Raw genomic sequence first — 57671 nt, 5'->3', positions numbered from 1 at the left:
TTCTGGTCGCGCTCATGCAGGTCGAGCGCCTGGAGGGTCATGTTGCCGGCGGGACCATAGCGGGTGAAAGGGGTGCGGTCTGATGTGGTGACGTCGATGGTCTGCAGGAAGCCGTTCAGCTGTAGCCGGTCGCCGCGCACGAAATCATAGGAAAGGCCGCCCGTGTAGATCCACTTGTCGTGATCGCGGGACCAGTCCTGTGGGCGGCGTTCCTGCACGGTGAAGTCGGGATAATAATAGACCTCGTCGCGGGTCCTGTCGCTCCAGCGGATCGGGCCGTAGACCTCCGGCGACCAGGCATTGCGCTCTATGCCGATGGTGTATCCGACGCCGTTGAAACTGCCATTATAGGAGACAAGCCCGTCAAGTTCGGTGCGGCCCTGATCATTGAAGCGGACATAGGCTTCCCAGGTGCCGGTGCCTGCGATGGATGCGCCCTCCCTGAGGACGACATTGACCAGCGTGCCTTCGGACTGGACGGCGATGTCATCGACGGCGCCGCTGATCAGTTCGACCCGGGCGACAGCGTCATGTGGAATGCGGCGGAGATTGGCGGCCAGATCATTGGCCTTGCCCGGAAACCGGCGGCCATTGAGCAGCACGCGCGCGCCGCCAGACCCGAAGCCCCGTTCCTCCCGGCTCGGTTTCGCCTCATCCAGAATGGATTGGACGCCGGGGATGATCTTCAGGATATCTTCGGCGGTCGACGGATTGTAGCGGGCGAAATAGTCCGGGCCATAGGTGACGCGGGAGTCCGAGGCGGCAGGCTGGGACGTGTCTGGCAGGGCGGCTTCGCGAGCGGCGGCAGTCGGGACGAGCGACACGGCGGCGAGGGCGAGCATGCCGCCGCCAAGGGTGACGCTGGCAGGAGACGCCTTATGGGGCCGCGCATGCTTACGGTCTCTGGGCGGTCTGATAGGCATGGCTCCGCATTCGCTCCCGGCATTGGTCAGACAGGATGGGCGCGCAGCGGGCCGCTACGGCTCTCCTGAAAACCTTCGTTTCCTGTTGTGCGGCCGGGCATATTTGCCTGCTGAGCCACTCCCTTGAGACTCACCTGTAGAAGAATTTTCGAGACTTGGCGATAGTCAGCTTCATTTATTGTGCGGGAGGCCAAACAAGCGCGGTGTCGAGCCTGCGGTTCGCGTCTGGTCTGCGGCCGTTGGCAGACCTTCAGCCAGAGCCCGACGCATCATCCACCACCGATCGCGACGATGTGCGACATCATTAAGGGGCAATACCTAGAACAATCAGTCTAAATAACGGTATAGTGTGCTGAAAGGTAACCGGTGTAACAAAACAGAATGTCCAGCGACGCACAGGCTGAATCAGAACCGCAGCGCAGGCGGGTCCCCAATGCCGAACGGACGGCAACGACCCGCGCAAAACTGATCGAAGCGACGATCCAGACTCTCTACGAACTTGGTTACCACCAGACCACGACGGTTCTGGTGGCAAAACGCGCTGGCGTGAGCCGCGGCGCCATGCTTCACCATTTCCCGACAAAAGCCGATCTGATCATGGCCACGGCCGAGCATATTCGCGTGATGCGGCGCAAGCTGCACAAGGCCCGGCTCAGCGTGTTCGATACGCCGAAGGAGAAGTTTCTGGCGCTGGTTGATGTGCTCTGGGAAGCGATGGTGTCGCCGTCTGGCGTGGCGCGCCTCGAGATCATGCTCAGCGCGCGCAGTGATCCGGAAATGGCCAAGCGGATAGAGCAGATCAATGATGAGATCGACCGCAGTCACAAGGACCGGACCTGGCGGCTGGGCGAAGATATGGGCCTCGACGCGTCGAAGCACCGCGAGAGGTTTGACGCTTTCGTGCAGCTCTATGCGGCGGCGGGGCGAGGCCTGTCCATCGATGCCTTGCGTGAGCATTCCCGCACCGGCGCGAACAAGTCGATCGAGCTGCTGAAAACCTTCCAGAAACAGATGATCGAGGACATGCTCGCGGATGTGAGTTGAGCCAGCTGGCCTGACAGTCTGGCCTGGATTTCTGATCAATAAAAAGCCCGGACGCGTTGAGGCGTGTCCGGGCTTTTTTGTTGTCTGTGGGGCGTCCTACCAGAAGGCGACGTAGATCGCGGCGAGGATCAGGACGATCAGTACGGACGCGATATTGAAGCCGACTCTTGTGTCGAACTGGATGCCGCCAAGGTAGACCGGCTGCTCCGGCTTTGGCTTGGGGGTCATCAGGGAGACGATGACGCCAATGACGAGGCAGACCAGGAAGACGATCCAGATCCGCAGCACGAAAGGCAGCTCAGGCAGCATCAGCTTGGCTGCGACCGACAGCACCACTGATGAGATCAGCAGGGCAAAAGCGCCGGCCGTATTGGTGCGTGCCCAGAAGAAGCCAAGCAGGAAGACCGCGACGACGCCCGGCGCGATGAAGCCGGTATATTCCTGGATCGTCTGGAAGGCGCTTTCCATGCCGCCCAGGAATGGCTGAGCGAGGATGAGGGCGATGATCATGGCGACGAGCGCGGTGATCCGGCCGGTCATCACATAGTGATCCTCGGTCTTATCCTTGGCGATATAGTCCCGGTAGATGTCCATGGTGAAGATGGTGGAGATCGAGTTCATCATGGAGGCGAGCGACGAGACGATCGCGGCGATGAGGGCCGCGAAGACGATGCCGCGCAGGCCGCCGGGCACCAGCGTCATCAGGATGCCATAGGTGCTGTCCGGCTTGGCGCTTAGCGTGTCCATGTCGAGCTGGCCGTTCTGGGCGAGCCAGAGCGCGGCGATGCCTGGAATGACCACGATGACCGGGATGAGAAGCTTCAGGAAGGCGGCGAAGGCAAGACCCTTCTGCGCTTCGGGCAGGCTCTCTGCGCCGAGCGCGCGCTGGATGATGTACTGGTTGAAGCCCCAATAAGAGAAGTGAAGCACCCAGAGACCGCCAAGCAGTGTCCAGATGCCCGGCAGGTCGCCATAGTTCGGATGGTCCGGCTGGAGGATCATGTTGAAATGGTCGGGGATCTCGCTCATCAGCGTGCCGAGACCTGCCATCGGGCCGGCGTCGCCGCCGACGAGGCCGAGCGAGATCCACAGGATGGCGAAGCCGCCAAAGATCAGGATGACGACCTGGATGATGTCGGTCAGGGCAACCGCTTTCAGGCCGCCATAGAGCGAGTAGAGCACGGCAAATGCGCCGAGCCCGATCATCGCAGGCAGGACGGCCCAGCCCGTGACGGCGCTGATCGCAAGGCCGCCGAGCCACAGGATCGAGGTGAGGTTCACCGCCGTGTAGAGGATGATCCAGAACACGGCCATGATCGATTTGACCTCGGGCCCGAAGCGGGTCTCGAGGAATTGCGGCATGGTGAAAATCTTCCGCTCCAGGAAGATGGGCAGGAAGAATTTCGCGACGATCAGAAGGACGATGGCTGCCTGCCACTCATAGGCGGCAATGGCGAGGCCAACGACGAAGCCCTGGCCCGACTGGCCGATGATCTGCTCAGCTGAAATGTTCGCGGCAATCAGCGAGGCGCCGATGGCCCACCAGGGCAGGGCTTTGCCGGCGAGGAAATAGTCCTCGGTGTCTTTCTTGTGGCCTGCAGGCTCACGCGAGACCAGGATCGCGATGGCGAATAGCGCCACCGCATAAAGCCCCACAATGACGAGGTCGATCGTCTCTAATGCCATTTTGTTTCCCTCCCCAAAGGTCGTTCAGCGACGCCCCGGATTTCTTGTTAAGCGTGTTCCTGCACAGGCCTGGATTGTGATGCCATCTCTTTGGCCGGGCAGTATTTTTTCAGGTAATCTTCATGCGACGGCAGACTGTCTGACGTCTTCTCGACATTCTCAATGATGTAATCGAGGAAGCGTTTGACCTCGGCTTCGCTCATCACGTCGGCGACGGGGTGATGGCTCTCAGGCATCAGGCCCTGGCCGAGCATGACCTGCGTCCATGAATTCTCCGCGAAAAGCTCGTCATTGGCGCGGTAGACCCGGCCCGTCTCGCGGAAAAGGTCCATGCGGTGGCGCAGGCCGTCCGGGATGTCCATGGAGCGGACATGACGCCAGAACGGCGTGTCGGTGCGGTTGGTCAGATGGTAATGCAGGATGATGAAATCGCGAATATGGTCGATTTCATACTGGGTCTGCGTATTGAACTCATCGATGTCGGACTGTGAAATCGCGCCCTGCGGGAAGGCGCGCATGAGGCGCATGACAGAGCGCTGGATGAGGTGGATGCTGGTCGATTCCAGGGGTTCGATGAAGCCACTGGACAGGCCGATGGCGATACAGTTGCGGTGCCAATGGGCGCGGCGCGTGCCGGTGCGGAAGCGGATGACGCGTGGCTCTGTGAGGGGCTTGCCCTCGATATCGTTCAGGAGCTTCGCCTGGGCCTCGTCGTCGCTCATATATTTGCTGCAATAGACCGTGCCGTTGCCGGTGCGGTGCTGCAGCGGGATTTGCCAGCGCCAGCCGGCTTCATGCGCGATGGAGCGGGTGTAGGGGCGCGGGGTCCGGACCGATTCAGTCTGTACCGCGATGGCGCGGTCGCAGGGCAGCCAGTGCGTCCAGTCATCATATCCGACGCCGAGCGCGCCATCGATGAGCAGGGCGCGAAAACCCGTGCAGTCGATGAAGAGATCGCCCTCGATTTCGGTGCCGTCCTCAAGGATCAGGCTGGCAATGTCGCCGCTGTCTGCGCGGCGGACTTGAGCGATTTTCCCTTCGCGGCGCTTGACACCATGCGCTTCAGCGAGCTCTCGCAGGAAGCGGGCATAGGCCGTCGCGTCGATATGGTAGGCATAGTTGAGACCGAGGTCTGGCAGATGGGCGAAACGGTCTTTTTCGGCGGCGATAAGTTCAAGGCAGTAATCGCCAAACTCTCCTGCGACGCCGAGTTCGCGCCCGCGATGCCAGAAATGCTGGAAGCCTGCGGTCCAGTGATCCTTGCCGGTGATCCCGAAGGAGTGAATGTAGCGGTGGTTGAGGTCGGTCCAGTTCTCGAAGGCGATGCCGAGCTTGAAGGTGCCGCTAACGGCGCTCATCCATTTTGCCTCGTCGAGGCCGATCAGGCGGTTGTAAGTGACGAGGGTCGGGATGGTGGCCTCGCCGACGCCGACAGTGCCGATGGCGTCGGACTCCACGAGGGTGACGTCGCAGACTTTCTCCAGCACCTTGCCCATGGCAGCCGCCGTCATCCAGCCAGCCGTGCCGCCGCCGGCGATAATCACTTTCTTTCTGGGCGCAGCGTTTTGCATTTGGGTCACCGGTTCAGTCGATCGCGAAGGAAAGCGCGGATGCGGGCGGCGCTTTCGGGCGTGATGGGATCAAGGACGCCACGCGCATTGTCGGGGATGTGATCGGCCTCGCTGCCATCATTGTTGAAGACATAGTGGTCGAACATTTGCTTCCAGATCGTTTTCTCTTCCGGCGGCAGGTCACGCAGCGTCTTCATGGCATGGGTCAGCGCATCCTGCGGCGTGCCGAGATGGGCGGGAGAGGTGCGCCACCAGTAATTGACGAGGATGTTGACCGGGCCTGTGGCCTCGACATGGTGCCACCACATGGACGGGATGAAGAGTGCGTCGCCGGGGTCGAGGTCAGCGATTTCGGCATGGCGGACGGCGTCCCTGAAGCGGGGGAACTTGCCCAGATCTGGAGCCGCGAAATCGACCAGGCTGATCGGGCGGCCGGCGGGCGTCAGCTCAAACGGGCCGACATAGAGGTTCGGCGTCTGGTCGGGCGGGAAGAGGGTGAACCGGCGCTTGCCAGCGGCGACGCAGGCGATGTTCAGCGGCAGGTCGTTATGGGCAGCGACGCGGGTGCGGGTGCCGATCCAGACGCTGCGCAGCGGAGCTAGGTCGCCGAAATCGATATCATTTTCATTGCGAAAACCGGGGAGGACGGCGTCCACATCGGTCGAGGCAAGATAGATGAGCGGCGGCGGGTCAGCCGGGCCGTATTTGAAGATGCGGTCGAGAAACATGGTGAAGGTGGCGTTGCCGCGGTCGACATTCACGCCGGTGAAATCATCATTGTAGAAAAGGCGGCCATCAAGCTCGGCAGGACCGGCGGAGATTGGCACAACCGCGCCATTGTCGAAACGGTTCAGATAGGCCTGAAGGTCGCCAAGGGAGGCTTTGCCGGCATCGACGACGGGCCAGTCGCTGACAAAGCCGCGCAGGATGACGGGGCTGAGGGATTTGGAAATCTCTTCGATAAGGCCGGCATCGGAGCGGTGACACGAGACTTCGCGTACCGGGGCGGCATCATTGAAAATGTCTGTTCGTTCGGTCGTGCAGATCATGATCTCTCCCAGAGACCCATTCTGGCAGGTCTGCCGCTTTTAAGGAATACCAGCCCCGAAATGCGAGACTGGCCTCAAAGAAGGACCCCTGCCGGTCGAAACCGGCAGGGGCGCAGTCAGAGCAGCTTAGAACGTGTACCGGGCACCGAAATTGTAGCGGGCGCCGGTTTGCGTTGCGAAGTTGACGTATGCCGGTGTGCGGCCAACCGTGCGGGTGGTCTCATCCGTGACATTGATGCCTTCAACAAACAGCGTAATGCCGTCGCGGATTTCATAGCTGACATTGAAGTCCAGCTGACCATATTCCTCCACATATTGCGGATTGTTTGGTGTGCCGCTGACGCCGATGGTCGAGGTCAGGAACTGGTCGCGCCAGTTATAGGCGAGACGCGCCTGCAGACCATTCTTGTCGTAGAAGCCGATCAAATTGTAGCTGTCCGACAGGCCGGTGATCGCGAATTGCGGGTCACCGCTCGATGGTACCTGATTGTTGTCGAAGCCGACATCACCATCAACGATCGTGTAGTTGGCGATGAAGCCGAAGCCTGAGTCACCGAAGAAGTGCTGCCAGGCAAATTCCCAGCCATCGACGGTTGCTTCTTCCTGGTTCACAGGCGTTGCAATGTCGAAGGTGAGGATCGGGTCTTCGCCTGCAACACCGAAGATGTTGCCGGTGAAGTTGCCATTGGAGTCGGTGCCTGTGATCTCATAGGTCGATGGATCGGCATTCTCGAAGATCCACTGACGGATCGCCACGGCGTCATCACCGACGGCCGCCAGGGCATCCATGTAACGCTCACCGCCGAACGGTGTGTAAACCGTGAAGGGCGACTGGGTCACAACGCCGGATCCGATGAAGTTCTCGACGTTTTTGCGGTAGTAGCCCGCAGAAACATAAGAGCCGAGACCGCCATCATAGTACCACTCCGCCGAAGCGTCGAAGTTCTCTGACAGGAATGGGCGCAGATTGGTGTTGCCATTCGTACCGGTACCGCCATCGACGCGAACGATCTGCTGAACGCCGAGACCGCCTGCAATGTCACCATAGCCCGGACGGGTCATGGTCTTGCTGTAGGAAGCCCGCAGAACGACGTCGTCACGCGGCTCCAGGCGGAAGTCGACGGCTGGCAGCCAGTAGTCATACTCGCCTTCGAAGGTCTGCGTCTGGGTGTTCGCTGCATTGTCGAGACCGATCAGACCGAACTCGTTGGCCGCGACCCATTGCACGCCGGTTGGGGCAACGACCTGGGCTGGCGACGTGACGTCGGTCGTCTCATACCGGATGCCCGCATTGATCTGAGCTGGCATGGTGCCGATGTCGAAGTCCTTGTGAACCTCAAGGAAGCCAGCAAGGCTTTCTTCCTCGATGCGCCGGTCTTCCAGGAAGTTGTCAGAGCGGCAGATGCCATCACCGCCACAGGCCTGGTTGAACGGGTCACCGGCGCTGTCGATGATATCGACCATGCGGTCGAAATCGAAGACGAAGAAGTCCTGCTGTGTCTGGCCGGCACCGCTGAACTGGTCAAAGTTCTCGGCAATGTTCACACGGCGGAAGATGTCATCCGGCAGGTCATCGGCCGTCCCGACGCCGCCCCAGGTATCGCGCTGGGCATTGGCAAAGGCCGAGCGGACCTTGTTGGTGGTCGACGAGACACCGAAATCCACACTGTCGATGATATTGTCGAGCTCGTATCGACCGTTCAGCTGGATCTGGTCGATCTCGGTCTTGATATAGCTGTTGCCGAAAACCGAGCCTGTCGAGATCATGCGGCTCTCATCGATGCCGGTGAAAGGCGCCTGGAAACCGAGCTGAAGCACAGGGATTTCACTTCTGAAATCGATGCCTTGTGAGCGCAGTTGCAGGTCCGCTGTCGAGATGACCGACGTGGTGCCGTAAGGGCTGTCCTGGCCGGATTCGGCGCTGGATGAGTGCGCATCAAGGACGAAGGAGAGCCGGTCAGTGGCTTGCCAGTCGAGGTTGACGCCAATCGAGTTGTTCTCGCTCTTCGTGGCGAATTTAGCACCGCCCATGGAGAGGTCAGAACCGCCATCGCCAAAGTCTTCATTGTAGAAGAGCGGGCTGGCGATCGGACCATCTGTCCAGCCGCTGGTGACGTCACCATGGTTGAACCAGACCGACATGTCGGAGCGCTCGGTGGCGACCTTGTTGTCGCTGTAGAAATAGTCGAGCGTCGCGGTGAATGTGGAGACCGGTTCGTATTGCAATGTGCCCTGCAAATTCGTCCGCTCACGGCTGATATTGGTCAGGCTGTAATTGACGTTTTGCGGGGTCGAGTAAATGTCGGTCGGGCCCGGACGGTTCGTCACCTGAGTATCGGCTGGCGGCTGAGGTAGTGTGCCCCAATCATTTTCCGAGCCGAGATAGGCGCCGCGCCAGCCGCTCGTCGTGCCGACTTGTGCATAGCCGGAATCGCGTTCCTGATAGCTGCCGGCCACTGCAATACCAATCGTGTCATTGGCGAAGGTGTCGGAGAAGATGCCGGAGATTTCTGGCGTGATTTCCTTGTCACCGATATTGGTGACCGAGTCGTCATAGACGCCCTTGATGCCGACCGAGCCGCGAAGGCCAGGTGAATTGAGCGGGCGGGCCGTCTTGATGTTCAGGGTTGAGCCGATACCGCCAGTTGGCAGGGCTGCGCGGCCCGTCTTGTAGACTTCCACCGCAGCGATGCCTTCAGAGGCGATGTTGCCGAAATCGAAGCTGCGCGACGAGGGTGCGCCGCCGGTCAGGAAGGCGGTTGGCATCTGGCGGCCGTTCAGCAGGACGAGGTTGAAGTCCGGACCGAAGCCGCGAACGGTGACCTGGCTGCCTTCGCCATTCTGGCGGTTGATAGAGACACCGGTGATGCGCTGAAGGGATTCGGCGAGGTTCGTGTCAGGGAACTTACCGATGTCTTCATTGGTGATGGCATCGACGACGCCTTGCGAGTTGCGCTTGATGTCGCTGGCTTCTGTCAGACTGCCGCGAATACCTTCGACGACAACGACGTCCTGGCGCAGATCCTCGCCCTCATCGACCGCTTCCTGAGCGACGGCGCTATTGGCAATGGCGAGCGCGGAGGCGCTCCCCAGAAGTGCGAGCGACACCTGCCGCCATGTGATCAAACCTGAATGTCTCATTTTTCCTCCCAGATGTATAAGTTTCTATAGGTCGTGATTGGTTTTAGCGGGCCTGTACCTCCCAAGGCCCCATGGGTGTTCCGGTCCATTCCTGATCATCGAGGCAGGCGAGGCCGGTCGCTTCGTCGCCATCGCATGTCTCAACCTTGACCCAGTCGACTTGCAGTTCCGCCGGGAAAGAGGCCGGATCGAAGCCTGCGCCATTGGATTTCTCAGGGAGATTTCCGCCGACGGCGAGGTTGAGCATCAGGTAGAAGGGCTGGTCGAAGGGCGCGAATTCTCGGCCCTCTGCTTCGGGGGCACCGGTGTACCAGTCATCGGCCGTGAGCCGCATGAAGATCTTGCCGTCGACCATCCACTGGATCTGGCCTTCGCCCCATTCGAGTGAGTAGACCCGCCATTCATCGGCAGGGCTGCCCGGTTCGAGGCCGGATGTCTTGTTGAACAGGTAGGTATTGTCGGGTTCCAGCTCACCAAAATGAGCGGCGCCGGATGTGCGGACTTCGGTGCCCGTCGGGCAGTCGTCGCACGGCGTGCCGAGATTGACCGCTTCCATGATGTCGAGCTCACCGGACAGCGGCCAGTGGCCATATTCGGCATCAACCGGCATCATCCAGAAAGCGGGCCATGTGCCCTGGCCGGCGGGCAGCTTCATGCGCGCGGAGAACTTGCCGTGCTTCCAGGCTGCGCTGTTATGCGTGCTGATCTTGCCGGAGGTGTATTCCTGCGTCGTGACATCATCGCTCTTGCGATCGGGATGGTTGATGGGCGCGGTGTATGTTTCCTTGCGCGCCTTGAGTTTCAGGACACCGTCAGACACTTCGATATTGGCGGGCCGGTCCGTGTAGCACTGGCGCTCATTATTGCCGCCGCCCCAGCAGGATTCGTCGGCTGTCCAGCGACTGCGATCAAGCGCATCGCCACCAAAGTCCTCAAACCAGACTGTGGTCCATTGAGCATCGGATTCGGAGGAGGAAACGACAGGCGCGGTCGCGGGATTAGCGGTGCATGCCGTCAATAGGACCGCCACACAGCCCAAGTGTTTGCCTGCACGCAACTTCCGCATTCCCTATCCCTTTCAGAGTTCTGATGACTCCCTTGATTGCAGCGTGCTGGCAGCTGCCCTGTCATACAATGGCCGTGCGGCGAACGGGTTGATTGGCGCGGTAAATGGGAAGTTATCGCCGAAGATTGTCCGCCAACGTTCGAAATCGAAACGAAAAAAGCTGCGACGAGCGGGCACTCGTCGCAGCTTTCCGAACCGCGCGGCGAGGGAGGAAACTCGTCAGTCGATCGCGGTTGCAGTTTCAAGGTCGAATTCAGCGGTTAGCGTCGCCGCAGATGATCCGCCTACGAACACTTCGAATTTTCCAGGTTCGACGAGGTATTCGCCGGCGCCGTTGTAGAAGCCGAGTTCATCGGGGCCGAGCGAGAAGCTTGCCGTATAGGTTTCACCCGGCTGAAGGGCGACTTTCTTAAAGCCCTTCAGTTCACGGACTGGACGCGACACGCTGGCGGCGAGATCGCGGATGTAGAGCTGCATGACTTCCTCACCCGCGACATCGCCTGTGTTCTGGACGCTCACCTCGACCGCCGCGCCATTGCTGGTGGGGGTGACCGACAGGTTCGAATAGGCAAAATCAGTATAGCTGAGGCCGTACCCGAACGGGTAGAGCGGGGCGTTGTCTTCGTCGATATAATGCGACCAGAAGACATCCGGGATTTCGTCCGGACGGCCGGTATTGAGGTGGTTGTAATAGATCGGCAGCTGGCCGACGGCGCGCGGAAAGCTCATCGGCAGCTTGCCGCTTGGATTATACGCGCCGGTCAGGACGTTGGTGAGGGCGTGGCCGCTTTCGCTGCCGAGATGCCAGGCCTGAACAATGGCCGGGACGTTCTCGTCGGCCCAGCTGAGCACGAGCGGGCGGCCACTCATGACGACAAGGATGACATTGTCATTGGCCGCTTGGACGGCCTCAAGCAGCTCTTGCTGCAGGCCGGGGAAACCGAGATGGGCGCGGCTGCGGCCTTCGCCAGACTGCAGGCCATCTTCGCCCAGCACGATGACGACCTTGTCGGCGGTTTGTGCCGCGGCCACGGCGGCATCGAATCCGCTGCGGTCATACATGTTGACGATGACTTCGTTCGCAAATCCTGCGTCGCCGATCTCGAGCGCCGTGCCTTCTTCATAGGTGAAGGACAGGCCAGCCTCTTCAAAGCCTTCGACGAGGGAGACCGCCGAATCGGACTCGCCCATGGCGCGCCAGTTGCCGATGGGGCTGTCCTTGTCAGCGGCCAGCGCACCGATGAGCGCGATGCTCTCGCCCTGTTTCAGGGGCAGAAGGTCTTCATCATTCTTCAGAAGCACGATTGAGCGTTCGGCCATGCGGCGAGCGGCGTCGAGATGCTCCGGCGCCATCAGCGTCTCACGCGCGCGCCCTTCATCGATATAGAGGTATGGATCGTCGAAGAGGCCGAGATCGAACTTCACTTCGAGGATACGGCGGACCGCGTCATCCACCATGTCCATCGGCACGTCGCCGGCTTCGACGAGGTCTGCGAGGTGATTGAAATAGACATAGCTTTCCATGTCCATGTCGGACCCGGCGGTGATGGCTTTGAGCGCCGCGTCGCGCTCATCCTCGGCAAAGCCGTGATTGATCATTTCGAGGGCTGAGCCCCAGTCCGATACGATAAAGCCGTCAAAGCCCCATTTGCCTTTGACGAGGTCGCGCTGCAGGGCGCGGTCACCGGTTGCCGGGACGCCGTTCAGCACGTTGAAAGCGTTCATCACCGTTGCGGCATCTGCCTGTTCCAGCGCGGCCTTGAAGGGCGGCAGCATGATGTTGTGTACGGTGACCGTGCCGACATCCACCGTGTTGTAGTCACGGCCCGCTTCGGCAAAACCATAGCCGGCCAGATGCTTTACTGTGGCGGCGATGGTGAGCGGGTCTGAGAGATCATCGCCCTGGAAACCGCGCACACGGGCCACAGCGATCTTCGAGCCGAGATATGGGTCTTCGCCGGCCCCTTCCATGACCCGGCCCCAACGGGCATCGCGTCCGATGTCCACCATCGGTGCGAAGGTCCAGTTGAGCCCATCAGCGGCAGCTTCGGCGGCGGCGATGCGGGCCGTCTGTTCCATCATTTCGAGATCCCAGCTCGCAGCTTCGGCGAGCGGGAGCGGGAAGATGGTCTTGTAGCCGTGGACGACGTCATATCCGAAGAGCACCGGGATGCCGAGGCGCGACTCGTTGACGGCATAGTCCTGGATGGTGCGGATGTCTTCGAGGCCGATCGTGTTCAGCATCGAGCCGACCGTGCCGGAGGTGACCAGATCGCGGCGGCGGCGTTGCAGATCATCATTCGGGGCAGGGCCGGTCGTGTCGCCGAGATCGGAGAACTGGGTCAGCTGACCGACTTTTTCCCCGATTGTCATTTCCGCGATCAGCGCATCGACCTGTTCATCGACGCTGGCTGGCTCTTTGGCGACGGCGGCGCAGGATGACATGACGAAGGCGGCGACGACAGCCGCGCCGGTTCTCAGCGATATCAATTTCACACTTCCCTCCCGAGACATTGGGATTTTCCCTTATGCCATCAATCATCGGGTCAAGCGCTGGGCGGGGGCAACAGGGCATGCGCCGGATTGCCGGAAACTTGCGATGAATGGGACGGCGAACCTCTGCCGGGCCGGCTCAGCGCTCGTCGATCAGGGCCTGGATCACATCCTTGTAGCTGCGGCTGGTGCGAACCTTGACGTCGCCGGTCAGGAGGATCTGGGCTTCGCCTTTCTGCAGCATGCGGATTTCCCGGATATGCGATCTGGAAATGATCGCTGAGCGATGCACGCGCACGAACTGGTCGCCGGGAAGTTCATCTTCGAGCAGCTTGATCGCGCGGCGAACGGCGGCTTCCTTTTCGCTCGTGTGGAGCAGGGAGTAGTCGCCGGCCGCCTCGATCCAGACCACGTCCTCGCGCGGGATGAAATAGTACCGGCCGGCATCCTTGATCCGCAGCATCGCCGGCTCGTCGATCTCTGCGGCTTCGATCGCGCCATTCTCGCCCGCTTCGTTGACGGCGATCAGCCGGCGCAGGCGCTCGGCCTTTTCAACGGCCTTTCCGACCCGGTGTGGATCGATCGGTTTCAGGATGTAATCGATGGCATCGATACCGAACGCTTCGACCGCATATTCCGGGTGCGCCGTTGCGAAGACGATCAGCGGTTTCGGGTCGGCCGTAATCGCTTCGGTGGCTTCCATACCGCTGAGGTCCGGCATTTCGATGTCGAGAAAGGCGAGGTCCACGCCGCCCGCATTGATCCGCTCGATGGCCTTGCGAACGGACAGGTAGGCGCCAACAATTTCGACGCTGTCGATCTCGCCAAGCATGCTTTCCATCAGCTCCAGAGCGGGCTGTTCATCGTCGCAGACAATTGTTTTCAGCATGCGCAAACGTGCTTTCTTCACTCTGGCCGGGCCCCCAGACAGCTGCTTTTGGAAAACAAACTGTTGATCGAAACGGCATTTTGCATGTCACTGTGCCCATGACTGCTATCAACGCTCCCGACGGGATGTTCAAGACTCTTGGTCTCGGCATGCAGCCGACCAACCGCCAATACTGGCTGTTCCAGATCGCTGGCTGGTCGGCCATGGCGCTGCTCAGCTATCTCAGTCTGACGGTCTGGTACAATCCCGGGCAGTGGACGCCCGTCGTGCATACCATCCTGCAGTCGGCGCTGGGTATCTTTGTCAGCCATCCGCTGCGCTGGGTCGCGTCCGGCACGTGGAAATGGCCGCTTGTGCCGCGCATTCTGGTGAATGGCGCCTGCGTGATCATAGCGTCCATCGTGTGGACCCTGCTTCGCCTTTACTCCTTCACATGGATGACCGGTGAGCCTATCCCGCTCGCCGATTGGGGCGGCTGGTGGTTTGCGTCGGTGATTGTCTTCGGCGCGTGGACGTTCTGCTACTACGCCCTGAAATATTACCAGCACTGGATCCGCGAGCATCAGCTGGCCGTCGAGGCGCAGAACACCGCTCTGAAGGCCAATGAGGTGGCTCAGCGTGAGACCTTGCGCCGGCTGGAAGCTGAAAAGCAGTTCCGTGATGCACAGCTCAGAATGCTGAAATACCAGCTCAATCCGCACTTCCTATTCAACGCCCTGAATTCGGTGTCCTGGCAGGTTCGCAAGGGCGATTCGGGCGGGGCGACCGATATGCTGGCGCGGATCGGGGACTATCTGCGCGTCACGCTCGATCACTCTGATGAGATGCAGCACACGCTCGCCGATGAGCTGGAGACGCTGGATCTGTATCTCAGCATCGAGAAAGTGCGCTTTGGCGACAGGTTACACACGCGCCTTGAGGTCGAAGATGCGGCCAGGGACGCTGTTATTCCGAGCCTGCTGTTGCAGCCGCTCTTTGAGAACAGCGTGAAATTCGCGGTCAGCAAGACGACAGAGCCGATCACAGCGTCGCTGGATGCGCGGCGTGTCGGCGATGAACTTGTCATGGTCATCGAGGATGATGGACCCGGCGTCGGCAAGCAGACATCACCATCCGACGATGCCACACGCGGCATTGGCTTGCTCAATGTCGAGGAGCGTCTGAAGTCGGCCTATGGCGAGGACTTCCGGTTTCGCCACGGGCCGATCGAGCCGCACGGTTACAAGGTCGAGATCAGTATCCCCGCAAGGGGGCGCTCGCCGCAGGACCGGTCCTGACCGGCTGCCGGCGTTAAACACTACGGCCAGCCAAGTTGAGACCGACTGATCCTGTCACTAGCCCCGGGACGGTGATTTGAAGATCACCGGTGCCGCCAGATTTGTGGCCTTGCGGAAGAAGTGGGTGATCATCCGATAGCCGATGAACACGATCAGGCAGGTCGATGGAACGACGATCCAACCGAGCCACAAATGTATGGTGCGATCCTCAATGCCCAGCGCATACAAGGCGCTCTCGGCGAAAAACAGCACCGGCATGTGCGCAATGTAGAGAGGCAGGGAAAAGTCGCCCGCCGTTTTTGCGACCTTTGCGAACTTCCCTTTCAGTTCGACTTTCAGGCCGCAGGCGAATGCGAGCGGGAAGGTGCCCACGAAAAGCGCCTGATAGCCCCACCAGGGCATCAGACCTCTCGGCGTGGCCATGATCAGCATCGGCAGAGCGGCGAGTATGATGATGGCGACCTTTGGAAAACGAACCCGTTCGACGAACCCATAGATCCGGAAGATCAGGATGCCGATGCAGATGGAAAATCCACAGCGCCAGAAATTGGATAGCTCATAGATGAGCTCATTCGGGATCATGAGTTTGGATCCGAAAAAGCCCATGAACCAGGTTGACAGGAGCGCCGCCATCAACGCTGCGAACAGCGAGATCGCCCAAGTCGGCGCGCGATACAGAAAGAAGGCGAACGCCACATATGACACGGCGATGAAGAACAGGAACCACATGGGTATGTTCAATGGATAGGCAAAGTCCGTCAGAAACAGCGACTCCGGGATCATCAGCACGTTCATTGCGAACAGGCGCCAAGTCTCAAAATCGATAAATCCGTGCGCAGCGAATGATTTCACGGCGGCATAGGCAAATCCGACAGTCGCCCCTGCGAGGATGAAGGGATAAAGCCGGAGGACGCGTTGGTAGAGGAAGACTGATTTCTTGTAGCCGTTCCGCAACTTCGACTGATACGCAAAAGCGATCACGAACCCGCTCATCATGAAGAAGTAATCGACAGCCAGATAGGCCGACGGGAACAGGTCAAAGTTCGAGAACAGACACCAATGGCACACGACGACGTAGACAGCGAGAATCCCCCGCACCAGATCGACAAAGGCAAAGTGTACTTTTTTCTTTTCGGTGGGTCCGTTCTCGGACATGGGCCACGCTCCTCGGAAAAACTTTTGACCCTTCGTGCAAACCTCATGCCTGCGTGACGGGTGTGGGCTGTCTATGTTCGCAATGTCTATTGCGGTTAATCTCGATCAAGAGTCAGGTTGTTCTTGTCCCTGGTCTCCAACGTAAAGGGGGCCTCAGAGCTGTCGGCGAAACAGTATTCGTCACCGGCTTTTCGGCGTTTAAAACTTCGTCACTCTGGCGCAAGCGCAAAACCTGGCGAACCATCAGCACCAGCAGGATGACGGCGCCGAGGAAGGGCAGCGATACGATAACGCGGCCAAATATGTCCTGGGTCAAGGCGGATGAGGATTCCCACATGAAGACGGGCTGCGCGATCAGGGCGGCAGAGAGGAGGGCAGCCAGTGTCTCGCCGCGCGCGGACATGAGCGGTGGCATCGCCTTCAGGCAGAGCGCCAGAGGGATGAAAGCCCACACGAAATAATGATTCCATGCCAGGTTCGGCAGAAGCAGAAGCGCCATCAGGACGAAGGAAAACTCCAGCGGCGCGGTTTGCGCGGGCGCCTTGCGCCGGGCGAGGATAACGAGACTCGCAACGATAATGGCCGCGGTGAGGAGCTTCAGGCCGGTTGCGAGCAGCGAAGCCGTCGCCGGAACGGTATGCGGGTTCCAGTCATTCAGCCATTCAGGCCCGACGAAAGCGCGCCCGACCGCGCCGGAGATCGACTGCACATTGTGCGCAAGGATCGTCCCGTCCAGCGCGGGCAGGATGGTCTGCTGCAACCAGATTTCATGCATGGGCCAGCCGAAGATGGCGATCGACATCAGGGTTGCGGCTGCACAGACGGCGGCGCCGGCAGCGGTGACTTTCCAGCGGCCTCGCAGGAGGGTGAAGATGCCAAACACGATCAGGGCCGGTTTGACGAGGGCCGCCAGCGCGAACAGGGCGCCTGCGCTCAGATCCTTGCCGCGCATGAATGCCATGATGCCCCAGATGATCAGGATCAGGACCATTTGAGAGGTGTTGCCATTGGCGACGCCGTAAGCGGCGGGGCCTGAGCCGATTGCCAGAAACAGGAGAAGGGCGCTTTCGGGGGCCTCAAGCTGGGCAAACCTCGCAAGCTCTCGCCAGAGCAGGATGCAGGACAGGCCACCGAGGCCAAGAAATATGAGGTCGGCGAGCCGCAAGGGCATGACCGCAAAGGGCGAAAACAGGAAGGCGACAATCGGCAGGTTTACGAAGCCATAGACACCTTTGGCCAACAGGTCTGTCAGCGCGGCATGGTCTTCAATCGCCGCCTGGCCTGCCGGATAGTACGCCTTGTTGAAGTCGGCCATCAGCCATTCAGGCGGCGGCATGTACTGAAGTAGAAGGGTCAGGACGCCGAGCACGCCGCCGCTGAGGATAATCGTATTGTATGAGGCGCCGCGCCGGCGAAGCACTTCGATGACCACCAGGCAGATGCCGAACATGAGAAGGCAGGCCGGATAGATAAAAACTGAAAGCATGATCCGTCCCCTCCCTTTCCTGGACTAGCTGCTGATGCCGCCGTCAACGAGCAGAGTCTGGCCCGTCACCATGGCCGATGCGTCGCTGAGGAAAAACCGGACAGCGTTGAGGATGTCTTGCTCGCTGGCAAGGCGGCCGAGCGGCGTGCGGTTGACGATCTGTTTCAGCTGGGACGGCGACAGCGTCGACGACATTTCGGTGGCCACATAGCCGGGCGCAACGCTGTTGACGGTGATCTGGCGACGGCCGAGTTCGCGCGCGAGGGCGCGGCTGAAACCATCCATGCCAGCCTTGGAGGCAGAATAGGATGACATGCCATTATAGCCGCGCGTGCCGATGATCGAGCTGATATTGATGATCCGGCCGCCCTCTGTCTTGCGCTTGCGCTCGAGCAGGATCTTGCTGGCCGCGCGGGCCACCTGAATCGCGCCAAGCAGGTTGATCTTGATGATCCGCTCGCTTTCGACATTGGGAAAGGATGCGAGAATACCCGCCTGCGCGATGCCGGCATTGTTGACCAGCCCCCACAATTCGTCGTAGCCGGACCACTCATTGGCGGCCTCGACAAAGGCGTCGACCTGGTCTGCCTCGCCGACTTCGCAGGCTTTCCAGAAGAAGCGGTCACCATAGTCAGCATGGCTGAGCAGGGCTTCGATATTGTCGCTCTTGCGGCGGCTACAGGTGGAGACGCGATAACCGTCTGCCAGCAGGCCCTCGATCATGGCTGCGCCAAGCCCGCGGCTTCCTCCGGTAACGATGACATGCTTGCGGGTCATGGCCATTAGCCTTTCTTGCTGGAGGCTGAAACGGCGATTTCATCGACGAATTTCAGGACACGCGGCACTGAATATCCCGGCAGCGCGGCGCGGCAGGAGGTGAGGATATCCTTCTTGGCGGCCTTCTCTTCCGTTCCCGGCTGGAGCACGACATCGGCGGCGACCAGCGCGCCTGAAACTGGGTTCGGGACGCCGTAGACGCGCGCCTCGACCACGTTCGGCCGCTGCAGGATGATCGCCTCGACCGGCAGGGGATAGACCTTTGAGCCGGCGACATTGATCGTATTGTCGTCACGCCCGAGAACCTTGACCCGGTCGCCTTCGACAACGGCGAGGTCTGCGGTGGACAGCCAGCCATCATCGAGCATGGGCTGGTCCTGTTTCGAGACGTATTCGCGCATCATGTTTGGCGTCTTGATCTGCAGGAAACCGTCGACGATGCGCAGCTGGACGCCGGTTGGCGGTTCGGTGAGCCAGGCGGCCGGAAAGCCTTCGCGGCCATCATGAACGGCGTAGACCATGCCGGCCTCGGTCGACGCATAGGTGTGCGTCATGCGGGTTTTGACGAAGGCTTTTGCGATCCGGTCCAGCGTGGCCTGGTCTGCCGCTTCTCCGCCGAGCGTGATCTGCTGCAGGTTGAGCTCTGATGGATCGGCCATCATCAGAAAGGAGCGCCAGAAGGTGGGTGTCGCGCTGACATGGGTGGCCTGCCATTTCTTCGCGGCTTGGTAGAACTGGCTCATCGTGCGCTCGACCGGCGTAATCAGGAGGCCCTCCCACAGAGCCGCCGTGAGCGTGACCTGCAGGCCGGCGAAGCCGGTCGGCTGATAGGTCAGAAGCCAGCGGCCGCCGCCTTCCGGGCGACGTCTCTGGCCGGACTGGGCCTTCGAGATCAGGCTGGCGAGGCTGTGCGAGGCGATCTTGGGCATGCCCGTCGTGCCGGATGTCATCATGAAGATGCGGCCAGCCGGCGTGATCTGTTTCACGCCGTCGCGGGCCCGCCATTCGCCGGGCGCTGTTACCACGGCTTCGACGCCTTGCTCTGCGCTCAGGGCTTCGATCTGGTCGGCGCTGAGGCTGGTATGGGCAATGTAGAGATCGCCGCCGAAATCCTGCGCGGCCAGGATGGCTTGCAGGATCAGGGCTGACTCATCGCTGTGCACGAGGAACCGCCGGATGCCCGCACCCGACAGCGCATCGCGCAGATCGTCCGCGCCTGCCCGGATCGCACCGCGCGTGTGGGACTCCTCGCCCCTCGTGACCGCAAGCGTGTCATCGCCTGCCGCGAATATCAGCCCCGGTGCACTCATTTCTGGGCGTAGAGCTTTGTCAGTTCGCCAACGGTCTTGAACTCGATGAAGCCCTTGTCGAACGGGTCATGGCCGATGCGGCCTTCGAGGTCTGAGACCATGGTCGCGAGATCGAGGGAATCGATGCCGAGATCGTCGCCGAGAATTTCGGTCTCTGGCGTGATTTCAGGCACGTCGAGGCCCTTGTCATCAAGAATTTCGCTGATCGTATCGACGATGATTTTGTAGATTTCCTGTTCGGTCACGAGGACTCTCCTTGTTGTGCAGTTGCCCGGCAATCGGGCGTTGATCCGAGAACGGTTTGAATATCGTCAGCCACCATCTGGCTGCGCTCGGCACGAGTGGTGGTTTTCAGGTGGTAGACAGTGTCGAAGAAATAGTCGGCGTCGAAGACGAAGGCTTCCGGCGCTCGGGGCGCGTTGACGGCATCTTCGCCGCTCGTCAGCTGGCGGTGCGCCTCATCAATGACGGCCTTTTGCTCTTCGTAATAGGACCGCATGGTGGGCGTATAAGAGACGACGACCGTGATATCGCGCGCGGCCATGTCGGCGGAAAAGCCTTTGATGAGGTCGATCAGCGGCTCTTCGAGGCCATGCGCAGCGAGGTCGGCGCCCGGCTCATAGGCGAGTTCCCAGACAACGCCTTCGTGGCTGTTGAGATCACCCTGCTCATCGAACCCGTCCAGCACCTCGATCTGATCGAGCACGGTGGATCCGACAACGCGATCACCGCCCGAGGGCATGATGCCGCGCAGCGTGTCGTCTATGACGCGGAAAAGCTTGGTCTGTGCCACATAAGGCAGGTTGGACGCTGCCATGGCCATCTGCTTGGGCGTCAGCCGCGAGATCGCTGACGGGTTCGTCCTGGAGACCGCAAACAGATCCTTGCCGGCACCGTCGACGGTTTTGGCGTAGTTGTCCCACTCAAAGGCGAGAACGACGATGTCGCCATCCCTGAGCCGGGGTTTGACTTCGTTCAGCATGTACCGCACGCCGAAATAGCCGTTCATGCCCATATTGACCGTCGGGCAGCCCGTCGCGTCCTGGATCACATCGCTTTCCATGCCATAGGCAAGGTTGGAGCCGCCAACGAGGACGACCTTGCGGCCTTCTATGGCGGCGAGGCGGTCATTCTTCAGCAGCGTTGCTTTGGAATAGTCATTCTTGTCCGGTATCATCAGGATGATGGCCATCAGGCTGGCGAGGATCGCGATAGCGAGCACAAGCAGTTCGCCGATCAGGCGGAGCGGGCCCTTGTGAGGGGCGTCGGTTTCCAGATCGGCTGCGGTGTCCAAAGTGTGTTGCTGTGCCATGATCAGAACCTGAAATAGATGAACTTCTGGTCGAGATTGTAGTAGGCGCCGAGCACCACGACCGAGAAGGTCGCTGCATAGATCAGACCAGCGCGCTGCCAGGACTGAAGCGACATGTACATGTCGGTGAGCTTGGCGTGGTTCTTGTGGAACTCAGGCGCCATGATGATGATGATGCCGAGCAGGGCGAGCCCCATCTCGAGATATTTGCCATCGATCACAGCCCGCACGCCGCCAACAATATCGCCCCAGCCGGTCAGGCTGTGCGCGATGATGTAGCCCGCGTCTGCGAGGTCATTGGCGCGGAAGAAGATGTAGGAGAAACAGACCAGGAAGAAGGTCACTGAAATCTTCAGCGCCTTGTAGGTCTGCTTGCGCTTGTTGAGGCCGATCTTCTTGGCGAACTTGTTCCAGCGTTTCTGGAGCAGCAGCGAGACGACGATATAGGTGCCGTGCAGCGTGCCCCAGACGATGAAGGTCCATGCGGCACCGTGCCAGAACCCGCTGACGACAAAGGTCAGCATCATGCCGAGCAGCATGAGATTGTACATTTTGAGCCCGGTCCAGCGGCTGCGCGTGAACGGGGTGTAGACATAATCGTTCAGCCAGTTGGTGAGCGAAATGTGCCAGCGCTTCCAGAAATCCTGGATGGAGCGGGCGAAATATGGACGATTGAAGTTCGGCACGAGCTTGATGCCGAAGACCATGGCTGCGCCGAGGGCGATGTCGGTGTAGCCGGAAAAGTCGAAATAGAGCTGGAAGGCGTAAAGCCAGGTGGCGAACACCGTGGACACGCCTTCAAAGTCATGAGGCGCGTTGTAGACCCGGTCGACGAAGGGCGCGATGCGGTCAGCGACGACGACTTTCTTGAAAGCGCCCCACAGCATGAGCTGCAGGCCTGCCGTCACGGCGGCGTAGCTGAAGCTGATCATCGGGGCGCGCAATTGGGGAATGAGGTTCTTGGTGCGCTCGATCGGCCCGGCAATCATCTTCGGGAAGAAGAAGACGAAGACGCCGAACACGGTCCAGTTCCGCTCTGCCGGTTCGCCGCGGTAAACGTCGATCAGATAGCCGATCAGAAGGAAGGAATAGAAGGAGATGCCCAGCGGCAGGATGATGTTCAGGACCGGCACATCATAAGCGGCACCGAACCATCCGAAGATCGAGCGGAAGGTCTCATTGAAGAAGGAGGTGTATTTGAAGGCGACGAGGTTCAGGACATGCCCGACCACGGCGATGATCAGCAGTCTCTGCTTCTTCTTCGGGTCTTCTGTTTCCTCGATCCCGATCGCGACGAAATAGGTAATGATGCCGACGGCTGCGAGGTGAAGCAGCATGAGGGGAGAGGTGTAGCCATAGAAAAACAGGCTGGCGCCCAACAGCAACGGCAGGCGCAGCTTTTGCGGCGCACACATATACGCAACAACGGTAGCGGCGAAAAACGCCACGAACTCTAAGGAGTTAAAAAGCACGCCTTAATTCACCGACCGAAGCCGTCCCCCACAGTCTAGTCCCTACTGGCGTACGAAGTCCTGAAAGCGTTCAGAAGTCCCCACGCACGCGCCATGTCCCAAATGGCGCCTGCCAGATGAAGCTAACCTCAAACAACCCAGCAGGCAATCGATTTGCGGCGGCGCACCATCGATTTAATGCAATGCCTGTGCCGCATGATTCAGCCCTGCGAGGCCACGCACAATATGCCGAGAATGATGAGCCCGACACCGATCGCGGCGCTCGTCGAGACCGTCTCTCCGAACAGGGTGAGGCCGGCCAGGACCGTGACGCCGATCCCCAATGCGACGAAGGGGTAGGCCGAAGAAAGCGGAACCCTGGACAGGACGAAGAGCCAGAACAGGGCGCTCAGGCCGAAACAGAACAGACCGCCAATGACCATGGGTGAGGTCAGTATCGTCAGGAAGATGGTCGGCACGTCGCCGCTCATCAGGCTGGCCTGCATTTTCGGCGCGATCATCCCTTTCTTGAGAATGATCTGTGAGCCGGACGAAAGCGAGACACTGATCAGGATGAACAGAAGGAGTTGTGGTGACATGGGTTCAGGTAACCTTGCAGGCTGCGATATCCTCAGGCGGGAAATCGGGCTTATCGGGATTGGCGTTGCGCTGGACGCCGGATTTCAGGACGTCCCAGGATTGCCAATACTGGACGGACTCGAGGCCTGCTAGACAATTGGTCGTCTCAATCGTCTCTTGCAGGCGTTGTTCGTTATTGATGGCACCGAAGGCGATCACCACGCTGGCGAGGCCGACAGCGACCGACTTGTATGGCGCGAACCAGGCGCAGCTGGCGAAGAGCAGGATGAGCGGCATGAAGTGCAGGCTGTAGAGGAAGGTCACCTCGCCATAGATGCTGTAGAGCGCGGTCTGCGACAGGAGCATCAGCCCCGCGCCGGCAAGCGGGAGTCTCAATTCGGGGCGGCGGAACGCGCCCCAGATGCCGAGGCCGAAGAGGACGATCCAGGCCGAAACAGCAATGACGGGGGCCAGTTCGCCTTTTGGGAAGCCCGTTGACTGGTTTGTTGTGACGAGTTCGACGCCGTTCTGGTGTTCGACATCCACAGGCATCGCAACCACGGTCGTGACGTACATGCTGCGAAGATTGCTGAGCGGCTTCCAGCCTTGTTCGTAATCGCCCCGATCTTCCATCGTGGGCTGGATGTAGTTCATTTCATAGGCGACGAGCTTGGGATTAAAGAACAGCCCGGCCTTGGCGAAGGTCGCGTTCTGGACGACGGCGAGCACGCCCACCACGGCCAGTGAAGCGGCAGTGATGACGAGGAACGGCTTCAGCTTTTGCCGAACGGCGGTAGCGATGAGGCCGAACACCCAGTTCGGTGTCGTCAGGCCGAGTGTCAGGACGTTGAGAACAATCCACCAGGCCCAGTGTGCCGTTTTGATACGGAACATCATGAACATGGCGAGCAGGAGGCTGAAGCCGGCGAAGGGGAACAGCTCAATGATCCCGCTCCAGAATACGAAGGACGCGCTTGCCATGAACAGCACGGTGAAGAGGGCGCCGACGGGCCGCGGGAGGCCGAGCAGCCTGATGATGAGGCTGAACAGGGCGACATTCACGCCCATGATCAGCACGACAAGCGTTGCGGCGGCGTGGATCGGCCCAAGACCAAACGCCATCAGTACGGCGGTGAAGGGGTAGATCAGGATCGAGGCAATCGGGTGGACAGACGTGCGCGCATGGGCGCCGCCTGTGCTTGTCATATTGTCTGCGACCCGGCCGATATCGGCTTGCAGGAAGATGCTGAGATGGGTGTTGATCGCGTCGATGCGCTGGGTCTGGGTGAACGCCCAGATGCATACGGCCATGCCAATGAGACCGAGACCGATCGCGATGCTGATGTCACGTCTTTCCAGGGGCAGCCGGCCGGGTTTGATGGAGCGGTCGATTTTCTCCCACAGGCCATCCAGCCCCAGGCGGCCGATCGAGCCGTCATAGACCGTGTCGAAAAGCGAGCGGACAGCCGTGATCATGGTGCAGGTGCCTAGCCGAACGTGAAGGGCAGCTTGACCATTGCAGCGACCATGACCGCTGCGACGGCAAGCATTGTCAGCCGGCTGTTGCGATCTTTCAGCGCGAAGACGATCGGGTCGTCATGCATCGCCCGACGGTGCGCCAGCATGAGCGCGCGGCCGAGCCAGTAGAGCAGCAACGGACAGATGAGCCAGAGGAGCAGCGGGTTGGCATAGAGAGAGGCCACCTCGTCATCGGAGACGTAGAGGGCAAACACGGTCACCGCGTTGAAACCGGCGGCAGCGGCGAGCGTCGCGATGATGGGCAGGTCGGATTTGCGATAGTTCCGGTTCGTTGGATCCGGCATGTCATTGTCAAACCGGACGACCAGTTCGGTGTATCGCTTGATCAGCGCCAGACAGGTGAAGACGAAAAGCGAAAAGGCGAGCAGCCATTCCGAAACGGCGAGCGACAGCGCCGCCGCCCCGCCAAGAACGCGGACGGTGTACAAGCCAGCCAGCGCCACAACGTCGACCAGGAGCTTGCGCTTCAGGCTGAACGTGTAGGCCGTGGTGAGGCAGAGATAGCCGACGAGCACAGCCAGGAAGATCGGGTTGATGAACCAGGCCCCCACCAGCGCGATGGTCAGCATGACGGGAATGGCCATCACGGCCGACAGGATCGGCATGGTTCCAGCCGCCAGGGGCCGGAACTTCTTGCTTGGGTGCTGGCGGTCCGCATCGATATCGACCGCGTCATTGATGATGTAGATGGACGATGCTGTCAGCGAGAAGGCGAAGAAGGCGCCGATGCCGAGTAGGACCGACTGCACATCGAAATTCTGTGAGGTGAGCAGGGGCACCATGACGAGGCCGTTTTTGGCCCACTGGTGAACGCGCAGCATCTTGATCCAGGTCTTGAGCCTGGATGGCAGGGTCTCGATGATGGTCGCTTGTGGCGAGCGCTTCTTCAGTTTGGACTTCACGCTGGAGGGCGGATTAACCGCGATCGCGTCATGCGCATCGGCCCAGACCTTCAGGTCGACCGCTTCGTTACCGATATAGTCGAACCCGCCGGCGCCGAATTTGTCGACCAGGAGCTGGCGCTTTGCGGAGCCGGACAGGTTGGTCTTGTCGTTTGTCGCAAACCAGCCATCGAAAAGGCCGAGATGGTCTGCAATCGCACCGACATATTTTTCGTGAGAGGCGGAGGCGAGATAAACAGCGCGGCCCTCGTCGCGTGCCTGACGGATGACCGCCAGCACTTCTTCCTCGTAAGGCAGATGAGCGATATCAATATCAGATCGGTCGGCGACGTAATTCTTGAGCCCGGCCTTACCTTTCCCGAACAGGGTGGTCACCAGGCTGAAGATGGCGAACGGGTTCTTGCCCAACAGGGCGAAAGCCGACTCGACCAGAATGTCGGACCGGATCAGCGTCCCGTCGAGATCGACGATGAGCGGGCGTTTTTCCAGCGCGCTTGTCTCATTTGCAGACGTTTCAGGCTGAAAATCGCCGGCAACGTCGCCCGCACCGCTCGTAACGGTTCCTGCAACTTCAGATGTCATTTTCCCCACTCCCACTCCGATTTGTCCCCTACGGAGTAGCCATCTCGATTTGTAGCGTCAGAGGTCTGTTACCGCAACTACAATTCTAACTATCTCGTAATACGAGCGTGGCCGATGCAATATCACTGCCAGACATTTGTCCGTGAATTATCCGGGGCGCTTCAAAAGCGGTCGCAGCCGATCTGAAGTGACAAAATTATGCGCGCGCAGGTGGAAATGATCCGGCGCGCTTCGCTCGGTGAGCAGACTAGGATGGGGTTTTGGTGCCGCAGATGTCCGTCGTATCGACCCGTAATTCCGGATAGTCGGCGGGGTCGAAATCGAGGCCGTGTCTGGCGGTTTCCCATGTCTGCAGTCGTTTCACCGTTTCGAAGTCGGACAGGCAGTCGGCGACTTGTACCGTCTGTTGAAGACGGCGCTCATTATTGATGGCGCCGAAGACGACAACCAGGCTGGCGAGGACGGGGGCAACCGGTTTCCAGGGGATGAACCAGGCGCAGCTCGCAAACAGGATGAGCAATGGCATCACGTTGAGGCTGTAGAGGAAGGTCACTTCGCCGTAGAGCAAGTGGAGCATGGTCTGCATGAGCAACATCAGGCCGGCGCCCAGCAGCGGAAGCCGCAAATCCCTTCGCAGAACGGCACCCCAGATGCCAAGCCCGAACAGAAGAACCCATGCGGCGACCGCTATGAGCGGCGAAATCTCGCCTTCCGGGAAGCCGGAATTCTGATTGGTGGTCGCCAGGTGCATCATGGTCTGCTGCTGCACATAGACAGGCATGCCGACAACGGTCGTTACATAGAGGCTGCGAAGATTGGAGGTCGGCTGCCAGCCTTCCTCATACGTCCCCTCTGCTTCCATTGTCGGCTGCAGGAACTGGGTTTCGCGCAGGAGCGGCTTTGGATTGAAGAACAGGGCGGCCTTGTCGAAGGTCGCGTTCTGGATGATCGACAGCACCACGACCAGCGAGAAGGATGCAATCAGGATTGTCAGAAATGGCTTCAGCTTGAGCCGGACCGCCATCGCGATCACGCCGAAGACCCAGTTCGTTATCAGAAAGCCGAGCGAGAGGACGCTGACGACCATCCACCATCCCCAATGGGCGGTCTGGACCCGCAGCATCATGAACAGGGACAGCACCAGCGCGAAGCAGGAAAACGGGTAGCTTTCGACCACGCCGCTCCAGAAAATGAAGCCTGCTGTCGAAACGAAGACAAGCGTGAAGATCGCGGCCACAAGGCGCGGCAGGCCGAGGAGCCTCACCGTCAGGCTGAACAGCGCAGCGTTGGCGCCCATGATCATGACCACAAGTGCCTTTGCGGCGAGGAGCGGTTCAACTCCCAGGATCGTCAGCAATTTCCCGAACGGATAAAGCAGGATCGAGAAGATGGGGTGGACGGAGGTTCGTCCATGGGCGCCGCCTGTCGTGACCATGTTTTCAGCTGAACGGGTGACATCGGCCTGGAACCAGAGATTAAAGGTCGCGTGGATGTCAGGGGCGTGATTGGTCTGAAGGAATGCCCAGATGGAAACAGCGGCGCCGATGAGGCCGAGCCCGATGGCCATCAGAATATCGGTCCGCGACAGCGTCTGCCTTGTGGCGGGCAAGGTGCGGTCGACACGGTCCCAAAGGCGCGTGACCCAGAGCTTGCCGATCGTGGCATCGAACAGGGCGTTGTATCGCGATTGCAGCGCCTGGATCATGTGTCTGCGCCTCGGCTTGTCGCTGGGGCGACGTAAAGCGCCTTGCAGCGCTCATCGATTTTGATGTCGAGGTGGGCGTCCCGCGCTTCGCCGACGGTTTCAGTCTTGATGATGTCCCAGTTCTGATGGGTTCTGACGACCTCATTGTCCGCCAGACAATCAGTGAGATTGATCGTCTGCTGCAGGCGGCGTTCATTGTTGATGCCGCCGAAGACGATAACGAGGCTGGCCAGTGCGACTGCCGCCTGTTTCCACGGGACAAACCAGGCGCAGCTGGCAAACAGGATGAGCAGCGGCATGAAGTTGAGGCTGTAGAGAAAGGTCACTTCGCCGTAGATGAGGTGAAGCCCCGTTTGCACGAGAAGCATCAGCCCCGCGCCGATGAGCGGGAGCCTGATGTCCCGGCGCAGAATGGTGCCCCAGAGGCCCAGTCCAAAAAGAAGGACCCATGCCGCGATCGCAATCAGCGGCGAAATTTCATCTTTCGGGAGGCCCGAATTCTGGTTGGTTGTGGTCAGACGCCCATAGCCCTGTTGTTGCGGGTAGGCGGGCATCGCGACGACCGAGGTGACATAGATGCTGCGCAGATTGGAGACAGGCTGCCAGCCTTCTTCATAGGTGCCGTCCGCCGCCATGCTGGTTTGCAGGAAATGCGTCTCGTGCATCAACGGCTTGGGATTGAAGAAGAACGACGCCTTGCTGAACGCGGCGTTCTGGGCGATCGACAGGGCGACTGCGGCCGTGAGCGAAATGATCACGACGGATACGAAGGGCTTGAGCTTCAGGCGCACGGCCATGGCGATCAGGCCGAAGACCCAGTTGGTGATGAGAAAGCCGAGCGAGAGCAAACTCACCAGCACCCACCATCCCCAGTGGGCGGTGTTGATGCGGAGCATCATGAAGAGCGACAGGATGAGCGCGAAACCGGAGAACTGGAAGCTTTCGACGATACCGCTCCAGAACATGAAGCTCGCCGTCGCGATGAAGAGCAGGGTGAAGGCAGCGACCACCAGGCGCGGCAGGCCGAGAAGGCGCACCGTCAGGCTGAAAAGCGCGGCATTCGCGCCCATAATCAGGACAATCAGCGTTTTTGCGGCCATCAGCGGGTCCATGCCCGCGACGGTCAGCAGCTTGCCAAACGGATAGAGCAGGATGGACAGAACCGGATGAACGGCGGTGCGGCTGTTATTGCCAGCCGTTGAGACCATGTTCTCCGCCAGCCGCGGCACATCAGCCTGAAGCCAGAGGCTCGACATCTGATGAATATCCGGCGCGCGGCCGGTCTGCATGAAGGCCCAGATCGAGACAGCGATACCGACCAGGCCGAAGCCGAGCGCCATGAGCGTATCTGACCGCGACAGGGCCTGGCGCGTGGTGGAGGGAGCCCGGTCCACCGCGTCCCATGTCCGGGTGACCCAGAGCTTGCCGACCGTGGCATCGAACAGCCAGTTATATCGTGTCTGTATAGCGCTGATCACGTAGGCAATTTCCGAACTGTTGGACGTGCATTGAGGGTCGTTTATTCAAGTCTCATGCCGCCGAGAGATGATATTGCGTTGCGATGCGCCCTTATCTGGGCGTTTTCGTTCCGCACAAATCCACTGTATCGACCTGAAGCCCGTCATAGTCCGTCAGCTCCGGCCCATTATTGGCTCTGATATAGTCCCAGGTCTGCAAGGCCTTCACGGAGTCGACATCGGCCAGACAGTCGGCGACGTCGATGGTCTCCTGAAAGCGGCTCGTATTGTTGATGACGCCAAACACCAGGACCAGTCCAGCCGCCACGATTGAAACCGTGCGATAGGGGGAGAACCATGAGCAGCTCGCAAACAGGATGAGCAGCGGCATGAAGCTCATGCTGTAGAGGAATGTCACTTCGCCGTAGATGAGGTGGAGGAGGGTCTGCAGGACCAGGGCGGCCCCCGCCCCAATCAGAGGCAATCGCAGATCCTTGCGTAAAACCGCGCCCCATAGCCCCAGGCCAAAGAGCAAGACCCATGCGATCACGGCGATGACGGGGGAGAGTTCGCCCTCCGGAAAGCTGGAATTCTGGTTGGTCGTCGCAAGGCGCATATGGGTCTGCTGCTGGATGTAGACCGGCATGGCGACGACGGTTGTCACGTACGTGCTGCGCAGATTGTTGAGCGGCCGCCAGCCTTCTTCGTAGATTCCCTTTTCTTCCATGGCCGGCTGGAAATAATTGGCCTCACGCGTCAGCGTATGCGGATTGATGAAAATCGCCGCTTTCTCAAAGCTCGTATTCTGAAGCACCGACAGCATGACCGTCAGCACGAAGGAGGCGGCGGCGATTGTGACGAAAGGCTTGAGCTTCAGCCGGACGGCCATCGCGATGAGACCGAACATCCAGTTGGTGACGAGGAAGCCGATGGACAGCACATTGACCGCGATCCACCAGGCCCAGTGAGCCGTCTTCACCCGGAACATCATGAACAGGGATATCAGGACGCCGAAACAGGAAAACGGAAAGCTCTCGACCAGGGCGCCCCAGAACAGGAAGCTGGCCGTCGCCATGAAAAGCGTCGTGAACAGCGCCACGGCAATCCGCGGCAGGCCGAGCAGACGTATCGTCAGGCTGAAAAGCGCGGCGTTCACACCCATCATGACAATGATGAGGGATTTTGCCGCCGCCAAAGGCTCCATGCCGAGGGCGGTCAGCAATCCACCAAATGGAAAGATCAGGATTGAGAAGACGGGATGCACCGATGTGCGGCCGTGATCCCCGCTGGTCGTGACCATGTTTTCGGCCACGCGGGGCGCATCGGCGTGTAGCCACAAATTGAACGTGGTGTGGAGTTCAGCCACGCGATTGGTCTGGGAAAAGGCCCAGAGCGAGATCGCAGCGCCAAGGACGCCAAAGGCGAGCGCCAGCAGTATGTCCGCTCTGACAAGAGGCCGGCGGCCGGCGGGTATTGTCCGGTCAATACCGTTCCAGACTCTTGCGATCCACAGCTTGCCGAGCGTTGCATCGAACAACGTATTGTATCGGTTCTGCAGGGCGGAAATCATGCAATTGCTCCAGCAGAAAATGCTGACAGCACTATTTTCGCCGCACCGCGCCGCGCGCGATGGCCGTGTTCAAATCTCAATGTCCCACCCACCTACATCGTCCCCATCGAGGTAACCGTCAAAGTCCTGAGGCTACCAGTCAGCTGAACATATAGCTCATCAGAATCAGCCTTAAGCGGTTCGTTCCAGCAATCAACTAATATCTCTTTATGCGTGAATTTTTCGTAATGAATCACGAAAAAGGCTATTTTTATGAGCCTTGGCGAGGGACGGCGTGCAGCCGGACGATGGGCTCAGCGGTCGCTGCCGAGGGCCTTGTCGAGGGCGATACGGGCGGTGAGTTCGCCCGCTTTGGCGTCCGCTTCGGCAAGCCGCGCTTCAGCAAGATCGCGTTCAGCTTCGAGAATGCCGATCCGCGTGCCCGTGCCGGCGTCAAACCGGGCGGTTGCCATCTGGGCCAGGCGAGCGCGGGTGAGCGTCGCTTTTTCCTGTTCAGCGAGAACCGCGCGGGCCTTGAGCCAGGTTGCGGCCGATGTCTCGATGTCCTGCATGGCGCTGAGAACGGCAGCGCTGTATTCAGCTTCGGCGCGGTCGAGGCGTGAGGTCGAGGCCTCCGCAAGGGCCGCCTTGCGACCGCCGTCGAACAGCGTCCAGTCGACCATGGCGCCGAGATTGAGGGCGAGGCTGGCCGGATCGAGGAATTTGGCGAAATCGGTTGTGCCCGGCCCGCCGCCGCCGAAGAGGGAAAAGCGGGGGTAGAGGTCGAGCTCGGCGATGTCGCTGGCCCGGGCGGCCTGGACATAGGCGATCTCAGCCTGGCGGACGTCGCTTCTCTGGCGCAGGAGGGTGGAATTGAGGTCGATGGCAAGCGGCGCCATTGCGGGAAGGTCGCCCGGCAGCGTCACCTGGAAGGTGCCCGGCGCTTCGCCGACGAGGACGGCCAGGCGATAGAGCGATGTGCGCGCCGCCGACTCAAGCGGCGCAATGCGCGTGCGATAGGCGATGAGCGCGGCTTCGGCGCGTTCAACATCAAGGTCGGACGCCTCACCATACTCACGCCGGGTGATGGCCGCGTCGAAGAGCGCTTTCTGGCGCTCTGTTGCTTGCTGGATGAGAGCGTATTCGCGCTGGCTTGCAATCGCGTCGACATAGGCGCGCATCAGGTCTGCCTTGAGGGCAAAGCGGACCGCGTCGACCTGTTCCTCGGCGAGGGCGACATTGGCGGCGCTCAGGGCGCGCTGGGCATCCTTGCGCCCGAAAAAGTCGATCTCCCAGCTGGCGTCGAAGCCGGCCTCATAGAGGATCTGTTCGGTTTCGAAGCCCGGGATCTGGCCAGCAGGAAGGCTGCCGGTTTCGCTGATCCGCTGGGCGGTGACCGACGCGCTTCTGCCGACCACGGGGCCAAGGCCAGCCTCATCGGCGCGCTGGATGGCGCGGGCCTCGGCGAGCCGTGTCCGCGCGACAGCGAGGTCGAGATTGCTGTCGTCCAGGCGAGCCAGAAGGGACTGGAAGACCGGGTCGTCCAGCGTTTCCCAGACGGGCGGTGCGGTCTCGCTGGCATGGATGGCAGAGGCCTGAAGGTACTCGGTCCAGACAGGGCCGGTTTCTGCTTCAAGCGCGGGCGCCGGTTCATGCTGCATGGATGCGCAGGCCGTGGTCATCAGGGCGAGCGAGGCGATCAGGATGGGGCGGGTCATGGTTTGTCTCATCAGTCGAGCGTCCTGCGATAGCGAAGCAGGGCGATGGCGGTCACGATGACGGTGAAGATGCAGAGCGCGATCAGCGGCGACTGCAGCTGGGCGAGGCTTGTGTCTTTCAGCATCACGCCGCGCACGATGCGCAGGAAATGGGTCAGCGGGATGCCCTCGCCGATGAATTGTGCCCAGCCCGGCATGCCCCGGAACGGGAACATGAAGCCGGAGAGCAGGATCGATGGCAGGAAGATGAAAAAGGTAAGCTGCATCGCCTGCATCTGCGAACCGGCTATGGTTGAGATGGTGAAGCCGAGCGCAAGGTTTGCGAGCACGAAGACGGCGCCGCCAATCATGAGGACGAAGAGCGAGCCGACGAATGGCACATTAAAGAGAAGCCGGGCGGCGACGAGGATGACCACGGTCTGCATGGCGCCCACCGCCACATAGGGTGCGATCTTGCCGAGCATCACTTCGAACGGCTTCGCCGGCATGGCGAGCAAATTCTCCATCGTGCCCTGTTCGACCTCGCGGGTCATGGCCATGCCGGTGATCATGACGAGGGTCATTGTGAGGATCACGCCGAGCAGGCCGGGCACGATGTTGAAACTGGTGCGGCCCTCCGGATTGTAATTCTGGTGGACGACGAGATCGACGGGCGGCGGGCCGGCATTCAGATTGGCGAGCGGGCCTTTCAGGTCATGCGCGAGGGCACGGGTGATAATGGTCTGGGCCTGCCCGACAGCACCGGATGCGGCGGCTGGGTCCGAGGCGTCGGCTTCGATCAGGATTTGTGGATGGTCGCCGCGGACAAGGTCGCGGGTAAAGCCTGCCGGGATGGAGACAACGAAAGTGACATCGCCCCGCGCGAGGAGGTCGCTGCTCTCTCGCGGGTCAGAGGTCTGCATCACGAAATCATAGTATTCGGACGTTTCGAGCGCCTGCACGATGGTGCGGACCATTGGCGTGTTTTCCTCGAGGAGGAGCGCAGCGGGCAGGTGCTTCGGATTGAGATTGATCGCATAGCCGAAGAGGACCAGCTGGACGATCGGGATGCCGAACATCATGCCGAAGGTGAGCCGGTCGCGGCGCATCTGCACGACTTCCTTCATGAAGACGGCCCAGATGCGGCTGAGGGAGGACAGGATGCCGGTCATGCGTGCACCCGCGCGTCTTCGCCGGCCTCTGCCATGAGAGCGATGAAGGCGTCCTCCAGGCTGGGCTGGACTTCTTCCCAGTGAACATCGTGGCTGGGTGCGGTGTCGATGGCGCGTTTGATGGCGTCGCGGTCATCACCGCTCACGTGCAGGGCCGCCCCGAAATAGGCGACGTGTTCAAGGCCGGGCTTGCCTTTCAGGTCCTCGGCGAGGCGTCTTACACCCCGGCCTTCGCCGCGGAAGGTGATCAGACCCGAGCGGTCGATGACTTCGGCGACGGTGCCCTCCACGATCTTGTGGCCGTTGGCGAGGTAGACGATGCGATCACAGCGCTCAGCCTCGTCCATATAGTGGGTCGAGACGAGCACGGTCATGCCATCGAGGGAGAGCTGGTGAATTTCGTCCCAGAAGTCGCGGCGCGCTTGCGGGTCGACGCCGGCAGTTGGTTCGTCCAGCAGGAGCAACTGGGGCTTGTGCATGGTGACCGCAGCGAGGGCGAGGCGCTGTTTCCAGCCGCCGGACAGGGCGCCCGATAGCTGCTTCTGCCGCGCGGTGAGGCCAAGCTTCTCAAGCGTTTCGTCGACGACCTGTTTTGTGTGGGGCAGGCGATAGAGGCGCGCGACGAATTCAAGATTCTCCCGGATCGTCATGTCGGTCCAGAATGAGAATTTCTGGGTCATGTAGCCGGTCTTGAGCTTGATCTTGTTCGCCTCACGCTGAATGTCATAGCCGAGGCACTGGCCTTCACCTTCGGTGGCGCGCAGGAGGCCGCAGATCATGCGGATCGTGGTGGTCTTGCCGGAGCCATTAGGGCCCAGAAAGCCCCAGACTTCGCCGCGCGGCATCTGGATGTCGACGCCGTCGACTGCCGTCTTGGAGCCGAAGCGTTTGACCAGTCCCCGCACGTCGATGGCGAGTTCGTCGCTCATTACCAGTCGACCTCCACTGGAAGCCCGGGGTGGAAACCGGCGCCGGCGGGCAGTTCAGCCTCGACCAGGAAAACGAGCTTGCTGCGTGTCTCGCGGGTATAGATGACGGGCGGGGCGTACTCGGCTTCGTGGGCGATGTAGCTGATGCGGGCATTGGCCGGATTCGCCATGCCATCGGCGGTGACGCGGACGGTCTGACCGGCTTTGAGACTGCTAAGTTCCGATTGCGGCACGAAGAAACGCGCCTTGAGGGCGCCTTCCGGGAGGATGGCGATGACGGGGGCGCCCGGCATGACATATTCGCCGGCCGTGTAGAAAACTTCTTCGACGCGCCCGGCTTCAGGGGCCATGACACGGCGTTCGCTGAGCTGGTATGCGGCGCGGTCTTTGGCGGCTGTTGCAGACACGGTGGCCGATTGCGCTGCTTCCCTTGAGCCGTCGCGGGCAGGCAGGGTGGCGGAGGCGATCCGCTGGCGGGCTGCCTCGACGGCGGCTTGAGCGGCGGCGATCTCGGTTTCGATCGCATCCTTGCGGGCTTTGGGTTCCAGGCCTTGCTCGATCAGCGGGAAGATGCGGTCGCGGTCTTTTTCGGCTTTGGCGAGACGGGCTTCGGCCTCGCTCAATGCGGCGCGGAGCTCTCGAATTTCGGGGTCGCGTGCGCCGGTGTCGAGGTTGCGGGCTTCGGCGGCAGCCTGCTTGACGCGGGCTTCGGCCTCGGCGAGGGCGGCCTGTTCTGCGGTCTCGTCGAGCTGAAAGATGAAGTCACCGGGGGCGACGACATCGCCTTCCCTGACGCCTTGAATGACAAGCTTGCCAGCGGCAGGCGCGGAGACGTAGGTCCAGTCCGCTTCGACATAGCCGAGATGGGCGGGTTCATTTTCGCCAGAGCAGGCGGCCACGGCGAGAAGGGCAGCGCCTGACAGCGCAAGGGCGGTGGTTCGAAACAGGGTCATGATGCTGGGTCCGGGCGAAGCGCCTTGAGCAGAAGGCGGGTATGGATTTCAAACAGTTTGTCGAGATCGACGTGGGCCGTCGGATCGCGGCCGAACAGGGCCTGCCAGAGGGCGGAGAGAACAATCGGCGCGATCACGATACGCGCGGTGAGGGGCGCATTCTCCACTTCGATCTCGCCGGCGGCGTGCGCGCGCTCAAGTATTCCGGCGATGATGGAAAAGACGCGTTCGATCAGTTGAGTCCGATAGGCTTGAACGATGGTCGGGAACATGTGGCTGTCGCCGATCAGGACCTTGATGAGGCGCGGAAGATCCGTGTCGCGGATGATGTGAGGGGCAAGCGCACGCATGCCGGCAAGCGCTTGCTCGAGGGAGTGCGAGGTTTCGGCAATCGACTCGATCTGGTCGATGTTCGGCGCGGCGAGGGTTTCAACAAGCGCCTTGAACAGGTCTTCCTTGGAGTCGAAGTAGAGATACAGCGTGCCCTTTGACAGGTGCGCGCGCTTGGCGATGTCGGCCATGCGCGAGGCGGCAAAGCCTTTTTCGAAAAACTCGTCCAGGGCTGCCTCGAGGAGGGCCTGACGGCGATCGTCTTTCGCTTCTTCGCTTCGAGCCCTGAGGATCTTCATTCTACAATACAATATCTAACTGACCGGTCAGTTATTTATGTTCGTGAAGTGGATGAGTCAAGCAGGGCAAGTGATTCTGGGCGTAGGGGCGGTGCCGCGCTGCCGGTTCAGGGCGCCTCAACATGCAGGCGGGTCGGGTGGGAAGGCCGGTGAGAATTGTTGCCGATGGACGCTTGCGGCCTGGCTGACGGATCAGGCGGGACCGGTCGACTGGCGTTCAATCAATTCATAGGGCAGGCAGGTGGTGATCGGCTTGCTGGTCTTGTTCGACTTGCCTGCCAGGGTGGTGACGAGATGCATCGCTTCGGCGCCAAGCTCCTGAAGGGGTTGGCGTACCGTGGTCAGTGCCGGCCACATGACCTGCGCGATTTCAGCATCATCGAAGCCGACAATCGAGAGCTGCTCAGGCACTTTGATACCGGCCCGGTGAGCCGCCACCAGGACGCCGGCAGCCATGGCATCATTCGCTGCGAAGACTGCGGTGGGATGCTCGTCCATCTTGAGAAGCGCGTCACCTGCGGCAAGGCCGGTCTCGAAGTCGAAGAGGCCGGGTTGAACCAGGGCAGGGTCGAAGGGCAAGCCCGCTGCCTCAAGGGCGTCGCGATAACCGGCGAAGCGTTTGTGGGTTGCCCCCTGTTCTTCCTTGCCGCGCACAAAGCCGATGCGTTTGTGGCCAAGGCTGATCAGGTGTTCGGTCATTTCACGGGCGGCCGCCTGGTCGTCGATCATCACGGTCGAGTTTCGGTCAACGATCGTGTTCGGACCGATGCGAACGGTCGGAATCTCCAGTGCGGCGATGGCGGCATTGATCTTCTCATTATCCGAGATCGGCGGCACCAGGATGATCCCGTCCGGCCGGCTTTCCTGCACCAGGTTGGCGCACCACTGGGCCAGCGACTTGTCATTATCGGATGTTTCGGTGTCGAGCATTGAAACGATCATTCGATAGCCCGCATCCTGGCAGGCCTGCAGCGCGCCGAATTGCACGGTGTGCACAAAGTTCGAGTTCAGCGTGTGGCTGATCAGGTGGATGCAGTAGCTGCGCCTGGCGCGAAGGCTGCGCGCTGACGCGCTTGGTACATAGCCGAGGGCATCGATCGATGCCTGAACCTTCTTGCGCAGGGAGTCCTGCACATGGGGCTCATGATTGACGACGCGCGACACGGTCTTGATCGACACGCCGGCGTGTTCGGCAACATCAGACATTTTCGTCATGATATGGCTTTCCCCTCATCCTTCTCTTGCGCATCGCTCGATAGTTTGCCGACGATATCGGCATGGATCTTCCTGTTGATCGGCAAGAACCATACCGGGATCATTGATAGCGCGAACATCAATGGCGGACAAACTGCAAGAAAAACAGTGAGTCCGTCTGCTATTGTGGTGTTCTGAGCGTTGGTCGATGCGCCATAACCGAGCAACGCCAGAACTTGTGAAACAACGACGCCCATCACGCCGCCCGAAATCTTCTGGACGATGAGAACGGAGCCGAAGGCAACGCCCTCCGAGCGTACGCCCGAGCGAATCTGTCCGAACTCCACCGTATCGGGAATGAACGCCCAGAACAGGACCGGGAAAGCAGCGCTACAGAAGCCATAGGCGATGACCTGAACCGGCAGGCCAGCGATCAGGAAAGGCCCGAACACAAGCATCTGAAGGCCGCACATCACAATGGCGATGGAGGAGAGGCTCCAGGCGAGCTTCTTGCCCATGTCGCGGATCAGGATTGTCCAGAAGGGCACGCCAGCAATGGTCGCGATGGCGAAGGATGACAGCACGATTTCCTTGGCTGCGAAGATGTCCTGATTGGCCTGGATGAAATAGACCAGCGAGATCATCAGCGAGGCATTCGCGCCCGACTGCAGGAAGATGACGACGAGCAGCATGTGCAAGGCGGGGTTCTGACGGAAATTCCTCCAGATCTCGCGGGCCGTGCGGGGGGGATTGGCGTCTTTCGACGGCACCGGTTTTTCCCGCGTCGCCAGGAAGCAGACGAGGATGACGACTGTCGCGAGCACGGCGCCCAGTATGGCGACCCATTGGAAGCCCTGCGCGGTGTACTGGCTGCCATTGCTGAACCAGCGGGCCAGAGACGGCACCATGAAGGAGACGACCAGCAACCCGCCAAATGCGAAAAACATGCGCACGCCTGAAAGCTCGGTTCGCTCGACGCTGTCATAGCTGAGGCGGGACGACATCGCCGCATAGGGCACGGCGACAAGCGTGTAGGTCGTGCGGAAAATCAGCGTGATCCCGATCAGCGCCATGATCAGCAGCGGCCCTTCAAAGGGCGGGACCCAGAACAGGAAGCAGAAGGAGAGCCCGAGCGCGCATGACCCGAACAGAAGGAACGGGCGATACGTGCCGTGACGGGTGCGCACCCGCTCTGACGCACCGGCGACGATGGGGTCTGAAATGGCGTCCCACACCATGGCGATCAGGAAAAGAAAACCCGCCATTTCGGGGCGCAGGCCCACGACATCTGTGTACCAGTAGACCAGCCAGATCGACAGCATGTTCCAGTAGATGTTGAGCCCGAAATCACCGATGCCATAGCCGACCAAGCGGATGAGTTTCGAGTCTCGCCTGTCTTGATCCACCATGTCGCCCGCTATTCCCACTAGACCAGAAGATAGAGCAGGCAGGAGATCGCGAGGCCGGTCAAGCCAATCAGGCCAGTCGAAAGGGTCCAGGTGCGCAAGGTCTGGCTTTCGCTGAGGCCGAACAGGCGGCTGACCAGCCAGAATCCGGAATCGTTGACGTGTGAAAACCCGGTGGCTCCGGCGGCGATTGCAATCACGATTATGCCGAGCTGTGGCTGCGAGGGGTCAGCTGCGTCAACAATCGGTGCGGCGAGCCCGGCGGCGGTAATCATGGCGACGGTGGCGCTGCCCTGAGCGAGGCGCACAAGCTGCGCCAGGACAAAGCCTGCGAAGACCGGCGTCAGGCCAAGCGCGAGAACGCCCGCGGCGAGGTCTGCGCCTGCGCCCGTGTCCACCAGGACCTGCTTGAAGGCGCCGCCCGCGCCCGTGACAAGAATGACGGCGCCGGTGGGCTCCAGCGATTTCGCCAGGGCGGTCTTCAGGGCCGTCTTCTGGTCTTCGGTCTTCGGCTTGAGCGCCAGCCAGGTCGCGCCGCATGCGAGAATGAGGGCAGCGAAGGGATGGCCGATTGCTGCGAGCGTGTCGCGGATAGGTCCCGCTCCAAGCAGAGCCTTGGCGAGGGTGCCGATGAGGATCAAGGCAAGCGGAAAGGCAATCAGCGCGATGGCGATCGGGAAGGCTACATCGCGGCGCGTGCCGGCGTCTGTATCAATGTCGAAGGCGATGTCGCCGTCCGGCAGGGCGCCGCGACGGTCGAGGAAACGGGCGAATAGCGGGCCAGCGACAGCGACGCTGATGAGGCCGGTAATGGCGCCGAACAGGATGACCCAGCCAAGCTCCGCGCCGATGAGTTCCGCAATCGCGATGGGGCCGGGGGTTGGCGGAATGAAGGCGTGGCCGGCGGCGAGGCCAGCGCATAGGGGCAAGCCGAACAGCATGGCGGGGCGCCTGGCTCGGGTGGCGAGCGCGAGAATGAATGGCAGAAGGATGATCAGCGCGACGTCGAAGAAGACCGGCGTTGCCGCCAGCAGGCCGAGGCCGCCCATGGTCCAGGTCTGACGGCCCGTGCTGCCGATCTGCCCGACGCCGCGGGCGAGCGCATCGATGCCGCCTGACGCCTGCAGGATGGCGCCAAATATCGCGCCGAGCCCAATGATCGGGGCGATGAAGCCGAGTGTGCCGCCAAAGCCATTTGTGACGGACTGATAGGCTAGCTCTGGCGCCATGCCGGCGGCCACCGCGCAGAGGATGGCAATGAGCAGCAGCGCGATGAAGGCATTCATCTTCGCGCGCAGGATCAGGACAAGGAGGGCCGCAATTCCGGCAAGGGTGACGGCGACGGCGCGGTATTCAGATAGCGCTACATCCATTGCACGCCGGAGGCCTCGGTGCGCAGACGCAGCAGGCGGTCATGCGCCGTGATGAAGAGGGTCTTTCCGTCCTCTCCGAATGCGCAATTGGCTGTTGCACGACCGGTCAAGATCCGGCCAAGGAGCCGGCCATCTGTCGCAAGCACGAGGATGCCGCCGGGGCCGGTCGCGAAGATATGACCGCTGTCGCTGACGGCCATGCCGTCCGGCAGGCCGGGATGGTCATCATCCATCAGGGCCGTGGCGTCGAACAGGATGCGTTGACCGGTGATGCTGCCGTCGCTGTCCAGCGTGAGTTCGCGGATGTGCGGGGCGGCTGGATCGGACTGGCTGACATAGAGCTTTCGGCCATCGGGTGAGAGCGCGACGCCGTTCGGAAAGGTCATGTCCGCGATGATACGCTCGACCGGCTGGCCGGGCCGGACACGGTAGACGCCGTTTACGTCCATCTCTTTCAAGGGCGACTCGTCGAGCCCTTCGAGGCCATAGGGAGGATCGGTGAAGTAGAGCGTACCGTCGGCCGCTTCGACGACGTCGTTCGGGCTGTTGAAACGCTGGCCTTCAAAAGCGTCTGCGATAGGCGTGCGCGTTTGGGTCTGGATGTCCATGCGCTCGATCCGGCGCAGGCCGTGATTGCACATGATCAGGTCGCCGCGCTGGCTGTACCAGAGGCCATTGGCGCCTGGCTCCCGAAAGCCCGTGACGCTGGCAGCGCCGGACGGGTTCAGGAATTCCTCGGCGCGGCCTGAGGCGCTCCATTGAAAGGCGACATTCTTTGGCACGTCCGTGAAGTAGAGCGTTTCGCGAGCGCGGTCCCAGGTTGGGCCTTCGCTCCATTCATAGCCAGAGTCGAGCACTTCCAGCTCAGCATCAGGCGCGATGAGCGTCTTGAATTCCGGGTCCCTCACTTCCAGCGGGCCGAGGCGGGCGTGATGGGCTTGCACCGTCCTGGCGCACGCCGACATGCCGATCATGGCGGCGCCGGACAGGAGCATGTTGCGGCGTGAGATCATTGAACCTGGACCTTTGTTGGAATGGCGGCGGCGGGAATGCGCGTTGATGCGCTGCCGGTGACGTTGACGCTGACCGATCCTTTGAGGTCTGCCGATGAGGCCCCAATCGAGAAGATCAGGTCGCCGGGCTCGATCTGCCAGTCGCCGTCGCCCGCATAGATGGCGGCCTGGGCAGGGGTCAGGGTGAAGCTGACCGTGCTGGTCGCGCCGGCGGGAATGAAGACGCGCTCAAAGCCACGAAGCTCGAGTTTGGGGCGGGAAACGCTGGCGACGGGGTCGCGCATGTAGAGCTGAACAACTTCTTCTGCGTCGCGGTCGCTGGTATTTGTGACCGGGACGCTGATCGTGAACGCCTCGTCCGGGGCGACATTGGCGGCGGAGACCGTCGGGGTGCCGTAGTCGAAGCTCGCATAGCTGAGGCCGTGGCCGAAGGGGTAGAGCGGCGTGATGGGCCGGTCGATATAGCGATTGGAATCCTTGGAAAGATCTGCGTCCGCCGGGCGTCCGCTGGGCAGCTCGCTATAGGTGATTGGCGACTGGCCAGTGGCGCGTGGAAAGTCGATGGGCAGGCGCCCGGCAGGCGACTTTTGTCCGAACACGATGTCGGCGACAGCCGGGCCGGCCTCTACGCCGAGCATCCATGTATTGAGAACGGCTTCAGCCTGCTCATCAATTTCGGGGATTGCGAGGGGACGGCCGGTTACAAGCAGCACAATCACCGGCTTGCCGGCTGCGAAGACGGCATCGGCGAGCTGCTTTTGCGATGCTGGCAAAGAGATGTCCGACCGGGACCGCGCTTCGCCGGAGAGGTCGAAATCCTCACCAATGACGAGCAGAACAATATCGCTCGCGGCGGCGAGATCTGCGGCGGCGGCAATGTCCTCTGCGTTGGCCGTTTTGGTGTCGGCGCCGGGCTCATAGCTGACCGTGGCGCCTTCGGGGGCTGCGTCATAAATCCCGTCCAGGATGGAGACGACATCATCGGCATGGCCCTGCGCGCGCCATGAACCGAGCTGCGTCAGCTGGTCGTCAGCCAAAGCGCCGATGACGGCAATGTTTTGCTCGCCATCGACTGGCAGTGGGAGGACTGCGTTCTCGTTTTTCAGGAGCACGACCGTGCGTGCGGCGATATCTCGTGATGCTTGACGAAACTCGGGGGACATCAGCGTCTCGGCTTCGCGGGACGCATCATTGTAAGCGAGGGCGTCATCGAACAGGCCGAGCCGTTCCTTGGTTGTCAGGATGCGCCCGACGGCATTGTCCAGGTCTGCCATCAGCGATGGATCGGCCGCGATGGCATCGGCCAGCTCAGCGCCGAAAATGCCGCTGGTCATGTCCATATCGATACCGGCTTTCAGGGCGAGTGCGCCGGCCTCCGCGCGGGTGGCCGCGACGCCATGGTTCATCAGCTCTGCAATGGCATTCCAGTCCGATACGATCATGCCGTCAAAGCCCCAGCGATCGCGGAGCACGCCGTCGACGAGGGCTTCATTGCCGGTGGTCGGAGCGCCTGCCACATCGTTGAATGCCGTCATGAAGCTGCCCGAGCCTGCCTCAGCGGCGGCGTAGAAAGGCGGCAGATAGACCTCGTTGAGCGTGCGGTCTGAAATGTCGGCGGCGCCATAGTCGCGCCCGCCCGTGGCCGCGCCATAGGCACCGAAATGCTTCGTCGCGGCGAGCATGGTCTTGTTTGAAGCAAGGTCTTCGCCCTGGAAGCCGCGCACCTGCGCGCTGGCCATCAGGCTGCCGAGATAGGGGTCCGAGCCTGCGCCCTCGACCACACGGCCCCAGCGCCCGTCGCGGGCGATGTCGACCATGGGCGCAAAGGTCCAGTGAAGCCCGGCAGACGTCGCTTCATCAGCCGATATGGCGGCCGCGCGCTGCCAGTCATCAGGGTCCCAGGTGCTGGCCATGGCGATAGGCACCGGAAAGATGGTGCGATAGCCGTGAACGACATCCATCGCGAACAGAAGAGGGATGCCGTGTGGGCCTTCATTCACGGCGACCTCTTGCAGAGCGGCAAGGGGCTCTGCCCCGGCCACATGAAGGTAAGAGCCGACCGCGCCGCGCCGGACACGGTCCAGTTCTTCGGGGGTGAGGCGCGAGTTGAGGTTTTTGCTGCGCCCGCCTGCGGCCTGGACCAGTTGGCCGAGCTTTTCGTCAGTCGTCATGACTGAAAGCAGATCATTTACACGGGGGCTGAACGTTTCCGCCAGCGGCGCTGAGGGCGGCGGAGGCGATTGCGTCGAAGGGGGTGTTACGGTGCAGGCGCTGAGACCTGGAACCAGGCCGATTGCCAAAGCAATCAGCCGCCAGCGGACTGAAGAAGTCACCTCTTTCCCTCCCAAGAAGCAAGGTACGCTTTACGCGTTTGTTATCGTTGTCAGTCAGGCATATCGCATCAATTGTCCTACGTTGTCAAATTACCGGCTGAGTTGCCTGTTTTGGGCGATCAAACCAGCGTTCGGCAGATATTTTCGACCAGCGATTCGACCGGATCGGTGGCGTGAAACCGCTCAGCCTCGTCTGGCGGGGACAGGGCTTCAAACTGGCTCGCCATGAGCGCCGGCGGCATGAAATGGTCCCGCTGCGACATACGCTGGAGTGCCTCCTCCTGAGTGAGATCTAGCCATATCCAGCGGATTGAAGCGGCATCCGCCTTTCGCAGCGTCGATTGCACATAGGGCGTCAAGGCAGAGCAGGCGAGGACGAGGCCTGGGCCGTCAGTCCGGGCAATCTCCGCCAGAATTGAATCGAGCCAGGCGGTCCGGTCATCATCGGTCAGCGGCTGGCCGCTCTGCATCTTGGCGACATTCGACGCCGGGTGATGATTATCGCCTTCAATGAAGGGCCAACCGAGGTCGGCAGCGACCCGGCTCGCGACGGTCGACTTTCCGCAGGCTGAGACGCCCATGATGATGACAAGCGTTTCGATCATGGCTGGCAGATATCCTCGGGCGCAACGATTTGGCCCCCGTGCGCCCGAGGATATCACGGTCTCTGACGCTTACCAGAAGAGGGCGTAGAGACCGACCAGGATCGCGACGACGATTGCCGCGCTGATCTTGAAGCTGGTCGATGTCGCGAAGCTGATACCGCTGAGGTCCACGGGCTGGTCTTCGCTTGGTGGCGGCGTCAGCAGCGAGACGACGACGCCGATGACCAGGCAGAGCAGGAAGATGAACCAGATCCGCACGACGAAGGGCATGTCCCGGACGGTGAAACTGGCAAGGCCAAGGATCGGATCGAAGACCGGGCCGAGAACAGATGCCACGCCGCCGCCCCATGAGGCCGCTGCCGCATAGAACAGGAAGGACAGGACGACCGAGCTGATCAGGAGCGCAAACGCCCCGGCAGTATTGGTCCGCTTCCAGAAGAAGCCGAGAAGGAACACGGCCACAATGCCAGGCGCCACGAAGCCGGTGTATTCCTGGATGGTCTGGAAGATGCTGGTGCCGCCGCCGAGCAGCGGAATGGCAAGGCTGAGGGCGATGATCATGGCGACGAAGGCGGTCACGCGGCCGGCAATGACATAGTGCTGCTCAGTGCGATCAGGCACGATGTAGTCACGGTACACATCCATGGTGAAGATGGTCGAGATGGAGTTCATCATCGACGCCAGCGATGAGACGATCGCGGCAATCAGGGCGGCAAAGATGAGCCCTCGAATGCCCATCGGCATCAGGGCCATCAGGGCGCCATAGGTGCTGTCGGGATTCTGTGAGAGGGCGGATTCACTGAGGCCCTGAAGTTCATTCTGGGCGAGCCAAAGCGCTGCGATGCCCGGGATCACGACGATCAGCGGGATCAGGAATTTAAGGATGGCGGCGAAGGCGAGACCTTTGCGCGCTTCTGTCAGGCTTTCTGCGCCGAGCGCGCGCTGGATGATGTACTGATTGAACCCCCAATAGGAGAAGTGAAGCACCCAGAGACCGCCAAGCAGCGTCCAGATACCGGGCAGGTTTCCATAGCTGGGATGGTCGCGCGAAAGGATCATTTCAAAATGACCTGGCAAGTCGTCCATCAGTGTGGAGAGGCCGCCAATAGCGCCGCTGTCTCCGCCGACGAGGCCGAGGACAATGACGGTAATCGCAAAGCCCCCGATGATCAGGATGACGACCTGGATAATGTCGGTCAGGGCCACGGCCTTGAGACCGCCATAGAGCGAATAGAGCAGGGCAAAACTGGCGAGGCAGCACATGCCTGTGAAGACGCCAAGGCCGGTCACTTCGCGAATGGCGAGCGCGCCGCCATAGAGGACGGTGGTGAGGTTCACGGCTGTGAACAGGAAGATCCAGAACACCGCCATGATGGTCTTCACGCTCGCGCCGAAGCGGGTCTCGAGGAATTGCGGCATGGTGTAGATGCCGCGCTTCAGGAAGATGGGCAGGAAGAAGGCCGCAACAATGATCAGGACGAGGGCGGCCTGCCACTCATAGGCGGCAATGGCGAGGCCAACGACGAAGCCCTGGCCGGACTGGCCGATGATCTGCTCGGCCGAGATGTTGGCGGCAATCAGCGAGGCGCCGATGGCCCACCAGGGCAGGGCCTTGCCGGCGAGGAAGTAGTCCTCGGTATCCTTGGTTTCGCCCGCCGGTTCTCGCGAGACGAAGAGTGCGATCCCAAGCAGAACGATCGCATAAAGTGCGACCACAAACAGGTCGATGGTTCCCAGAGCCATGTGTCCCTCCCCGGACATAGTGGAAAAGAAGCGCCGGCCTGATGCGGCCGGCGCAAGCGTATGTGTTCAGTGGTCTAGCTGCCGCAGTCGATGCGCCCGTTCGTGTCTGTCGCGAGGCGCACTTCCGAGATGCCGACGGTTTGTCCGGGCGTGCCCATCAGGATGAGCGGACGGTCGAGCGATTCCATATTGACGCCCCGGTCCGCGAAACAGCTGAGCGACAGGCGGATTTCCTGCCATTCAGAGGTCAGCTCAACGGGCAGGAAGGCGGCGCAGTCTTCATCATTTCCTTCGCCAGCATCGCAGCCCATGCCGACCTCGAGCGAGGCTGGGCCGCCGCGTGAGACGGCGTTGAATGCAAGTTCGAGCGCGCCATTGGATTCGCGTGAGAAGTCCTGTCCATAGGATCCGATGGCGAAGACACCGGGCCCGGACCAGCCGATTTGCAGGGCGTCTTCCTGCGCGGTGTGATCGATGGAGGACACCTCAACGTTTTCAAGCGTAAACGGGAAGGCGTCGACCTGAGTGCCATTGATCATCAGGCCCCATGGGACCGACGCTGCGCCATTTGTCAGGAAAACGCCTTTGTCGCCGCGTTCGCTTTCATCGATGCCTGAGTCTTCGCTGAGTGGGCCAACAGTTCCGTCATCATCATAAGAGAGACCGTAGCCGAGCGGGAAAAGCGGGTCGTAGGGCTCTTTGCCGGCATTGAGTTCATTTTGCGAAGCCAGCTTCGGCCATGAGTATGACAAACGGCCGGTGAAATCGAAGTTCGGATCCGTCTGGAAGAGGATGTCAGCGACGCCGCCGCCTTCGCTGCCGGGCAACCAGGCCGCAACGAAGGCGTCCGAAATATTGATTTCGGGGTTCGTCCATAGCGGGCGACCCGACAGGAAAACCGAGACGACGGGCGTCCCAGCGTCGCGGAACCGGGACAGGGCCTCCGGGTCGAAATCATTTGGCATGAAGTCAACATTGGGAAGATCACCGCGAAACTCGGCATAAGGATCTTCGCCGTAAATGGCGATGACGACATCGGCATCGACGTCTGCGGAGGCGTCCGGGCTGAAAATGACGTCGCCGCCCGCCTCGGAAACAGCATTTGTGATGCCGCTCAGGATCGATTGGCCGCCTGGGAATTCATCATTGGAATGGCCCGCGCCCTGCCAGGACAGGGTCCAGCCGCCGGAGGCTTTCGCAATCGAATCGGCGCCGGGGCCGACGACAAGCACGGTCTGATTCGTATCGAGCGGCAGGACGCCGTCATTGTTTTTCAGGAGCACCAGCGATTCGCGCACAGCCTGGCGGGCGAGGGCGCGGTGGTCCGCTGATCCGAGCTGGGACAGATCGCCGGCGAGCGGACGTGTGCTGGGTGCGCCTTTCTCAAAGGTGCCTGCGGCGAGCTTTACGCGCAGGATGCGGCGCACCGCGTCATCCAGCCGGTCCATCGGGATGACGCCGGATTTGACGTGTTCCAGTGTGGACTCATAAAGGCCGCGCCAGCTGTCGGGCGCCATGTACATGTCGAGCCCGGCATTGAGTGCCTGCGGGCAGTCAGTGGCTGTGCAGCCTTTGATCAGCGCGTGCCCGTTCCAGTCTCCCACAACGAAGCCGTTGAAATTCATCCGGTCTTTCAGGACGTCGGTCAGCAGGTCCTTATTGCCGTGCATGCGCACACCCTGCCAGGCAGAGAAGGACGCCATGACGGACAGGACGCCCGATTCGACGGCGGGGGCGTAGCCAGCGGCATGAATGTCGCGCAGCTCCGCTTCGCTGATCAGCGCGTCACCCTGATCGATGCCATTCTCCGTGCCGCCATCGGCGAGATAGTGCTTGGCACTGGAGATGACGTGCGTGTTGTCCATGAAGTCTTCGGCGCCGGTCTTGCCTTGCAGGCCGTTGACGATTTCAGCGGAATAAGAAGCGACGATGGACGGGGCTTCGGAAAAGCCTTCATAGGTGCGGCCCCAGCGGTCATTTTGCGGGACTGCGAGGGTCGGCGCGAAGGTCCAGTCATGACCGGAGATGTTGAGTTCCTGAGCGGTGGCCGACGCGATCTCGCCAATCAGCTCCGGATTGTGCGTCGCGCCGAGGCCGACATTGTGCGGGAAGACGGTCGCGCCGAGAAGATTCGCATGGCCGTGGACGGCGTCGATGCCCCAGATAACCGGGATCGCGATCTCCACGCCTTCAGGGTCGATCGATGCATTATAGTATGCGTCGGCAGCCGCGAGCCATGTGGCGGCGTCGGCATAAGGCTTGTCGCCCGGCGCGGAATTACCGCCGCTCAAGACCGACCCCAGCCGGTATTGCTTGACCTCTTCCGGCGTGACGGAGCCGCTGTCGGCCTGAATGACCTGGCCGACCTTCTGTTCAAGGGTGAGTTGCGGCAGGATCTCGTCGATTCGCGCTTCAATGGCCGGGTCGAGCGGCGGCGTCTCTATGGAAGGCCAGAGTTCGGGATGGATGTCGGACGGTGAGGCATTTGCTGTCTGGCTGGCGTCAGGCGTTTCGGTGGTTTCCGCCGTTTCGTCCGGTGTATCGGTGATCTGCTTTTCCGGCACCGACTGGCAGCTCGCCAGGGCAACAAACAGGGCCATCAGCGAAGCGTTGCGGAACAGGCGATTGTGAGTGAGGGATGACCGCTGCTTTACGGCCGATTCAATACGAGACATTTTTCTCCTCCCGGGCCCCAGCGCATTGGTCGAGGCCTGTATTCTTGCGTGACCAAATCGACACACCTGCCGATTTCCCCATCGTTTCTTTAAGTGACTTCGTGACAACCAGTTGACAACGTAAGACAAGAATGAGAAGTGGCAGGTAATGACAACGTAGTCAACTAATAGTCTACGAGACATATGAGGGAGGAAATCAGATGTCTAAATCGGGGCGTACGCACCTTTGTGCCCAATCAAAAATCACGCGACTCATGCGTGGTGTTTCAGTCTTTTCACTGTCGGCGGCCGCGCTTGCCGGCGTAGCAGTCGCGCAAGATTCGTCGGATGAAGACGAAGCGCGCCAGGACACGGTTGTCGTCACCGGCATCCGTCAGTCGCTGAAAGATTCGATGGATTACAAGCGCGACGCGCAAGGCGTTGTCGACGCGATCAACGCCGAGGATATCGGCAAGTTTCCAAGCACAAACCTCGCAGAATCGCTGCAGCGCATTCCGGGTGTCTCGATCAACCGTGTGAACGGCGAAGGCTCCCAGATTACGGTTCGTGGTTTTGGCCCGAACTTCAACGCCGTCACGCTCAATGGTCGTACCATGCCGACCGCTGACGCGCCGCTTGTCGGCCTCGGCAATAATGTCCCGAGCGGCACCGGCCGCTCATTCGACTTTGCGGATCTTGCCGCTGACGGCATCCAGGCGCTTGAAGTCTACAAGACCGGCCGGGCAGATATTGCCTCTGGCGGCATCGGCGCAACGGTGAATATCGTGACCCTTCGCCCGCTTGAGCGCGATGGTTTCGAAGCCACGATTGGTGGCAAAGCCATGATGGATACGTCCGTCGATACGGGTGATGACATCACGCCGGAAATCAGCGGCCTGATGAACTGGACAAGTCCGGACAGGCGGTTTGGTGTCGGCGTTTTCGGTAGCTATTCGCGCCGTGACAGCGCTGCGCCGTCAGCGACCTCAGCACAATGGAATTCCATTCCATACAGCCAGTTCCTCGCGACCGATGGTTCCAACGCCAACATCGTGAATGCGCCGGACGATCCGAACACGCTAATCACGACGCCGTTTGACAGCCGCTATCACTTCTCCGAATTCAGTCGTGAGCGGACGAATGGCCAGATCGTTGCTCAATTTGAGCCGACTGACGCCATTCGCATGACGGCTGACTACACCTTCGCTGTGAACGAGTCCGAAGAGCAGCGCTACGATATCTCGAACTGGTTTGGCCGTTCGTTCACCGATGTGATTTTCGATAACAGCCCGGTCCCAACGACCGTCTTCCTGTCGGAGCCTGTAGATAATCGTTCCCAAGCCATGCAGCAGCAGCGCCGGGACGTGAAAGACAAGCTGAACTCTTATGGGTTCAACCTCGAATATGACGTCAATGACTCGCTGACGCTCGCCTTTGATGCGCATTCATCCAAGGCGGAAGTGTTGCCGAACGGTCCGATGGGCTTCTCGGAGATCAATGTTGGCGTCGAGATGTTCGCCACGCCGGATGCCGGCACGCTGTCTCACGGTGTGAATTACGGCCCTGATGTTCCGATCATGCAGATCATCGTGGACAATACGGCGGCAGTCTCAGGCCTCACTGAAGATGAGCTTGCGCGCCGTGCTGTCGATCCGGCACAGGCTGGCTCCTCCATCGCTAACCAACTGCTTCAGCTTACGCAGGAAAACGAGGTCGAACAGTTCGACCTTCGCGCAACCTGGGAGCTGGATTCGTCTTCGGAGATTGTGTTCGGTGGTAATTACCGCACGCAGTCCAATTACTCCGAGCAGAACCAGTTCCAGCAGGTCATGGGTAACTGGGGCGGTGAGAACCGCGGTGACATCGAGCAGTACGCGCCCGGCGCCCTGCAGGTGTACTGCATGTCCTGCCGCTTCGACGCACCGATTGGCGGGGTGACCCTTGCCGGTCAGCCGGTCAACAACAAGGTGTACGGCCTTCGCGGCGACGCAGGCGCGATCTTCGCTGCGCTCAGCCCGGTCTATGGCAGCCCGGACGGTTATGACGGTATCCCGAACTCCGGTGATGAAGGCCGCACGCTGACCCGCAACACCAACAATGTCGACTCGATTGAGGAAGACGTGATGGCGGTCTATGCGCAGTTCAGCACGGAGTTCGACATTGCAAATCGTCCGGCGGATCTGTCGGTGGGTATTCGATATGAAGAAACGGACGTCACATCCAGCACCTCGTCGCTTCCGACGACGGGTATTGTCTGGCAAGGCAACCAGGACTTCATCCGCCTTGTCGCCGCTGACGCAAATGGCTTCTCTCAGTCAGCCTCCTACGACAACTTCCTGCCGAATATCGACCTCGCCGTCGATATCACTGACAATGTCAGAGCGCGGGCGTCCTATTCGAAGACGCTGGCACGGGCCGCCTACAACAACCTCTTCGTAAGCGGCACGGTCGGAACACCGAACGCACCGACCTTCCTGGGCGGTAATGTGTCGGCCTCGAGCGGCAACCCGGCGCTGTTGCCACTGGAATCGGAGAACTTCGATGTCTCCTTCGAGTGGTATTACGACACCGATAGCTATCTCTCCGTCGGCCTGTTCGAGAAACGGGTGAGCAACTTCATCGGTGAAGAGAACGTCTCGCAAAACCTGTTCGGCGTGACGGATGTGACGTCTGGTGCCGCCGGGACGCGTTCGGGTGATGCCATCGAGCTGCTCAATGAGCTTGGCGCTGTCATCAACCAGGACAACTTCTTTGCCGCGACGGCCCTCATCGATGCGAACGGCATTGCTGCGGCCCGCACCGAGCTCAGCGGCCTGCTGCAGCCCGATGGCACCCTGACTTCGGGTGACTACGGCGATATCGAGACCACTTATGATGTGTCGCCTGATGGCACCGATCCGTTGCTCCTGTTCAGTGTGGCGCAGCCGATCAACAATCAGGACGCCAAGATCAATGGTCTCGAAATCCAGGGTCAGCACTTCTTCGGCGACACCGGCTTCGGTGTGGCGGGTAGCTACACGATCGTGGATGGTGATGTCGGGTTCGACAATACCTCTGCCGAAGCCTCACAGTTCGCCCTGGTCGGGCTCAGCGATACGGCAAACGTCACGCTGATCTATGAGAATTACGGTTTCTCGAGCCGCCTGGCTTATAACTGGCGCGACGAGTTCCTGACCAATGCCAATGATGGCAGCGCGACGTTCGACCCGGTCTATGTCGAAGCGTATTCACAGCTCGATGCGAGCGTGTCCTACGCGGTGAACGATCACTTCACGCTGACTTTTGAGGCGATCAACCTGACCGAGGAAGACACCAGAACCTTCCAGCGCAGTACGCGGGCAATGCAATTCTACCAGGAAAATGCCGCTCGCTACTACTTTGGTGGTCGCTACAAATTCTAAGTCCCTAGATGAACTCGGGAGCCACTTCGTGTGGCTCCCATTTTTTTGTCTTGCGATCAGGGCGCCCAGCTGGGACGCTCTTTTCTCGTTTCTGGCTGCCAATGCTGAGCCTCTGAAAGGATGTTAGATTTGCCTGATTTCGCGAAACTCGACGAAGTGGAACATGCTGACCTGCGGGTCGCCGTCGGATATGCCGATGCGCCCCACACGAAGGTCAACCAGACGCTCGTTTTTCCAACCGAATTCATCCCGCTCTCGCGCGAGTATCCGATCTTCTTTCGCAAGGATCAGAACGGAAAATTCTATGCCGTCGTCCTGTTGGGGCTGGACCGGAACGAAAATCTGTTTCTCGACGGTGATCGATGGACGGCGCGCTATGTGCCGGCCGTCATAGAGCGCGGGCCGTTTGCGCTCGCGATTGAAGGGGGCGACCAGCCCGGTGGAACAGCCGAAGCGGTTATCCATGTCGATATGGATGATCCGCGCGTCGGCGCCGGTCATGGTGAACGGGTGTTTCTACCGCATGGCGGCCGGGCCCCTTATCTCGAAGCGGCGGGCAAGGTGCTGAACCGCATCCATGTGGGCGCCGGCCTGGTCGATGATTTCTTTGACCGTTTGTCCGCGCTCGACCTGATCGAACCGTTGACCCTGCAGGCCAGTCTCGGCGAAGACCTTCAGTATACGGTGCCTGACATCTTCACGATCAGCCGCGAGAATATGGCGGGTCTGTCGGGGGATCAATTGCGTGAACTGAACCAGATCGGCCTGCTCGAACACTGTTTTGCAATCATGGCCTCGATTGATAATTTCTCGAAGCTGGTCGATCTCAAGGCGATGCAGAAGAAGGGGTAATGTCATCCTGAACGATGCGGTCTCTCGTGATGAAGGCGCTCACCAGCCGGGAGCGCTGACGCCGGTCGCGGAAGTGGCCGCATCGGCGATGAGCCCGGACGTGCTTCAGGCGCTCCAGCACGCAGAACGGCCGGCGATCATCCGCGGTGCCGTCCGCGACTGGCCGCTTGTGCAGAAAGGGCTGCAGTCGGCTGACGCCGTGATGGATTATCTCTCGCAGTTTGCCGGCGAGCATCCGCTGACGCAGTTCTCCGGCCCGGCGAGCATGAAGGGGCGGTTCTTCTACAATGAGGCGCGGACCGGCTTCAATTTCGAGGCAAAGCGTGTGTCGGTGGAGGCCTTCTTCGACGCGATCAAGGCGTCACGGAATGATCCGAACGCCCCGCATTTCTATGTCGGTTCAACCGATCTCGACCGGTACTTTCCGGGGCTTCGCACCGAGAATGACCTATTGGCCAGCGCTGGTATCCTTCAGGATCAGTCTGTCATCGCCAGTCTCTGGATGGGCAACCGCACGACTGCGGCGGCGCATTATGACATGTCCAACAATATCGCCTGCTGCCTTGTCGGGCAGCGCCGCTTCACCCTGTTTCCGCCGGACCAGATCGCCAATCTCTATCCCGGCCCGCTTGAACCAACGCCGGCGGGGCAGGTGGTGAGCATGGTGGATTTCGATGCGCCCGATTTTGAGACGCATCCAGGTTTCAGGGAGGCGCTGGCGTCGGCGCAAGTCGCCGATCTCGAGCCTGGTGACCTGCTATACTATCCGGCGCTCTGGTGGCATCAGGTCGAGGCGCTCGACGCCTTCAATGTCATGGTGAATTACTGGTGGAATGAGGCCGAGGCGTTCATGGATACGCCGATGCTGACCCTGATGCACGGCCTGCTCAGCCTGCGGGACCGTACCGCGCAGGAGAAAGCCGCCTGGAAGGCCCTGTTCGATTATTATGTGTTCGGCGATAGCGAGACGCCGCGCGTGCATCTGCCGGATCACATGCAGGGACCGCTGGCTGACCTCGACGCGCCCGAGGCACGGCGGCTGCGCGCTGCTCTGCTGAAACGTCTCAACCGGTGAAACAGATAGCGCCATGACCGATCACGCCATCAGAAAAGTTGTCATTGCCGGCGGAGGCACGGCGGGCTGGGTCGTGGCGGCCGCCCTGAGCTCGCAGCTCGGCAAACTCCTCGAAATTGTGCTCGTGGAGTCCGACCAGATCGGCACGGTTGGAGTCGGGGAAGCGACGATCCCGACCCATTGTGCGTTCCACCGCTATATCGGCGTCAATGAGCAGGACTTCATGCGCGCCACCCAGGCGACCTTCAAGCTTGGCATTCGCTTCGAGAATTGGGGGCAGGTCGGCGAGGACTATTTCCACGCCTTTGGCTCGATCGGCAAATCGTCCTGGGTCGGCAGCTTTGAGAGCATCTGGCGGGCCGCTGGCGGAGAGGCCGGCGCGCTGGACGATTACTGTCTAGAGCTGAAAGCCGCTGAGGCAGGCAAGTTCGGCCTGGGGAGCAAGCCGGCGCTTAATTATGCCTACCATCTCGATGCCAGTCTCTATTCGCAATTCCTCCGCAAGCTGAGTGAGCAGAGAGGGGTTCGCCGCGTCGAGGGCAAGATCTCCAATGTCGAGCGTGACGGAGAGACAGGTGAGCTTTCGGCGCTGGGCCTGGAGGACGGAACGCGCATTGAGGGCGACTTCTTTGTCGACTGTACCGGGTTTCGCGGGCTTCTCATCGACAAGGCGCTGGGGGTCGGATTTGAGGATTGGGCGCACTGGCTGCCGATGAATTCGGCGTGGGCCGTACAGACCAAAAGCACAGAGCCGCCCGTTCCTTATACGAGATCGATTGCCCGTGAAGCGGGTTGGCAGTGGCGGATTCCGCTGCAGCACCGCACAGGCAATGGTCTGGTCTATTGCGACGATTATATCGACGACGAAGCCGCGCGCGCTCAGCTCGAAGCGTCGCTCAATGGCGAGATGATCACGACGCCGCGTAACATCAAGTTTCGGACTGGACGGCGCAAGCTGCCATGGTCGAAGAATTGCCTCGCCGTTGGCCTCTCGAGTGGCTTTATGGAGCCGCTGGAGTCGACGAGCATTCATCTCATCCAGATCGCTGCGACGCGCCTTGTGCAGATGTTTCCGTTCGACGGCATCAATGATGCGGTGGCAAGCCACTACAATCGCTACATGAATGAGGAGGTCGAGAGCATTCGCGACTTCCTGGTGCTGCACTACAAGGTGACCCAGCGGAGCGACAGCCCGTTCTGGCGGGACCGGCAAGCCATGGACATCCCAGACAGCCTCGCCCAGCGCCTCGAACTCTACCGGAATTCGGGTATTCTGTATCAGGATGGAAGTGACCTGTTCCGGACTGATTCCTGGGTTCAGGTGATGCATGGTCAGGGGCTGCGGTCGCCTGCCTATCACCGGTTCGGGCATATGATGGAAACAGAAAATCTGGAGAGCGCGCTGCGTGATATGCGGGGCCAGATCAGCCAGACCGTGGCCGCGCTTCCAGCGCATGCGGACTTTTTGCGCCAGTATTGCGCGACGCAGGACTATCCATGAGCGCGACGTCGAAACCCGTTCAGACGATCACCATTGTCGGCGGCGGCACGGCGGGCTGGATTACGGCTGGCATATTGGCGTCGGCGCACGATGCGGCAAGCGGCCGGATCAAGGTGCGCGTGATCGAGTCGCCTGACATTCCCACCATCGGTGTCGGCGAGGGCACCTGGCCGACCATGCGCGCGACGCTGAAGGCGATGGGCGTGCGCGAAAGTGATTTTCTGCGTGCGTGCTCGGCCTCCTTCAAACAGGGCTCGATGTTTGCGGGATGGGTGAGCGGCGCGGCGGATGATGTCTATTACCACCCGTTCGAGCTGCCGCTTTCCTTCTTCGAGACGAACCCCGCGCGCGCCTGGTTGCAGGGCGGGTCCAACACGTCATTTTCCAAATCCGTTTGCCCGCAGGAGTTTATCTGCGAGGCGCATCTCGCCCCGAAGACGGCCATCACGCCGGATTTCGCGGGGGTCAGCAATTATGGCTATCACCTTGATGCGGGGAAGTTTTCAGCCTTCATCAGAACCCATTGTACGAACAGTCTGGGCGTTGAGCATATTCCGGACACTGTGGTGGAGATTCTGGCGGACCCCAGCGGCGACATTCGTGCGATGAAGACCCAGCACTATGGCGAGGTGGACGGGGACCTGTTCATTGACTGTACGGGGTTTCGATCCCTGCTTCTGGGGCAGCATTGCGGGATCGGGCTGAAGCCTTTGCAGGACCAGCTCTTTATTGACACCGCTCTGGCTGTGCAGGTGCCTTATGAGGATGGTGATCCGGTCCGCTCGCAAACTGTGTCCACGGCGCAGGCGGCCGGCTGGATATGGGATATTGGACTGTCGAACCGGCGCGGTGTCGGGCATGTCTATTCAAGTCGGTATACGGATGAAGAGCAGGCGCGTGAGGCGCTTCGTACATATCTTGGCATGAGCGAGGCGCAGCTCGCAGAATTTTCTGTTCGAAAACTTGATATTACGTCCGGATACAGAGAAAAGTTCTGGGACCGTAATTGCGTAGCGATCGGTTTGTCGGCCGGCTTTGTCGAGCCATTGGAAGCGTCGGCGATTGTGATGATCGAGATGTCGGCAAAGATGATCGCGGCGCAGCTGCCGGCGACGCGCGCCGCGATGGACGTGGTTGCGAAACGCTTCAACAGGACGTTCACGCATCATTGGGAGCGCATCGTCGACTTCCTGAAACTCCACTATGTGCTGTCTCAACGATCCGAGCCATTCTGGGTCGACAATCGCGACCCGGCTACACTGTCGAACCGCTTGCGCGAAGATTTGGGCCTGTGGGAACATCAGCCGCCGTGGACGGAAGACTTTGACCACAAGGACGAGATCTTTCCCGCCGCGAGCTATCAATATGTCCTGTACGGAATGGGCTATCGCACCGCGCCGGACCGCAATGGGCTGACACAAAAAGAAAAACGCGTCGATGATGAGCGGCGCGCGCAGATTGACCGGCTGCTGGCGCGTGGCCTGTCGCAGCTCGAGACCAACCGTGCTGTGCTGGACCGCGTACAGGCCTCGATCGATTGAAGCGCTGGCGGGTGCGGGACATCGGGGCTCGCTCAGGCCTTGTCATAGAGACTGAATTTGCGCTGAACCTCGCGCCATTCCTGCTCGTCCGGCTCGACCATGGCATCGAAATCGCCTGGTTTGGCTGACGGGTCATCCACCCATTTGCGGATAGCGTCGCCGCCATTGATGACGTCGAAGGCGAGTTTGTCATTCTCGTATTCATAGGGGAAATCGCGCCAGATATCGTAGCCGGGATAGAGCTTGCGGATGGCGTGAAGCGCGAGCAGCACGATGCGCCAGGGCTTGAAGGCGCTGTGATCATAGGCCGGGTCATCGGCATGGATCTGGAAGCCGTGGCAAAGCTGGTGCTGGTGTTTGTGAAAGGTCGGCTCGAACCAGCATTCGCGCAGGCGGCAGCCCTCGAGCCAGTGCGGCGCGATGTCGTGCATGAGGCCCAGGACCTGTTTTGCATCAATGTCCGGCGCGCCCATGATTTCCAAAGCCCGTGTCGTGCCGCGCGCTTCTGACAGGGTGGTGCCCTCGATCATCACCGTGCCGGCATAGGCGCGCGCCATGTTGACGGTCGGGGCGTTCGGGCTGGGATTGACCCAGGCGCGTTCGAGCTGCGGCCAGCCATAGCCGGGTGCTTCGTGTGGCTTCCAGCCGGTCATCTCG

At 60.6% G+C, this 57671-nt stretch carries 42 protein-coding genes (2 of these 42 only partly in view); 7 read left to right on the top strand and 35 right to left on the bottom strand.

What is annotated here, in order from left to right:
* On the bottom strand, positions 1-923 hold the beginning of the coding sequence (locus WNY37_RS14495; RefSeq protein WP_342974107.1) for a TonB-dependent receptor. It extends 1294 nt beyond the left edge of the window; only the first 923 of its 2217 coding nucleotides appear in the window; the start codon lies at positions 921-923; the stop codon falls past the left edge of the window.
* Positions 924-1304: 381 nt separating this feature from the next.
* On the opposite strand from WNY37_RS14495, the gene WNY37_RS14490 reads away from it, so the two are divergent.
* Positions 1305-1967 carry a TetR/AcrR family transcriptional regulator gene (locus WNY37_RS14490; RefSeq protein ID WP_342974106.1) on the top strand — a complete coding sequence of 221 codons (663 nt, stop codon included), beginning with the start codon at positions 1305-1307 and terminating at the stop codon, positions 1965-1967.
* Between the two features lie 96 nt (positions 1968-2063).
* Here the strand turns inward: WNY37_RS14490 and WNY37_RS14485 are convergent, their stop codons facing one another.
* From WNY37_RS14485 to WNY37_RS14455, 7 genes are all read right to left on the bottom strand, one after another.
* Positions 2064-3653: a sodium/sugar symporter gene (locus tag WNY37_RS14485; RefSeq protein ID WP_342974105.1), complete on the bottom strand. Its 1590-nt coding sequence runs from the start codon at positions 3651-3653 to the stop codon at positions 2064-2066.
* Between the two features lie 47 nt (positions 3654-3700).
* Positions 3701-5224, bottom strand: a complete 1524-nt coding sequence (locus WNY37_RS14480; protein ID WP_342974104.1) for a tryptophan halogenase family protein — start codon at positions 5222-5224, stop codon at positions 3701-3703.
* A gap of 5 nt (positions 5225-5229) precedes the next feature.
* The gene (locus tag WNY37_RS14475) at positions 5230-6273 is read right to left on the bottom strand and encodes a cupin-like domain-containing protein (protein ID WP_342974103.1); all 1044 of its coding nucleotides are present in this window, start codon (positions 6271-6273) and stop codon (positions 5230-5232) included.
* 126 nt (positions 6274-6399) lie between these two features.
* Positions 6400-9414: a TonB-dependent receptor gene (locus WNY37_RS14470; RefSeq protein WP_342974102.1), complete on the bottom strand. Its 3015-nt coding sequence runs from the start codon at positions 9412-9414 to the stop codon at positions 6400-6402.
* A gap of 43 nt (positions 9415-9457) precedes the next feature.
* Positions 9458-10432: a glycoside hydrolase family 16 protein gene (locus WNY37_RS14465; RefSeq protein WP_342974101.1), complete on the bottom strand. Its 975-nt coding sequence runs from the start codon at positions 10430-10432 to the stop codon at positions 9458-9460.
* 267 nt (positions 10433-10699) lie between these two features.
* Positions 10700-12976, bottom strand: a complete 2277-nt coding sequence (gene bglX, locus WNY37_RS14460; protein ID WP_342974100.1) for a beta-glucosidase BglX — start codon at positions 12974-12976, stop codon at positions 10700-10702.
* Positions 12977-13112: 136 nt separating this feature from the next.
* Positions 13113-13862: a LytTR family DNA-binding domain-containing protein gene (locus tag WNY37_RS14455; protein WP_342974099.1), complete on the bottom strand. Its 750-nt coding sequence runs from the start codon at positions 13860-13862 to the stop codon at positions 13113-13115.
* 98 nt (positions 13863-13960) lie between these two features.
* On the opposite strand from WNY37_RS14455, the gene WNY37_RS14450 reads away from it, so the two are divergent.
* The gene (locus WNY37_RS14450; protein ID WP_342974098.1) at positions 13961-15139 is read left to right on the top strand and encodes a histidine kinase; all 1179 of its coding nucleotides are present in this window, start codon (positions 13961-13963) and stop codon (positions 15137-15139) included.
* A 57-nt stretch (positions 15140-15196) separates the two neighbouring features.
* Here WNY37_RS14450 and WNY37_RS14445 read toward each other — a convergent pair whose 3' ends face one another.
* From WNY37_RS14445 to WNY37_RS14320, 26 genes are all read right to left on the bottom strand, one after another.
* On the bottom strand, positions 15197-16294 hold the full coding sequence (locus WNY37_RS14445; RefSeq protein WP_342974097.1) for an acyltransferase: 1098 nt from the start codon (positions 16292-16294) through the stop codon (positions 15197-15199).
* Between the two features lie 112 nt (positions 16295-16406).
* The gene (locus WNY37_RS14440) at positions 16407-17780 is read right to left on the bottom strand and encodes a glycosyltransferase family 87 protein (RefSeq protein ID WP_342974096.1); all 1374 of its coding nucleotides are present in this window, start codon (positions 17778-17780) and stop codon (positions 16407-16409) included.
* Between the two features lie 24 nt (positions 17781-17804).
* A complete protein-coding gene (locus WNY37_RS14435; protein WP_342974905.1) occupies positions 17805-18557 on the bottom strand; it encodes an SDR family NAD(P)-dependent oxidoreductase in 753 nt (250 codons plus the stop codon).
* A 5-nt stretch (positions 18558-18562) separates the two neighbouring features.
* On the bottom strand, positions 18563-19867 hold the full coding sequence (locus WNY37_RS14430; protein ID WP_342974095.1) for a class I adenylate-forming enzyme family protein: 1305 nt from the start codon (positions 19865-19867) through the stop codon (positions 18563-18565).
* The gene (locus WNY37_RS14425; RefSeq protein ID WP_342974094.1) at positions 19864-20112 is read right to left on the bottom strand and encodes an acyl carrier protein; all 249 of its coding nucleotides are present in this window, start codon (positions 20110-20112) and stop codon (positions 19864-19866) included. Before WNY37_RS14425 ends, WNY37_RS14430 begins: the two co-directional genes overlap by 4 nt.
* Positions 20109-21179: a hypothetical protein gene (locus WNY37_RS14420; RefSeq protein WP_342974093.1), complete on the bottom strand. Its 1071-nt coding sequence runs from the start codon at positions 21177-21179 to the stop codon at positions 20109-20111. Before WNY37_RS14420 ends, WNY37_RS14425 begins: the two co-directional genes overlap by 4 nt.
* Positions 21180-21181: 2 nt before the next feature.
* On the bottom strand, positions 21182-22651 hold the full coding sequence (locus WNY37_RS14415) for an MBOAT family O-acyltransferase (protein WP_342974092.1): 1470 nt from the start codon (positions 22649-22651) through the stop codon (positions 21182-21184).
* A gap of 200 nt (positions 22652-22851) precedes the next feature.
* Positions 22852-23229 (bottom strand): SMR family transporter, encoded by a 378-nt coding sequence (locus WNY37_RS14410; protein WP_342974091.1) that lies wholly within the window; start codon positions 23227-23229, stop codon positions 22852-22854.
* A gap of 4 nt (positions 23230-23233) precedes the next feature.
* Positions 23234-24685, bottom strand: a complete 1452-nt coding sequence (locus WNY37_RS14405) for a hypothetical protein (protein WP_342974090.1) — start codon at positions 24683-24685, stop codon at positions 23234-23236.
* An 11-nt stretch (positions 24686-24696) separates the two neighbouring features.
* A complete protein-coding gene (locus WNY37_RS14400) occupies positions 24697-26232 on the bottom strand; it encodes a UbiA family prenyltransferase (RefSeq protein ID WP_342974089.1) in 1536 nt (511 codons plus the stop codon).
* A gap of 247 nt (positions 26233-26479) precedes the next feature.
* Complete coding sequence (locus WNY37_RS14395; RefSeq protein ID WP_342974088.1) at positions 26480-27937, bottom strand: hypothetical protein; 1458 nt, start codon at positions 27935-27937, stop codon at positions 26480-26482.
* Positions 27934-29415 (bottom strand): hypothetical protein, encoded by a 1482-nt coding sequence (locus WNY37_RS14390; RefSeq protein ID WP_342974087.1) that lies wholly within the window; start codon positions 29413-29415, stop codon positions 27934-27936. Before WNY37_RS14390 ends, WNY37_RS14395 begins: the two co-directional genes overlap by 4 nt.
* 91 nt (positions 29416-29506) lie before the next feature.
* The gene (locus tag WNY37_RS14385) at positions 29507-30964 is read right to left on the bottom strand and encodes a hypothetical protein (RefSeq protein ID WP_342974086.1); all 1458 of its coding nucleotides are present in this window, start codon (positions 30962-30964) and stop codon (positions 29507-29509) included.
* A gap of 293 nt (positions 30965-31257) precedes the next feature.
* Positions 31258-32661, bottom strand: coding sequence for a TolC family protein (locus WNY37_RS14380; protein ID WP_342974085.1), 1404 nt, complete (start codon positions 32659-32661; stop codon positions 31258-31260).
* 11 nt (positions 32662-32672) lie between these two features.
* Positions 32673-33812, bottom strand: coding sequence for an ABC transporter permease (locus WNY37_RS14375; RefSeq protein WP_342974084.1), 1140 nt, complete (start codon positions 33810-33812; stop codon positions 32673-32675).
* Positions 33809-34741 carry an ABC transporter ATP-binding protein gene (locus WNY37_RS14370; protein ID WP_342974083.1) on the bottom strand — a complete coding sequence of 311 codons (933 nt, stop codon included), beginning with the start codon at positions 34739-34741 and terminating at the stop codon, positions 33809-33811. The genes WNY37_RS14375 and WNY37_RS14370 overlap by 4 nt, the downstream gene beginning before the upstream one ends.
* A complete protein-coding gene (locus WNY37_RS14365) occupies positions 34741-35694 on the bottom strand; it encodes an HlyD family efflux transporter periplasmic adaptor subunit (RefSeq protein WP_342974082.1) in 954 nt (317 codons plus the stop codon). Before WNY37_RS14365 ends, WNY37_RS14370 begins: the two co-directional genes overlap by 1 nt.
* Positions 35691-36323 carry a TetR/AcrR family transcriptional regulator gene (locus WNY37_RS14360; protein WP_342974081.1) on the bottom strand — a complete coding sequence of 211 codons (633 nt, stop codon included), beginning with the start codon at positions 36321-36323 and terminating at the stop codon, positions 35691-35693. Before WNY37_RS14360 ends, WNY37_RS14365 begins: the two co-directional genes overlap by 4 nt.
* Before the next feature lie 192 nt (positions 36324-36515).
* A complete protein-coding gene (locus WNY37_RS14355) occupies positions 36516-37538 on the bottom strand; it encodes a LacI family DNA-binding transcriptional regulator (protein ID WP_342974080.1) in 1023 nt (340 codons plus the stop codon).
* The gene (locus tag WNY37_RS14350; protein ID WP_342974079.1) at positions 37535-38926 is read right to left on the bottom strand and encodes an MFS transporter; all 1392 of its coding nucleotides are present in this window, start codon (positions 38924-38926) and stop codon (positions 37535-37537) included. The genes WNY37_RS14355 and WNY37_RS14350 overlap by 4 nt, the downstream gene beginning before the upstream one ends.
* A 17-nt stretch (positions 38927-38943) precedes the next feature.
* The gene (locus WNY37_RS14345) at positions 38944-40296 is read right to left on the bottom strand and encodes a gluconate:H+ symporter (protein ID WP_342974078.1); all 1353 of its coding nucleotides are present in this window, start codon (positions 40294-40296) and stop codon (positions 38944-38946) included.
* Positions 40287-41309, bottom strand: a complete 1023-nt coding sequence (locus tag WNY37_RS14340; RefSeq protein ID WP_342974077.1) for an SMP-30/gluconolactonase/LRE family protein — start codon at positions 41307-41309, stop codon at positions 40287-40289. Before WNY37_RS14340 ends, WNY37_RS14345 begins: the two co-directional genes overlap by 10 nt.
* A complete protein-coding gene (locus tag WNY37_RS14335; protein ID WP_342974076.1) occupies positions 41306-43480 on the bottom strand; it encodes a glycoside hydrolase family 3 N-terminal domain-containing protein in 2175 nt (724 codons plus the stop codon). The genes WNY37_RS14340 and WNY37_RS14335 overlap by 4 nt, the downstream gene beginning before the upstream one ends.
* Before the next feature lie 281 nt (positions 43481-43761).
* Complete coding sequence (locus WNY37_RS14330; RefSeq protein WP_342974075.1) at positions 43762-44247, bottom strand: gluconokinase, GntK/IdnK-type; 486 nt, start codon at positions 44245-44247, stop codon at positions 43762-43764.
* A 69-nt stretch (positions 44248-44316) separates the two neighbouring features.
* Entirely contained in the window at positions 44317-45990 is a 1674-nt protein-coding gene (locus WNY37_RS14325; RefSeq protein WP_342974074.1) for a sodium/sugar symporter, read from the bottom strand.
* 74 nt (positions 45991-46064) lie between these two features.
* A complete protein-coding gene (locus tag WNY37_RS14320) occupies positions 46065-48665 on the bottom strand; it encodes a glycoside hydrolase family 3 N-terminal domain-containing protein (RefSeq protein WP_342974073.1) in 2601 nt (866 codons plus the stop codon).
* A gap of 254 nt (positions 48666-48919) precedes the next feature.
* Between WNY37_RS14320 and WNY37_RS14315 the strand changes: the two genes are divergently transcribed.
* The 5 genes from WNY37_RS14315 to WNY37_RS14295 all read left to right on the top strand — a co-directional run bounded on the left by WNY37_RS14315 (position 48920) and on the right by WNY37_RS14295 (position 57014).
* On the top strand, positions 48920-52045 hold the full coding sequence (locus WNY37_RS14315) for a TonB-dependent receptor (protein WP_342974072.1): 3126 nt from the start codon (positions 48920-48922) through the stop codon (positions 52043-52045).
* 129 nt (positions 52046-52174) lie between these two features.
* On the top strand, positions 52175-52897 hold the full coding sequence (locus WNY37_RS14310) for a SapC family protein (protein ID WP_342974071.1): 723 nt from the start codon (positions 52175-52177) through the stop codon (positions 52895-52897).
* Positions 52898-52985: 88 nt separating this feature from the next.
* Positions 52986-53972: a cupin-like domain-containing protein gene (locus WNY37_RS14305; RefSeq protein ID WP_342974070.1), complete on the top strand. Its 987-nt coding sequence runs from the start codon at positions 52986-52988 to the stop codon at positions 53970-53972.
* Positions 53973-53985: 13 nt separating this feature from the next.
* On the top strand, positions 53986-55473 hold the full coding sequence (locus WNY37_RS14300; RefSeq protein ID WP_342974069.1) for a tryptophan halogenase family protein: 1488 nt from the start codon (positions 53986-53988) through the stop codon (positions 55471-55473).
* Entirely contained in the window at positions 55470-57014 is a 1545-nt protein-coding gene (locus tag WNY37_RS14295) for a tryptophan halogenase family protein (protein ID WP_342974068.1), read from the top strand. Before WNY37_RS14300 ends, WNY37_RS14295 begins: the two co-directional genes overlap by 4 nt.
* A 32-nt stretch (positions 57015-57046) precedes the next feature.
* Here WNY37_RS14295 and WNY37_RS14290 read toward each other — a convergent pair whose 3' ends face one another.
* Positions 57047-57671, bottom strand: the 3' portion of a protein-coding gene (locus WNY37_RS14290) for a DUF1343 domain-containing protein (protein ID WP_342974067.1). 590 nt of this gene lie beyond the right edge of the window; 625 of the gene's 1215 nt are visible here — the last part of the coding sequence; its start codon lies beyond the right edge, outside the window; the stop codon is at positions 57047-57049.

The sequence above is a fragment of the Henriciella sp. AS95 genome, from assembly GCF_038900055.1.
Taxonomy (GTDB): domain Bacteria; phylum Pseudomonadota; class Alphaproteobacteria; order Caulobacterales; family Hyphomonadaceae; genus Henriciella.
The sequence above is the reverse complement of the archived record's forward strand: the minus strand, read 5'-3'. Positions and strand labels throughout refer to the sequence as shown.

Bases quoted from the DNA above. Each gene is read 5' to 3' on its own strand.
- WNY37_RS14490 (WP_342974106.1), top strand. From the start codon at position 1,305: ATGTCCAGCGACGCACAGGCTGAATCAGAACCGCAGCGCAGGCGGGTC.
- WNY37_RS14485 (WP_342974105.1), bottom strand. From the start codon at position 3,653: ATGGCATTAGAGACGATCGACCTCGTCATTGTGGGGCTTTATGCGGTG.
- WNY37_RS14480 (WP_342974104.1), bottom strand. From the start codon at position 5,224: ATGCAAAACGCTGCGCCCAGAAAGAAAGTGATTATCGCCGGCGGCGGC.
- WNY37_RS14475 (WP_342974103.1), bottom strand. From the start codon at position 6,273: ATGATCTGCACGACCGAACGAACAGACATTTTCAATGATGCCGCCCCG.
- WNY37_RS14470 (WP_342974102.1), bottom strand. From the start codon at position 9,414: ATGAGACATTCAGGTTTGATCACATGGCGGCAGGTGTCGCTCGCACTT.
- WNY37_RS14455 (WP_342974099.1), bottom strand. From the start codon at position 13,862: ATGCTGAAAACAATTGTCTGCGACGATGAACAGCCCGCTCTGGAGCTG.
- WNY37_RS14450 (WP_342974098.1), top strand. From the start codon at position 13,961: ATGACTGCTATCAACGCTCCCGACGGGATGTTCAAGACTCTTGGTCTC.
- WNY37_RS14445 (WP_342974097.1), bottom strand. From the start codon at position 16,294: ATGTCCGAGAACGGACCCACCGAAAAGAAAAAAGTACACTTTGCCTTT.
- WNY37_RS14440 (WP_342974096.1), bottom strand. From the start codon at position 17,780: ATGCTTTCAGTTTTTATCTATCCGGCCTGCCTTCTCATGTTCGGCATC.
- WNY37_RS14435 (WP_342974905.1), bottom strand. From the start codon at position 18,557: ATGACCCGCAAGCATGTCATCGTTACCGGAGGAAGCCGCGGGCTTGGC.
- WNY37_RS14430 (WP_342974095.1), bottom strand. From the start codon at position 19,867: ATGAGTGCACCGGGGCTGATATTCGCGGCAGGCGATGACACGCTTGCG.
- WNY37_RS14420 (WP_342974093.1), bottom strand. From the start codon at position 21,179: ATGGCACAGCAACACACTTTGGACACCGCAGCCGATCTGGAAACCGAC.
- WNY37_RS14410 (WP_342974091.1), bottom strand. From the start codon at position 23,229: ATGTCACCACAACTCCTTCTGTTCATCCTGATCAGTGTCTCGCTTTCG.
- WNY37_RS14405 (WP_342974090.1), bottom strand. From the start codon at position 24,685: ATGATCACGGCTGTCCGCTCGCTTTTCGACACGGTCTATGACGGCTCG.
- WNY37_RS14400 (WP_342974089.1), bottom strand. From the start codon at position 26,232: ATGACATCTGAAGTTGCAGGAACCGTTACGAGCGGTGCGGGCGACGTT.
- WNY37_RS14395 (WP_342974088.1), bottom strand. From the start codon at position 27,937: ATGATCCAGGCGCTGCAATCGCGATACAACGCCCTGTTCGATGCCACG.
- WNY37_RS14385 (WP_342974086.1), bottom strand. From the start codon at position 30,964: ATGATTTCCGCCCTGCAGAACCGATACAATACGTTGTTCGATGCAACG.
- WNY37_RS14380 (WP_342974085.1), bottom strand. From the start codon at position 32,661: ATGACCCGCCCCATCCTGATCGCCTCGCTCGCCCTGATGACCACGGCC.
- WNY37_RS14375 (WP_342974084.1), bottom strand. From the start codon at position 33,812: ATGACCGGCATCCTGTCCTCCCTCAGCCGCATCTGGGCCGTCTTCATG.
- WNY37_RS14370 (WP_342974083.1), bottom strand. From the start codon at position 34,741: ATGAGCGACGAACTCGCCATCGACGTGCGGGGACTGGTCAAACGCTTC.
- WNY37_RS14365 (WP_342974082.1), bottom strand. From the start codon at position 35,694: ATGACCCTGTTTCGAACCACCGCCCTTGCGCTGTCAGGCGCTGCCCTT.
- WNY37_RS14360 (WP_342974081.1), bottom strand. From the start codon at position 36,323: ATGAAGATCCTCAGGGCTCGAAGCGAAGAAGCGAAAGACGATCGCCGT.
- WNY37_RS14355 (WP_342974080.1), bottom strand. From the start codon at position 37,538: ATGACGAAAATGTCTGATGTTGCCGAACACGCCGGCGTGTCGATCAAG.
- WNY37_RS14350 (WP_342974079.1), bottom strand. From the start codon at position 38,926: ATGGTGGATCAAGACAGGCGAGACTCGAAACTCATCCGCTTGGTCGGC.
- WNY37_RS14345 (WP_342974078.1), bottom strand. From the start codon at position 40,296: ATGGATGTAGCGCTATCTGAATACCGCGCCGTCGCCGTCACCCTTGCC.
- WNY37_RS14340 (WP_342974077.1), bottom strand. From the start codon at position 41,309: ATGATCTCACGCCGCAACATGCTCCTGTCCGGCGCCGCCATGATCGGC.
- WNY37_RS14335 (WP_342974076.1), bottom strand. From the start codon at position 43,480: ATGACGACTGACGAAAAGCTCGGCCAACTGGTCCAGGCCGCAGGCGGG.
- WNY37_RS14330 (WP_342974075.1), bottom strand. From the start codon at position 44,247: ATGATCGAAACGCTTGTCATCATCATGGGCGTCTCAGCCTGCGGAAAG.
- WNY37_RS14325 (WP_342974074.1), bottom strand. From the start codon at position 45,990: ATGGCTCTGGGAACCATCGACCTGTTTGTGGTCGCACTTTATGCGATC.
- WNY37_RS14320 (WP_342974073.1), bottom strand. From the start codon at position 48,665: ATGTCTCGTATTGAATCGGCCGTAAAGCAGCGGTCATCCCTCACTCAC.
- WNY37_RS14315 (WP_342974072.1), top strand. From the start codon at position 48,920: ATGCGTGGTGTTTCAGTCTTTTCACTGTCGGCGGCCGCGCTTGCCGGC.
- WNY37_RS14305 (WP_342974070.1), top strand. From the start codon at position 52,986: ATGAGCCCGGACGTGCTTCAGGCGCTCCAGCACGCAGAACGGCCGGCG.
- WNY37_RS14300 (WP_342974069.1), top strand. From the start codon at position 53,986: ATGACCGATCACGCCATCAGAAAAGTTGTCATTGCCGGCGGAGGCACG.
- WNY37_RS14295 (WP_342974068.1), top strand. From the start codon at position 55,470: ATGAGCGCGACGTCGAAACCCGTTCAGACGATCACCATTGTCGGCGGC.